We start from the raw sequence: 47298 nt of genomic DNA, 5'->3' as shown, positions 1-47298 counted from the left end.
AGGACCTCCCCTTGATCGCCGACCACACAGACCGCGTGGTCGTCCTTGGCCCAGTCCACCCCCGCCGTGACACGCATGGCAGTGGGGTTGGGGACGATACTCACAGTTGTCTCCTCGCTGTTGCATCAGTGGGAAGACACCCGGTAATCCCGGGACACCGCAGCCGGTCGCTCACTGATCGGCGCTCATCGGCGCATAGCCCTGTAGCCAGTCGGGGTGTCCTGGGCCGCCGGGCCTCACAGAACTCAAGCTGGACCTCGAAGGTCGAGCGGTGATGGCGATGGCCCGGCGGGGACCAGGGGTGCACCCGAACCCTCCCACTCAGCGATCAAACGGGCGACTCGGATACAGGGATGGTGCACCAGTGAGCAGTGAAGCTCCCAGGCCGGCGGTCGCCCTCGCCGCCGCAGTCTGCCTTCGTCGGGTTCCGGTTCCCGTCGGAGGTGATCGTGGTCGCCGTTCGGCTGTACCTTCGCTACAACCTGTCCTACCGCGACGTCGAAGAACTCCTGCTCGAACGAGGGGTTGAGGTCGACCACGTCACCATCTTCCGGTGGGTGCAACGGTTCACGCCGCTGCTGGCCGACGCCGCCCGGTTCTGCCGGCACGCGCCCGGCGACAGATGGTTCGTCGATGAAACATATGTGAAGGTCAACGGTGTGTGGCGGTACGTTGTACCGCGCCGTCGATCAGTACGGCCAGGTCATCGACGTGCTCGTCTCAGCCCGCCGCGATGCCGCCGCGGCCTGCCGGTTCTTCCGCCGAGCGTTGATCACGTTGAAGGTGACGCCGAGCGAGATCGTCACCGACGCCGCCGCTGTCTATCCAGCGGTGCTCGATGAGCTGGTCCCGTCGGCGTGGCATCACGTCGAGCGCTATGCCAACAACCAGATTGAGGCGGATCACAGCCAGCTCAAACACCGGCTCAGACCCATGCGTGGACTACGCACCGATCGAACAGCCACCGTGATCATCGCCGGACACGCCTTCATGCAGAACGTTCGCCGTGGACACTACGAACTCGGCGTCGACGCCGCACGCGGGCTTCGCATCGCGGCGGCGTTCACCGAACTCGCCGCCGCCATCTGAAGCCGGAGGCACCCGGCTGAACCGCGTCTCCCGATCGCCAAATGCAACAGCGCCCCCAAACCTCGCAACAACCCCAATCTTGAGCGACAACCATCGCCGAGCGTGCAGTCACACACACCCGTCGCCAACAAGCCACACCACGCGGCGACCCGGCGCGCGCGCGGCGCAAGGAATGAAAGCCGGACGCCAACGGCCAAGTGGTCCGGCCGCCCTCGACACGGGGTACACCCCGAGGAAGGCGGCCGGACCTACGGTCGTTCTCTAGTGGCATCTCCAGACGATCGCGCGGATGGTGTCGCTGGGATCGTCGGCCTGGCCGGCGATCGTGCGCCCGTCGTCGCTGATCGTCACGGCCAGGAGGCTGGTCGTGCTCGGCTTGTGCTGGAACGGATCCGGCAGCTGCATCCGCTTGTCGCCGGCCACCATCAGGCCGTGGCCCTGTGGGTCGGTGCCGACCATCCAGCCGGAGGCGTTGGCCGTGTCTGGGCGTGTGGCGAAGCCGGGCACCGTTTCGACCGTGCCGGTCGCCAGGTCCCAGCGTAGGCCGCTGACGGGGGCGCCGGCCGGCCGGTTGACGCCGATCACCCAGCCGTTGCGGATGGTGAACGCCCCATAGCCGGTGCCGCTGACGACGGCGGGCGCCGGCAGCCGTCGACCCGTGCCGTCGGGCGCCCAGGCGTAGGCCACGCCGGCCCGCACGCCGCGGGGGTCGGAGGACGTCGTCTGCACACCGCCCGGGATAGTCGTGTAGATCGACCCGATCACCGTGCCGTCCTCGTCGATCGCGCTCGCGATGCCGCCGGTCGCGTCGTCGGGCAGGGCCAGGGGCCGCGGCTCGGCAGTCGGGCTGGACCAGATCAGCGGCCGGCCGGTGCCGTTGTTGCCGACGATGACCTCGGCCGCGTTGATGCCGGCGACCGTGACTCCGTCGCCGCCCGGGAGCTTGGTGACCTTGCCGTCGCGGTAGAGCCAGGCGACCGGACCGCTGTCGACCCAGCTGTTGCCCACCCCGACGCCGGCCGCGTTGACCGCGCTGATCGCCTGGTCCGCGCCGGGGACGGCGACCTTGGTGGCCCGCCCGTCCTGCCACACCAGGACCTGCTGGTCGCCGCCCTTGGGGTACGAGCGACCAAAAATGATGCTTCCGGTCGGGTCGGCCGCGGTCACCAGCGCCATCGTGACGTTGTCCGGGATCGGCAGCTTCTCCGCCTTGCACGACGTCGGGACCGCGATGGCTCGCGCCGTCGCCCGGACGGTCGGCGGGGCCTTGGCGGTGGCGCTCGTACCCCCACTGCTGCCTGACGCGGCGGGGGCAAGCTCGGGTCGGCGGTCGGGGCTACGGGTCGCGGCCAGCGCCACCGGCACCGCCGCCACCGCGGCCAGGGTCAGCACCAGCACGCCGCCCGCGAGTGCCCGACGGCGCAGCCGGCGGCGGCGCCGGCCGTCGCGCATCGCCCGCGCGACATCGATCGACGGCGGCCGCGGTGGCTCGTCGGGCAGGGTCCGCAACAGGTCGCCAGCGTTGTATTCGTTGAGGTCCACGTGCTATCGCTCCTCGGTCAGGACCGCGACCGACCGCTCGCTGAGCAGCCGTCGCAGCGCGTTCAACCCGTGGGACGTCTGGCTTTTGACCGTGCCGACCGTAACGCCGAGCATGTCGGCGACCTCGGCGACGGGCAGGTCGTAGATGAAGCGCAGCACCAGCACCGCCTGTTGGCGGCGGGGCACCTGCGCCAGCGCGGCGCGCAGCACCGAGCGGTCCTCGACCTCGTTCTGCCCCGGCGCCGTGCGGTCCGGTATGTGCGGCGGCTCCGCAAAGAGCCGCACCTTCGACCAGGCGAGCCTGCGCTCGTCGATGAAGGCGTTCACGAGCATGCTGCGCACATACCGGTCCAGGTTTCCGGCCTGCCGGATCTTCGACCACCGCACGTAGAGCGTGGTGATGGTCTGCTGGACGAGGTCGTCAGCGCAGTGCGAGTCGCCGCTGAGCACATATGCGAGACGGCGCAGCGCCGGCTGCCGCGCCGTGACGTACTCCACGTACTCCTGGTCCGCCGAGCTGCCGCCCATCCGAGCCGCCCTCTCCCATCGGGGATTTCGTCCACCCTCAGACGGGATCGACGGACCATTCGGTTGTACGGCATCCGGCGGGGCTTCCGGCTGTGCTTCCGGCGGGGCGGTAGCTGCACAACGCACCGGTGCGCACCGACGCCCGTAGGTGCGCGCCGAGCTCGGGGTGGACCGCCTCGATCCGCCGCAGTACGTCGCGGATCCGCGTCGTGAACTCCGTGCGGGCCCGCTCCCCCGGGCTCCCCGCGCGGCGTGCGCGCCCATCGATGCCGTAGGCGGCGGCGAGCTGCGCGGTCAGCCCCTCCCGTTCCAGGGCGATGCGCCCTGGCTGCCGGGAATCCAGCGCAGCCCCATCAGTAGCGCGGCACAGCAGAGCGGAACGTTGACCAGGAAGATCCATCGCCAGTCGAGTGCCGCGGTCAGCAGGCCCCCGAGGAGCGGACCCAGCAGCGCGCCCGCCGACGCGACCGTGCCCCACAGGCCGAGCGCACGCCCGCGCTCGTCGGCGATGAACAGCCGGCGTATGAGTGTGAATGCCTGGGGGTGCCATCGCAGCCGCCGCCAGCCCTTGGACAACCCGGAACAGGACGAGCCAGCCAACCGACGGTGCCAGACCACACAGCGCCGACGCCACTGCGAAACTCCCGATCCCGGCCAGGAACACCAGTTTGGGGTCGTAGCGATCGCCGAGCCGCCCGGCGACGAGCAACGGAACCGAGAACGCCAACAAATACCCGTCGGTTTCAGCGACGGTTGCCCTGTACTGGTCGAATACCCTACACGGGGTTTGACCTGGGCTTTCACGACCTGGATGATCGGCGATCGTGCTCGTGTCGCTGCTGTACCGGATGCTGGTCACCGTGGTGTCCTGGCTGGCTCTGCTGGCCCGGTCCTCGGCATCAAAGGATGCGGAGATACTCGCGCTGCGTCACGAGAACGCAGTCCTACGTCGGACCAATCCGACACGACGCCTGACCTGGTCGGATCGGGCCGTGCTCGCAGCACTCGCCCGGATCCTGCCCATGGTCCTGCGGGCGCGCCGTATCGTCACGCCGGCCACCCTGCTGCGGTGGCACCGCCGGCTGGTCACAGCGAAGTGGCGCCAACCCAAACCTCCGGGGCGTCCGCCCATCCCGCCCGAGCTGCCGAAGCTGATCCTGCGCCTGGCCCGCGAGAACCGACGCTGGGGCGTGGTACGCATCCAGGGCGAGCTGCGCCGGCTCGGCCACCGCGTGGCCGCCTCCACGATCCGCCGACACCTGCGCGCCCACCGCATCCCGCCACCAGAAAACGGCCGTGACGACTCGTGGCGCACCTTCCTGCGCACCCACGCCAGCACGGCGTTGGCCACAGACTTCTTCCACGTCGACTGCGCCGTGATCCTCCGCCGGCTCTACGTCGCGTTCGTGATCGAACCCGGGTCACGCCGGGTGCACCTGCTCGGCGTCACTCAGCACCCCACCGCCGAGTGGCCATCCAGCTGGCCCGGGAACTGGTCGACGACCTCGAACAGACGGGGCGCCGGTTCACCCACCTGATCCGCGACCGCGACTCGAAGTTCACCGCCGCGTTCGACGCCGTGTTCACCTCGGCCGGGATCGCCACCCTCACATGCGCGCCACAGGCTTCGCGGATGAACGCCTACGCCGAACGGTTCATCCGCACCGTCCGGGCCGAGTGCACCGACCGGATGCTCATCCTCGGCGAAGCGCACCTGCGCCGCGTACTCCACCAGTACGTGGAGCACTACAACACCGGCCGCTCGCACCAAGGCCACGGCATGCGACTGCGCGCCCCCGACGACGAGCCGAACCTGCTGCCCTTCCCCACCCCGGCCGACCGCATCAGGCGCCGAACCGTGCTGGCAGGGCTGATCAACCAATACCAGCAGGCCGCATGAACCGCAGGTCGACCCGGTTGGCGGGATTCTCGACCACTACAGGCGCCACAACGGCGCCGTCCCGGCGCCGTTCAACCCATCCGCCAGCCACACCCGCCCACGCCGGACGACCCCGCTGGTCCCCCATCAACAATCCGCACGAGCCCGACCCGGGAGGTAGACGATCATGTGCTCGCAATTTGCTCCCAACGTAACGGGCACAAACCGAAAGGCTCGTTACCGGACTTCCGGTAACGAGCCTCTGACCTGCAGTTTTACTGGTGGGCGATACTGGGTTTGAACCAGTGACCTCTTCCGTGTCAAGGAAGCGCGCTCCCACTGCGCCAATCGCCCTTGCTAAGCCCCCACATTACGCGGATGGCTTTGAGGTGGGAACGGGATTTGAACCCGTGTACACGGCTTTGCAGGCCGTTGCCTCGCCTCTCGGCCACCCCACCGTGGTGACTACCCGAGCGGACGACGGGATTCGAACCCGCGACCCTCACCTTGGCAAGGTGATGCGCTACCAGCTGCGCTACGTCCGCACCGCCATCTCGTACCTGGCGACGGATGGAAACTTTAGCCGACCGCCATCCCCCATGCCAAACCGGTATCCCGATTCGGTGCGTCGAGGGGGTGCTAGCTGGGGTTTTGCGACGTGGCGGGCGACGGGGCCGGTGACAGGGCTGCGCATGATCGCAGCCCGCTGTACCGCTGGCTGAGCTTTGTGGCCTGTGAACCGGACAGCAGGACGGGCTGGCCGGTGTCGGAGACGACGGCGGGGAGGAACTCGGTCCGGGTCACGGTGCGGGCTCGGACGGTCAGGCGCAGGACGCCCGTCTCTGTGCTCTTCGACGTGCCGTACCACAGGAAGTTTCCCATCCCGTACGCCACGAACGCGCCGCCCAGCCAGCCGGAGCCCTGCAGGGTGTGTGCGTGCGCGCCGATGATGATGTCGGCGCCGGCCTTCGCGAGCTGGGCGGCGAAGGTCTTCTGCTCCGCCGTGGCGCAGCTGTTGGCCTCCTCGCCCCAGTGGTTGAAGACGATCACGAGGTCGGACTGGGCGCGGGCCGCGGTGACGGCCGCCGTGGCGCGCTTCGTGTCGAATGCCATGGCTATGCCGGGCTTGTCCGGGCCGGGCGCCCACGTGGAGGCGAGCTCGTGGACCTGGCTGAAGCCGAGCAGGGCGATTCGGACGCCTTTGATCGTGGTGTACCACGGCGCGTACGCGTCGTCGGCGTTGCGCCCGGCGCCGACGTAGGGGTAGGCGGCCGCGTGCAGGGCGTCGAGGGTGTCCAGCAGGCCCACGCGGCCGTAGTCGAGGGCGTGGTTGTTCGCGATCGTCACCGCGTCGATGCCGGCGGCCTTGAGGGCGTCGATCGCCTTCGGCTCGGTGCGGAAGTGGTACGTCTTCGGCTCGGGCGTGCCGCGCGACGTGATCGCGGTCTCGAGGTTGACGACGGTGAGGTCGGCGTCGGACAGCGTGGCGGCGATCGGGCCGAACGCCGTCGCCGGGTTCTTCAGCAGCGCCGCGGTGCGTTCCATGAAATGCACGTCGCCGGCGAAGACCAGCCGGAGGTCCACCGGGGCGGCGGGAGCCGGGGAAGGCGGTGAGGCCGACCCTGGGTCCGTCGCGGCCGGTGCCGGGGTGGCGGGCGTGGCGGGGGTGCCGCTGCACCCCGCGAGGAGCAGCGCGAGCGCGAGCACACGCACCTTCACCGGCGTCACGCTAACGGGTGAGGGCCCCCTCCCGACAGACCCACCGCTCAATGCGCTAGAGTGTTTTCTCAGTGCGGACGTAGCGCAGCTGGTAGCGCATCACCTTGCCAAGGTGAGGGTCGCGGGTTCGAATCCCGTCGTCCGCTCTTTTGATGGCCATTTTCGCAGTTGTACTGCGGGAATCGCTAAAGCTGCTCCACATGGATGTCGAGCTGCTCCGATCCGGTCTCCTCGACCCGATACCCCAGTGCACGCAAGGCTTCCGTGAGCTTTGCCGCATTGCGCGGACGGGCCCCCGACGCGAGCAGTGCGCGCACGATCCGCCCCTTGGTCGCCTTGTTGAAGTGGCTGACCACTTTCCCGCCGTGCAGCACCCGCACGGTCACGCCGTTGCGCGGGACCCACATCCCGGCGTAGGCCGACGAGCGCAGGTCGAGCACCAGCTCGTCCCCGGCGAGCTCGTCGAGCGCCCCGTCGAGCGCCTTGCGCCAGTGCCCCGCCAGAGGCCCGGTGGAAGGCAGGCGGACCCCGATCGAGCAGCGGTACGCCGGGATGCGGTCCCCGATGCCCACAACGCCCCAAAGCCCCGAGAAGATCAGCAGCTGCTTGCCGGCCCGCCGCTTGGCCGCGGCGTCGAGCGTGGCGAGGTCGAGGGCGTCGTAGAGCACGCCCGTGTAGAGCTTGCCCGCCGGTACCGCCGGCGCCGTCTCCAGCCGCGCGTTGCGGTCGATCTCCCCGGCCAGCCCGGGCGTGAGCCCCAGCGTGCTGAGCGCCGCCTCCGGATCGGCGCTGAGCTTCACCAGATCGTCGAGCACGGCGCGCCGGGCATCACGCAACTCGGGCAGCGTGAGCCGCTCGAGCTCGACGGCATTCCCACGCTTGGGCGCGTCGGCCTTACCTTCGGACGGCGGTAGCAGGATGAGCACCGCCAGACGCTACCGCGCCCGCAGGTCAGCCGACTGTGAAGGTCCCGATGGCGGTCTCACCAGCCAACTGATGTTTGACGGATCCGTCCCACCACACACTTGATCGCCTAGGTACACCTCGTAGAGTGCCGCCTCATGGGTTGGTACGGAACACTCCTGCTCGCCAGGCCCGGCAACGGAAATCTTCCGACGTACCCGGGGGTTCGACAGGCGTTCGGGTCACGGTTCTGTGTTCCGGACCCGATGTGGGGCAACTCGGTAGGGCTGTACGACCTGGGCGACGGCTGGCAACGGGTCGGTGTGCACCCGTTCAACAGAGAGCGGCTGCGGTTGGCGGCAGGCGTCCAGGAGTTGGCCGCCGCAACCGCGGCTCCGGTGCTGGCGGGATGGGTCTCCGAGAGCGCGTGTGCCCACCTGGAAGCCCGCACCCCCGCAGGTGTGGTCGTGTCCATGCACCTACCCAACACCGACGAACGCTGTGGATACGTCCACCTGGACGGCCAGCCGGGACGGGTGGAACCACGCCACGCCGTCGAAGCCTTCGAGGCATGGGCCCACGAGGCCGGGCGGACCCCTGCGACCGACACCATATCGGCCGTCGTCCACGGCGCCTGGAATGAGAGACCGTGCAGGGAGAACGCGGTGCTGGCACTGTTCGCGGCGCTCGGTTTCCCGCCCGGACAGGAGATCCTGCCCGTCATCGACCCACATGACCCAGCGTTCGGAGACTACGACCTCTGGACCAACTTCGCCGACAACAGAGCCGCCACCCTCATCCGCGCGCCGGAGAAAGGCTGGGTGCTGGGTCCCGAGTATGACCTGACCCCGATGGACCGGGACTATCTGCGCTTCGAAGACCTCGTGCGGGGCTCGGTCTACGGCGGCGGGCTCAGCCGCGACGAACTGATCGCCGAGTACGAACAACTGACGGGGCGATGGCCGGACCCGCAATCGAGCCTTCACCGGGGAAACTGACGCGGCCTGCAGAAGCCCAGCTTCACCCCACTGGCGCACCAGCTGCAGGACGCGCTGCACGGACTGTGGTCGGCCGACGGCAAACACCTCGGCTACGCACCGGCACATGCCAGATCGCTACCGCCGACGCCGACGGCGGCAACGCCCGCAATCCTGTTCCAACCCAACGGCGACGTCCTGGGACGCACCACGAACCAGCTGACCCTGCTCAACCTGTGGCAGAGCATGATCAGGTTTGCCACGTCCAGTTGAGGCCGAGCAGTCCGCGGATCCTGTCGCCCAGGTCGTTGACACCGTCGTTGGCGAGTTCCAGCGAGGTGCCGTCCGGCATTTCCAGTTGGTTGCTGCTGCAGCCGGAGAGCGTGAGTCGAAGTCGAGCGGTGACGATCCCGGTGGGTCCGGTGAAGATCACCTCCATCGTGCCGCCGAAGTCGGCCGGACAATTGATGACCCCCTCCCGAACCGCAGCAATCGGCACGCGGTTGACCAGCGCCACCACCTGGTCCACCCGGCTACGATCCGTGACCGTCGCCGGGCCGAAGGTACGGGCCGGTACGGCTTGGTCACCGAGACCTGGGCTCTTTGTGTGCAGGGTGACCGTGATTGTCGTGGTGGCGGTCGGGACCAGGGCCGTTGGCGGCCGGATCGGCAGCCAGGTCGCATAGGCATCCACGCGGACGAGGATTGGTTGCCGCGTCGTGTCGACCTGCACGATGAGCTGCCGTCCGACCAGGACCCCGGGCCGATCGAGCCAGCTGTACATGCGGTTGAACGATCCTGGCCCGGAGCCCCATCCGTCGGCGGTGGCCCCGGCCGGCAGGTAGGCGTCCAGACCCGCCTGCAGCGTCTCGGGGACCGTCTGCACGGTCCACCAGCGGGTTGCCACGCTCGTGTGCGGACGATCTCCCGCCGGGACCATACGACCTTTCATCTCCTGCGACCCGGGCGGCGGCGTGCTCAGACGCAGGGCCGGGCCTGGCACCACGAACGCGTCGGCTCGCTGGGCGGCGTCGGCGTCCGCGGCGGCCCGGTTCGCCGTCGTGCCAGACGTCTCGGTCACATTGGGTGCGACGGTGGCCGGCGTATCGCGTACCACAACGCCCATGCCACCGACGAGTACGAGCACAACCAACCCGCTCAGCACACTCACGCGGCGGGCGCGCCGCCGTGCGACATCGGCCCGGACGCGGTCGAACAGGCTCGGGCCGACGGGCGGCTCCGGCGCAAGAGCGTCCAATGCGGCGTGCAGGTTCGTGGTGACGTCAGCAGGATTCATCGCGGACCCCCGGAAATCGCAGCGGGCGCGAGCGCGACCCGCAGCTTGGCCAGCGCCTTGGCCGACTGGCTCTTGACCGTGCCGACCGAACAACCCATCGCGGCGGCGACCTGCACCTCGGACAGGTCGTTGAAGTACCGCAGTACGACAACCGCACGCTGGCGGCGACCGAGCGCCGACAACGCGCGGGCGACCGCATCACGCAAGTCCACCGACGCGAACTCATCCGCGCCACTGGGCGAGTCGGGCAACGTGCCAGTTGCGTACTCTCCGCGCCAACGCCGCCGACGCGCGCTCAAGTAGACGTTGACCAGCACGCGGCGCATGTACGCATCGGGATCACCAGCCTCGACGACCCGAGTCCACCGCGGCCACACACGCACCAGCGCGGCCTGCACCAGATCCTCGGCCGCGTGCCAGTCGCCGGTCATCAACCACGCCGCCCGCAGAAGGCCGCGCTGCCGTGCCGCGACATAGTCACGAAACCCGTCCGGCTCAGCCACAGCCCATCCCCCAACCTCGCGTCTGCCGAATACACCACTCGGCCAGCCGCGACGGTTGCCCGCCATGAACTCCGGCGTCGTGCGACGACGCTGGGGCGTCAACGGCCTTCGTCGTCCCTCAGCAGCCGGCGCTGCAGGTCGGTGAGCGGGGTGTCCCGGGCCACGGAGTGCGTTCCGTCGGACAGGAGCACCTGGTGCAGCCGGTCCAGGTCGGTGCGGACCGCCGCCCACGGCAGTTCCGCGTCGTACTCGGTGAGCCGGATCAGCAGCAGCGCGAGCCAACTGGTCAGGGGGAAGCCGCCGTCCCGGCCGGGCACGCCGGTCGACGGCCGCGAGCCGGCCACCAGATCGGCGAGGTCCCGGGCCGTCTCCTCGGCCGCCGCATAGCCCCTGGCGACGTCGGCGAGGTCGAGGCCCGGATCGGTGACGTGCAACAGGTGCTCCGTCATGCCGGCGGGCTCGTCGAACTTCACGACGAGCCGCCGCTCGCCCGCCTTCTGCTCCGGCAAGGTCCGCAACTCCAGCCGGTCCACGCCGAAGCGATCGTTCGCCCGGCGGGGCTCGTCGCCGAGGCCGGCGGCCACGCCCGGCGAGCCGGCACGGATGCGGGCGAGCCGGCCGAACTCCTCTTGCGCCACGAACGCCGCCGCCTGCACCCGATACGTCGATGGCCTGGTGCCGGCCGGCCACGTCCACAGCCGCAGCGGCACGCCGCAGTCGGTGACCGCCATCGCGAAGCGTTGCCCGGCCGCGCCGGGGGGTGGTGCCGGGTCGGCGATCGTCGACAGGCACACCATCGCTCGGATGAGGCCGCGCAGCGGCTCGAGCACGGCCGCCTCGATCGCGATGCGGAAATCCGGATCGGTCAGCAGCCGCCGCGCTTCGCCCAGCGACTCGCCGGAGAGCCGGGACACGCGAGGAATGGCTACGTCGCGGCTCGCCCACTCGGCGATCCCGGCCGCGGACCGCGGCCGCATCGCGCGGTGCGCGACGGTGGCGAAGACGGCCCGTTCGACATCCGCCGGCGCGTGGAACGGGGCGCCGCGCAGCAGCTGGTCGAGCTTGAGGAAACCCCACTGTACGTCGAGGATGCGTGCCGTTCCGGCCGACCGCGAGTCGACCACGGCGGACGGGCCACCGGCCGCCCGGGCCGATGTGCTACCGGCCGAGCCACCAGACGAGAAGCCCGACCACAAGGACTGCAAGGACGACAGCACCTGCTGCGGCCCCAGGCCGGCTGACGGCTGCTGTGCGGGCACTTTTCCGGCCCCGCGGGAACGTCACCTGCTCCTTCAGCTCGGAGCTGACCGCTCGCCAGGGGCGTAGCTGGGCAAGGTCGTCGACGCCGACCGTGTCGGTGTGCAGCGCGATCACGCGGTCGCGGGGAAACGCCGCCAGATCGCCGGGGCTCAGTGCCGCCAACGCCCCGGCGACCGCGGCCATTGCGCCCGCCGGGAGGCCGATGCTGGCGTCGACCGGCGCGCCGCTCAACGCGGGCAGGGATGCGGGCACCGGCCAGCGACCGGCGTCGAAGTCGATCGCCGGGGTGCCGTCGGTCCAGCGCACCGGCAGCGCGGCGCCCAACTCGCCGGCGAACGCGGCGACGGCGGCGCTCACGAGCGGGCCGTGGTCGGCACCCGGCGGCGCGACACCGAGCAGCGTCGCCCTGATCGGCCGGTTCTGGTAGTCGCCCTGATCGGGGGCTCCCGGCACCTCGAGCCGGCTCGCCACGAGGACGTACCCGCCGTCGGCGACGCGGGCGAGGACGATCGAGGGCATACGCGGCGACGTCAGCCGCAGCAGCTGCCCTCCGGCCAGTTCCATGTACATGACGGACACCGGCGCGGCCGGGTCACCGGCCGGATCGAGCGGGAACCAGGCATAGTCCTGGTTCGGGCGCACGCCCGCCGTCTGCAGGTACCAGGCCGGCTTCACGGCAGCTCCAGGTACGGGTGGCGGACCAGAACCTCGAATCCGTCGTGTTCCTTGCACTCGACGCCGAACTGGCGCAGGCCCTGGGTGAACGGCAGGTCGGCGTTGTTCCACCAGGTCACGAACCACTCCCCGAACGTCTTCGGGCGGTGGCTGTAGGCGTTGACCACGAACCGCAGCATCCAGCGCAGCGGCTGATCGGTGTCGCGGGGTGCGTAGCTCCCGCCGATCTGGGACAGCCGGAAGACCTCCCGCACGCCGTCGGCGCGCGTCTCGAAGCGGGAGAACCGCATCGAACCGATCGTCTGCACCGGGGTCAGCACCGAGCCGGCCTTCGCCCCGTCGAGTCCGGCGGGGAGGCTGGAGATGTAGGAGATCAGGCTGGCGTACCGCTTCTTCACCTGGTCGCCGAGCTCGCGCGCCCCGGCGGCCGTGGCCACGTACTTCTCGCACTTGAGCGGCACGAACACCACCAGCCGCCGGCCCTGCGCGGCGAGCGCGTCCCGGACGAACTCCATGACCAGCTCCGGCTGGTTGACCTCGTCGTTGTACCGGCCGTCCCGCTCCATCAGCGCCGGGCTGTCGATGGCGACGAAGAGCACGGCGCTGCGGCTCACGGCGGCGTCGAGCAGGTCGCGCATCGGGCCGGTCTCGGCGAGCAGGCTTCCAGGGCTGTCGGTGAACCGCAGCGTCAGCTGCGGCGGCCGCTTGCCGCGGCTGCCGAGACCGAAGAGGTACTCGCGCACGTCCGCGTTGCCTTCGATGCCCTTCTGCCGCTGCACGCCCTGGGCGAACTGGCGCAGCTCCTGCCGGTACCCCTGCAGGGTCGTCCGCGTCGCGTGGTCACTGGTGGACAGCTCCAGCGCGGTCGCGCCGACCACGTCCTGGAACTGGTCGTAGAGCGAGACCAGCAGCGAGGTCTTGCCCGCGCCCCGGGGGCCCAGCATGGTCACGTCCATGACCCGGCCCAGCTTCTCGTCCCTGGTGAACATGGCTCACACCGCCGTCTCGGCGACCGCGGCCACCGCGGCCACCGCCTGGTTCCAGTGGTTGAACAGCGCGGTGTTGGCGGCGAGCGCCTCGAACTCGTCGGCCCACACCTCCGAGCGCAGCGACTCGTAGAGGGCCCGCCACTCGTCCTGGGCGCCCTCCGAGCGCAGCACCCGGTCGCGGAACTCCTCCGCCACCGCGAACACCGCCTCGTACGGCTCGTGCGCCATCCGTTCCAGCTCGTACTCGATGTCGGACAGGGTCTCGGCGATGAGCTCCTCCAGGATGTACTGGATGTCCCCCGGCCCCGCGTCGGTCCTGAACTGGATGGTGTCCGGGGCGAAGTTGCGCAGCGAGCGGCGCACCCGGTGCTGGATGAAGCCCCGGTAGTTGAGGGTGAAGTCGGCGACGAAGCGCAGGCCGTAGGACAGCTCGCCGGAGGCCGCCGGCACCTGCTCGGCCAGCATCTCCAGGAACTCGCGGCCCTCCTGCGGGCCGAGGGTGCCGAGCCGGCCGGCGTCGCGCAGCACCTCGGCGACGGCCCGGTGCATCGCGTCGACCCTGGCCTTCAGGGCGACGTCGAGGGCGAGGAACTGCCGCGACACCCGCGCCCTCGTCTCGTCGACGAGCTCGGCGAGCGCGGCGCTGTAGGAGCCGGCCTCGTCGCGGCGGTCGTCGATCTCCCCGATCGTGGGCGCGACGATCTCCTCCCGGGCCACCTGGACCGCCTGCCGGATCTGCTCCATGAGCTCCTCGTCGGTCGCGGTCGCGTCCTCCTGGAACTCCCGCACGAGCCGCTCCAGCGACCGGGCCAGGGCGCGGTGCGCGACGTTGAACAGGTCGAGGAACCGGGGGAACCAGGCGCCCTGCGGCGCGGCCCGCGCGCTCAGCGCACGGGCATCGGTGACCAGCCGCTGCGCCTCAGCCAGCAGCACCTCCAGTTCCTGCCGGCGCCGCTGCAGCAGGCTGCCGTCGAGCTCGTCGACGACGGACACCGCGTGGTCCACGACCCGGTCGAACGCGGCGGCCACCTCGGTCGCATCGGTGCAGTTGGCCGCGATGATGTCCACGACGCGCATCGGCGAGCGGCGGACCATGCCGGGAAACTGCTCCACCATCGCGGCGTTGTCGCCGTCCTCGCTGCGCACCACGTTGAGCAGCAGGAACGACCAGCGGTCCAGCGCCAGCTCGGGCAGTGCGTTGCGGGCGATGTCGTAAAGGTCGATGTCGGTGTCGTGGACGTCGTCGCGGAACGGGTCGGGCCGCCGTACGAACAGGACGATGTCGACCTCGCCGTCGATCGCCTGGCGCAGCAGGTGCTCGTCGCGCAGGTTGGTGTCGCCCAGGCCCGGCAGGTCGACGACGGCCAGCTTGCCCAGGTCGTCCGCCCCGAACGGGGCGGTGATCCGGACCCGGCGCACCGCGCGGAAGTCGTGGATCGCGTGCCCCTGGCCGTCGTGCTGCGCGACGAAACGGATGATCTCCGCGGGCTTGATGGGCTGGACCCGGACGTGGCCGTCCAGGTGTCCCCGGTACGCGTGCAGGTGCTCACGGTAGTTGCGCAGGTGCTCGTGGGCGGAGACGGCCCGGGTGCCGCTGCCCTCCGGCAGCTCGGGGAACTCATCGTCCCGGAACGCGTTCAGCGAGGCCGGCGGCGATCCGAGCCCCAGAGCCGCGTAGTACGGCCGGACCAGGTCCTCCAGGAACGAGGCCTCGTCGTGGAACTCGACCTCCGCCGACGTCGACCCGGCGCCGTGCCGGATCAGGCTCGGTACGCCGGTCATGAACCCGCCCCGGGCGGCCGGGATCTCCTGGCTGGTGAGGCCGGTCAGCGTCTGCAGGAACCGGCTCTTGCCCTGCCCGCTGCGGCCGACCGCGCCGATGGTCAGGGTGGGCCGGCGGAAGCGGGCGTCGGTGCGGCCCACGTCCCGGCGCACCGCGGCCACGCCGCGGCGCAGGTCGGCGATGCCGGCGGCCACCAGGTCCAGCTCGGCGCGGGCGTCGTCGTCGACCTTCGCGGTCAGCGCGACCCGCGCCGTTTCGAGCCGGACGAGTGCCTGGTCCAGCCCAGCGGCGACGTGTTCGACGGCGGCAAGCTCCTGAGCCCGTTCCTCCCGCCGGCGCAGGATCCGCTCGATCCCCTCAGCACGACTCACCCCGTCGTCTCCCTTGACTCGCGTCGAGCAGTCCCGGCCGTGGAGCACCCGATGCTACCGAGGATCCGCAACGCGCTACGACGGCCGGTCGGATGATCCATTCCGCCAAGGGCTGGTGTCGGGGCCCAGTAGGCGGGTCTTCGCCGCGTCGTACTCGGACTGGGTGAGTGCGCCCGAGCGGTGCAGCTCGGCCAGCCTGGACAGCTGGTCGACCAGGTTGTCCTGCCTCGGCTCGGGCGCCAGCGCTTCGAGGACGGCCAGGCGGGTCGGGTCCGCCGGGTCGTACTCGACCGTGAACCGGTCGCCCGGGCGCGGCGGGGCCAGGCGCGACACGAGCTTCGTCGCCACCGCCTCGAACGCCGCCGAACCGTCGGCCGGCTCGACCCGCAGTCGCAGCCTCGCCAGCGGGTCGTCGTTCAGCGTGGCGCCGGTGTCGGAGACCGACAGCACGGTGCCCACCGCCGGTTGGCCGGGCCCCGCCAGGGTGTGCTGCGTTCCCGCGAAAACGGTGTGCATCAGCTTCGCGCCGACCTGCCGCGTCATGCGTTGGGTGTACGCGACCAGCGCGACGACGCCGAGCCCGACGACCAGGAAGATCGCCCCTAAAAGCCAGCCGAGTTCGTTGCCCGCCACGGCGGCCGCGACGGCGCCCGCGACGAGTGCGGTGACGAGCGCGCCCGCCACCCGCAGGCCGCCGCCGGCGGCGATGGCGATCGAGGCCACCATAAGGCCGCCGATGAAGGCGGCCATGACGACGCCGATCGAGGGTTGGCAGCTTCCGGCCGCCTCGCAAGCGCCGAGGTTGAGGATGCCGTCCATGCCGAATCCGACCGCGACCGAGGCGACGAAACCGATCGCGGTGGCGATAACCACACGGGCCTTCACGTGCCACAGGTTAGAGATCGGCCGGCGGCGCGAGCCGGGTGCGACGCAGTTCCGACAGAGGGTGGGTGCGCAGCGCCGACCGGGCGATTCGTAGTAGGGTGGCCACCCCTGGTGACGCCGATGTTGAGGGCCTTGTGGAGTTCGGGATTCTCGGACCGCTCGCGGTGTCGGACGGCGGTCGTGCGGTGGTGGTCAGCGGGCTGCGTGCGCAGCGGGCGCTGGCCGGGCTCATCGTGCATGCCGGGCAGGTTGTCAGCATTGAGACGCTTGTCGATTATGTCTGGGACGAGCCGCCGCCCACCGCGCGGCAGCAGATTCATACCGTGGTGTACCGGCTGCGGCGGCAGCTCGGCGAAGCGTTGTACACCGACGTCGCCGGGTACCGGCTCGACCTGAAGGCGGCCAGGCTCGACGCCGCCGAGTTCGCCGTGGCGGTACAGCGGGGGCGTGGGCTCATCGCCGCGGACGATCTCGCCGGAGGGGCGCGAGAGCTGCGGCGGGCGCTGGAGATGTGGCGCGGCAGGGCGTTCGAAGGGGTGCCCGGGGAGCGGATCGGGACGCACGCCACGCGGCTCGAGGAGGAGCGGCTCGCGGCGTTCGAGGAGTGCGCGGAGGCGGAGCTCGAGCTCAAGCAGCACCGCACGCTCATCCCCCAGCTGCAGGCGCTCGCGGCCGAGCAGCCGCTGCGGGAAGGGCTGGCCACGCTGCTGGTGACGGCGCTGGCCAGGGACGGGCGGCAGGCCGACGCGATCCGGCACTACCACGCGGTGGTCGGCACGCTGCGCGACGAGCTCGGCGTGGAGCCCGGGCACCGGCTCCAGGCGGCGTACCTGGCCACGCTGCGCGACACCGACCGGCCGGTGCGGACGCCGACGAGACAACTGCCGCGGGCGCCTCGGCGGCTGGTCGGGCGCGAGGACGAGCTGCGGCGCCTGGTCAACCTCGACAGCGACCGGCGCGTCGTGGTCGTGGACGGGATGGCGGGCGTCGGGAAGACGGCGCTCGTGCTGACCGCGGCGCACGCGCTGGCCGAGGACTTCGCGGACCTGCAGCTGCACATCGACCTGCAAGGGCACAGCGACAAGGCGCCCGTCGAGCCGCACGAGGCACTCGGGGTACTGCTGCGGCGTCTCGGACTGCGCCCGCCCGACGACCCGGACGAGCGGGGCGAGCTGTGGCGCGAGCATCTGCTCGGGCGCCGCGGCGTGATCGTGCTCGACAACGCCGGCGGTGCGGCGCAGGTCGAGCCGCTCCTGCCGCACGGCAGCCCGAGCGTGGTGCTCGTGACCAGTCGCACGCGGCTGGCACCGATCGACGGGGCCGTCGGGCTCTCGCTGGAGCCCCTCGCCGCGGCGGCGGGGGTGGCGCTGCTGCGGGAGACCACCGACGAGCGCGTCGACGCCGATCCGGCCGCGGCGTCGGCGGTCGTGGGGATGTGCGGCGGGCTGCCGCTGGCGATCCGGCTCGTCGGGCACCGGCTGCACCACCGGCCGCGCTGGACGGTGGGGATGCTCTCGCACGAGCTGGCCTCGGCCGAGCTCACGCCGATCGACGTCAGCGCCGAGAAGCTGAGCGTCGCGGCGGCGTTCGACGTGTCGTACCGGCAGCTCGACGAGCCGGACCGGCGGCTGTTCCGCCGGCTCGGGCTGCACCCGCCCGGTGCGTTCGCGGCGGAGCCGGCCGCGGCGCTGGCCGGGATGGGGGCCGGCGAGGCGCGGCGGCGGCTGGAGGACCTGGTCGAGGTGAACCTGGTCCAGGCCGACGCGCCGGGGCGCTACCGGCTGCACGACCTGCTGCGCGCGTACGCGGGCTCGCTGGTCGACGACGACGAGCGCGGGCCGGCGATCGAGCGGATGATCGAGTACTACCGGGCCGCGCTGGAGGCCGCCGGGCAGCACCTCGAGATCATGCGCGGCGCGAGCAAGGCGACGATGCGGGCGGCCGAGAGCGCGCTCTGGGTCGGCGAGCACTGGTCGGTCATCGTCGCGCTGACCGAGCTCGCCGCGCAGCTGGGCGCGCACCGGCAGGCACTGGCGCTCGCGCGGCTCGCCGGGCCGTCGGCGCGGGTCTTCGGCTTCAACTCCGACGCGCTGCGCCTCGTCGAGCTGGTGCGCCCGGCCGTCGTCGCGCTGGGCGACGACCCGCTGGCCGCGATGGCCAGCCGGCAGGCGGCCGGGAACTTCCTGCAAGCCGGGCGGTACGCGGACTGCCGGGCCGCGCTGGAGAGCGCCGAGGGCATCTACCGCCGGCTCGGCGACGAGCGGCGGGTCCGCGAGATGCAGGTGCACATGGTGACGCTGCTGTGGCACGAGGGCCGGCCCGCCGAGGCGCTCGAGCTTGGCCGGCGGGTCGCCGCCGCCGCGGAGGCCGCCGGGGAGGAGCGCTGCCGGCAGGGCGCGCTGTCCGAGGCGGCCGCGGCGGCGTACCAGCTCGGCCGGTACGAGCTGGCCCGTGACCTGCTCGAGCGCGTCGCGACCCGGATCGACTCGCGCGCCACGATCAGCATCACGCTCGCCCTCGGCTGGCTCGGCAAGGTCCGGCTCGCCCTCGGCGACCCGGGGCCGGCCGGGGCGCTGCTGATCTGGGCGATCCGGCTCAAGCTGCAGCACGGCAACCTCGGCGGCGCCGCCGAGGCCCTGGCCGACTACGGCCGGGCCGTGGCCGCGGGCGGCGACGCCGAGGCGGGGCTGCGGTACGTGCGGGCCGCGGCCGAGCAGGCCCACCGCCTCGGCGACGCGTACTTCGGCGCGATCATCGACAACGACCTGGGCGAGATGCTGACGTCGCTCGGCCGCGGCGCCGAGGCGGTCGAGCACCACGAGCGCGTGCTGCGCCGCGGCGAGGCCCGCCCTTACGAGCGGGCCCGGGCCCAGGCCGGGATCGAGGCCGCCACGAACGGCACTACTCAGGGCGCCGACGACGTCACTTTCGGATGACAGGCCGCAAGGCAGTGCAGCGCCAATCGACGACACCGCGTGTCGCATAACGCGCCGAAGCGTTCGAACACCGGTACAGTCGCGCCCGATGAATCTTGTGCCTCTCGCGCCCCGCCTGCGCCGCGCCGCCCACCGAGAGTTCGGCTGGGAAGAGCTCCGCCCCGGACAGTTGCCGCCGATGCGCGCCCTGCTCAAGAAGCGCGACGCCCTCGTGGTGTTACCCACCGGGGGCGGCAAGTCCGCCATCTACCAGGTCCCGGCCACGCTGCTGTCCGGGCCGACCATCGTCATCTCGCCGCTGCTGGCGCTCCAGCAGGACCAGATCGCCGGGCTCAACCGCCGCCGAGAGGGCCAGGCGGTGCGGATCAGCTCCGCGGAGACGCCCAACCAGCAGCGCAAGGCGCTCGAGGCGCTGACCGCCGGCACCGCCCGCTTCCTGTTCATCACGCCGGAGCAGCTGGGCAACCCGGAGCGCCTCGCCGAGGTGCGGGCGCTGCGCCCGGCGCTGGTGGCCGTCGACGAGGCGCACTGCGTCTCGGCCTGGGGGTACGACTTCCGCCCCGACTACCTGCAGCTCGGGCACCTCATCCGGGAGCTCGGCCGCCCGCCGGTCGTGGCGCTGACCGCCACCGCGTCGCCGCCGGTGCGCGCCGACATCACCGCCGCGCTCGGGCTGCGCGACCCGTTCACGCTCGTCGCCGGGCTGGACCGGGCCAACCTGGAGCTCGCCGCGGTGCACTGCACCAGCGACGACCAGCGCTTCTCGCGCCTGGTGAACCAGATCCAGAAAGAGCAGAAACCCGGCATCGTGTACGCCCCGACGCGCGCGATCGCCGAGCAGTACGCGGAGCGCCTCGCCGAGCGCGGCATCGAAGCCGTCGCCTTCCACGCCGGGCTGGCCACGGGCGAGCGCAACCGCCGCTACGAGGACTTCATGGCCGACAAGACGCCGGTCATGGTCGCCACGAGCGCGTTCGGCATGGGCGTGGACAAGCCCAACATCCGCTGGGTACACCACGTGGCCCTGCCCGACTCCCCGGACAGCTACCTGCAGGAGATCGGCCGCGCGGGCCGCGACGGCGCGCCGGCCCGCACGATCCTGTTCTTCCGCCCCGAGGACGTGGCCCTGCAGCGCTTCTTCGCCGCCGGCGCGCCCGACGGCAAGGAGCTGACCCAGCTGGCCGCGGCGCTGCGCGAGGGCCCGACGTCGCGCACCGGCCTCGCCACCCGCAGCGGCCTGCCGGCCCGGAAGATCACGTCGCTGCTGAGCCTGCTGGAGCAGGTCGGCGCGGTCGAGGTCGGCGCCGGCAACAAGCTCAGCGCCGGCCGCTACGCACCGGCGCCGGCCGAGGCCGCCCGGCTCGCGCTGGCGCAGTTCGAGCGGCACCAGACGCTGCGCCGGTCGCGGATCGACATGATGCGCCAGTACGCCGAGAGCGCCAACTGCCGCGGCAACGCGCTGCTGGCCTACTTCGGCGAGCAGGCCGAGCGCGCCTGCGGCCACTGCGACAACTGCGCCAACGGCACCGTCGTGGTGGACCCGGTGGTGCCGCGCCTGAAGTGGTACCAGCGGCTGTTCGGCTCCCGCAAGGCCCGGCCGAGCGACGCGGCGGCGGTCCCGGCGACGCGGATCAAGGCCGATCCGGAGCGCCCCTTCCCGGTCTCCAGCGAGGTGCGGCACAACGCCTGGGGCACCGGCACCGTCATGGCCTACGAGCAGGACCGCGTCGTGATCCTCTTCGAGGAGGTCGGCTACAAGACGCTGTCGGTGCCGATCGTGCAGAAGTCGAAGCTGCTGGAGCCGGTGTAGCCCATGCCGACGGTGCTCGACCGCCGCTCGCTCAACCGGGCGACGCTCGCGCGGCAGCTGCTGCTGCGGCGGGCGGACCTGGGCGTGCCCGAGGCGGTCGAGCACCTCGCCGGCCTGCAGGCGCAGACGCCGCACAGTTGGTATACCGGCCTGTGGACCCGCCTTTCCGGCTTCCGCCCCGAGCACGCCAGCGACCTGCTCGCCGACGGCCGGCTCGTGCGGGCCGCGACGATGCGCTCGACGATCCACCTCATGACGGCCCGCGACGCGGTGGCGGTCCGGCCCCTCGTCGGCATCGTCGGCGAGCGGATGTGGGCCACGAACTTCGGCCGGCGCCTCGGGCTGTCCCTCGACGGCGTCGCCGAACTCGTCGCCGAGGGCCGGCGCATCCTGGAGGCCGAGCCGCTCACCTTCGCCGAGCTCGGCAAGCGGCTCGGCGAGCGCTGGCCCGGCCGGGACCAGGCGGCCATGGCGCAGGCGGTGCGCGTCTTCGAGACGCTGATCCAGGTGCCGCCGCGCGGGCTGTGGGGCCGCAGCGGACGGGCGCTGCACACCACGGCCGCGGCGTGGCTGCCGGGCGTGACGGGCACCGTTGAGCCGATGCCGGTGGCGACGCTCGTCCGGCGGTACCTCGCCGCGTTCGGCCCGGCGACCGTGCGCGACGTGCAGACATGGTCGGGGCTGACCCGGCTGGCCGAGGTGCTCGACGAGCTGCGACCCGAGCTGGCGGTGTTCGCCGACGAGCAGGGCCGGGAGCTCTTCGACCTGCCGGACGCGCCGCGACCCGGCCCGGACGTGACCGCTCCACCGCGGCTGCTCTACGACTTCGACAACCTGCTGCTGAGCCACGCCGACCGGTCGCGGGTCATCACGCCGGAGTACCTCGCGCAGCCCTTCGACCCCAACGGCCCCATGCCCTCGGTGATCCTCGCCGACGGGTTCACGGCCGGCTTCTGGCGCGCAACGGTCACCAAGCGCCGGGCCACGCTGTGGGTCGCTCACCTGGGCCGCCCGGTCGACGTGCAGGACGAGGCGGCCGCGCTGCTGGCGTTCCTCGCGCCCGGCGCCGAGCACGAGATCCGCGACGCGGGCGCCGGTTGGCAGGCGCTGCTCGATGCCTCGGCATAGAGTCGGCTCATGACGCAGGTGCCTGCCGACCTCAAGGAAGCCAACCGCAAGCTCATCGCCGAGTTCCGCGACGCGGGCCGGCGGCTTTCGGGCCGCCCGCTGCTGCTGCTCACCACGAAGGGACGGCGCAGCGGCGAGCCCTACACGACGCCGATGATGTACGTCCGGCTCGACGACCGGCTGCTCGTCATCGCCTCCGCGGCGGGCGCGCCGAAGCACCCGGACTGGTATCGCAACCTGGAGGCCGAGCCGGCGGTCACCGTGGAGGTCGACGGCGAGGAGTACGCGGCCGCCGCCAGCCCCACGACCGGCGCCGACCGCGACGCGCTCTTCGGCCGGATCGTGGAGCAGTACGCGTTCTTCGCCGAGCACCAGGCCGGCATCGAGCGCACCATCCCCGTCGTGGAGCTGCTCAGGCGGGGCTGATCACGCGCTCCGGCTCCACGAAGTCCCGCTGCGAGCCCTCCTGCGGGCCCCACCAGGCGTCGGAGTGGTACTGCTCGGGCAGCTCGTCCGACCACGGGTCCAGCCCGAGGCGGTCCATCTCGTCGAACCAGGCGTCCCGGCGCGACTGCGGCAGCCGGGTGCCGCACCACGGGCAGTGGCCGATGACGACCATCGAGGACCCGCCGTCGCGCACCGGCAGCCCGTACTCGTCGAACTTCGCGGTGTAGACGACCACCACGTCCGGGTCGTCCCAGGGGTCCTCGTAGGCGACGCCGGACAGGTCCAGTTGCGCGCGCATGCCGTCGCAGCAGTGTCGTTGCACCGCAGGAGTATGCACCGCCACCGTCCGGCGACGAAAAATGGCTGATCAGCTGTCGTCTCGGGGATAGTTCGCGCGAGTGCGACCCGGCTACGCTCCCCGCCATCAGCTCGAAACAACGCGTCGACAGGCCGGTGGCACGTTTCCGGGATTTCCCGCCAGGGACCCCCGCATACGGTGATCAGCGTCAGGCCGGGCACCACATAGACCCATCACCGTAACGCCACCGAGAGGACCCTCATGAGCGAGTACGAGACCGGCGACGCCGGCGACAGCGGCGTGGACTACGGCCACTACGAGGCCGGCCAGGAGAGCGGCGAGCTCGACCAGCTCCACCAGGCCCACGGCTCCGAGGCCGACGCCCAGTCGCAGTTCGGCGTGTACGAGCAGGACCACCACGCGGCGGAGTCGACGGACTTCTCGCAGGGCCACCACGTCGAGTTCGACCAGGCCCCGGCCGTGCACTACGAGTCGGACGACTACACCAACTACAGCCACGACGCGACCGAGGACGACCACGTCTTCGCCGCCGAGGGCTCCGAGAGCTCGCACCAGGCCGAGTTCGGTGAGCTCGACGCGCTCGAGCAGCGGTTCGACGCCGCGTTCGCGCAGGGCACCGAGCTGCACACCGACGGCGGCGCGGCCGAGCTCGGCCCGGCCACCAACTAGTTCCAGCGCACGGCAAAGTCCCGGTCGGCACCGCCGGCCGGGACTTTCCATGTCCTCAGGACATGAAGTACTCAGGACATGAGGGTGTTGAGCTCGCCGAAGTCGTAGGCGTCGGCCAGGGTCGTGTAGGTGCCGGCCGTGTACGCCTCGCGGGCGGCGCGGCGGGCCAGGGCGTAGGCGGCCTCGGCGACCCACGAGCCGAGGCTCACCCTGGCCACGCCCAGCGCCGCGAGCTCGGCCACCGGCGGCGTGCCGTCCTGCGCCAGCACGTTCAGCGGGGCCCGGATCGCCTTGGCCAGGGCCGCGATCGTGTCGGCGTCGGCGACGCCGGGCACGAAGATGCCGGTCGCGCCGGCCGCGAGGTACGCCTCCGCGCGCGCCACCGTCTCCGCGGGCGCGCCGCGGAAGTACGTGTCGACGCGCGCGTTGATGTAGAGCTCCACGCCGGCGTCGTCGGCCGCGCCGCGCGCCGCCGCGATGCGCTCCTGCTGCGCGGCGACGGCCCGCAGGCCCGCCGTGGCGCCCCGCTCGGTGTCCTCGAGGTTGATGCCGACCGCGCCGGCCTCCAGCACGCCGCGGATCGTCGTGGCGACCTCGGCCGGCGTCTCGCCGAAGCCGGACTCGATGTCGGCGGTGACCGGCAGCTCGGCCGGCACGGCGCGCACGATGCGCGCGAGGTGCTCCAGCGCCGCGTCGCGGGTCAGCGCGTCGCCGTCCGGGGCGCCGAGCGTCCACGCGACCCCGGCCGAGGTCGTCGCGATCGCCGGCGCGCCCGCCGCGGCGACGACGCGCGCCGAGGCGGCGTCCCATGCGTTGACGAGGACGAGGGGTGCGGATGCGGAGTGCAGGGCCCGGAATCGGGCGGCGCGGGTCGTCATGCAACCCATTCTTTCGGGCCCGAAGCCCCGCTCCCCAGGGTTTTACCCAGGACTAAATTATACCGGTGGTATCGATTGGCCTGTCCGCGAACGCGGTCGCCCGGATCCGCTTCGCGATCTCACCCCTGTGGGAGACGGTCGCCAGCCTGCGGGTGCTGCGCGACCCCGGCGCGCACGCGATCCACCTGCCGTGGGCGGCCCGGGTGCGCTCCAGCGGGTTCGCCGACCTGCTGGCGCTGGTGCCGCCGTGGCCCGGATACATCCCCGACTTCCTCACCCCGCTGCCGCCCGGCCCGTTCGCGGACCTCGACGACGAGCTCGCGCTGCTGGCCGCCACGCCGCCGCGGCTGGCGGCCGGCGCCGACCCCGAACGGATCGCCGACCGGCTGCGGGAGTACTTCGCGGCGGTGATCGAGCCGGACTGGCCGCGCATCCGGGCGCTGCTGGAGGCCGAGGTCTTCGCGCGGGCCCGCCGGCTGGCCGCGGACGGCGTCGGCGGGCTGCTCAACGACCTGCACGCCCAGGTCACCTTCGCCGACGGCACCCTGTCGGTGCTGCAGCGCTGGTGCACCTCCCCCGACGTGCCCGACGGCGGCGACCTGGTGCTCATTCCCTCGGTGTTCGTGTGGCCGTCGGTGCTGACGGTGTTCGGGCCGGCGGCGCAGCTGGCGTACCCGCCCCGCGGCGTCGGCGCCCTGTGGGAGTCACCGCCGGCCGCGCCGGAGGCCCTCGGCGCGCTCGTCGGGCGGGCCCGGGCCCGGCTGCTCAACGAGCTCGCCGCCCCGGCCTCGACGACGACCCTCGCGGAGCGGACCGGGCTCACCGCCGGCGGCGTGTCGCAGCACCTCGCCGTCCTGCGCGCCGCCGGCCTGGTCCGCACCCACCGCGCCGGGCGCTCGGTGCTCAACGTGCGCACCGAGACGGCCGAGGCCCTGCTGAGCGCCGGCGTTTACGGCGGCGGCTGAGGGGTAGCCGCCGGTGTCATGGCCAACGGCAACCTCATCCTCGTCGCCACCGCAGGCGACGTCGGCGGCACCGTCCTGGAGATGCTGCGCGCCCGGAACATTCGCGCGCGGGGGCTGGTACACCGCGAAGGCCCGCACGCCGACGCGCTGCGCCGGCTCGGCGTCGAGGTGGTCGTCGGCGACCTGACCCGGCCGGAGAGCGTCGACGCCGCGCTCGAGGGCGTCGACCGGATGCTCTTCGCGATGCCGGTCTCCCCCGACCACCTGCTGGCGGCCACCGTGGTCGCGACGGTGGCGAAGGCGCGGGGCGGGCTCGGCGCGCTGGTCGGGCTGTCGCAGATGACCGTGTCGCAGATGACCGCGACCAGCACCACGGAGTCGGACCAGCAGCGGCTGCACTGGCTCGCCGAGCAGGTCTTCAACTGGTCGGGGCTGCCCGTGGTACACCTACGCCCGACCGCTTTCCTCGACAATCCGCTGTTCACGTCGATCGCGGCCCGCTCGATCCGCCGCGACGGCACGATCGAGCTGCCGTTCGGCGCGGGGCGCACCTCGCCGATCGCCGTGGTCGACGTCGCCCGGGTGGCCGCGGCGGTGCTGCGCGAGCCGGCGCCGCACATCGGGCACGTCTACGAGCTGACCGGCCCGCGCACGGTCGACATGCCCGAGCTCGCCGGCGAGTACTCCCGCGCGCTGGACCGGCCGATCACCTACGTGGACGTGCCGCTGGAGCAGTGGCGCGCCGGGGCGCTCGCCGCCGCGGGGCTCCCGCCGCACACGGAGCAGCACGTGTACACCATGGCGCGCCTGCATCGCGAGAACCGCTACGACCGAGCCTCCGACGACGTGAAGCGCGTGACCGGCGAGCCCGCCGAGACGATCGAGGCGTTCGTGCGGGCCCGCCGGGATCTCTACCTAGGCTGAGACCTCTTCGTTCGCAAGGTCGGTCGAGCGGCTCAACGGCTCCCAGCCGTCCAGCTCGGCTCGGATCCAGGCCTGGTGCGCCCGGATCGCGTCGACGGCGTCGGAGCCCAGGGCCAGGCGCAGCGGCGCGTCGGGCGTGTCCAGCAGCGTCAGGATCGCCCGCGCCGCCTTCGCCGGGTCGCCGGGCTGTGTGCCGTCCATGTCCTCGACGGCGGCGCGGGTCGCGGCGGTCGTCTCCGCGTACGCCGGCAGCGCCGGCGAGCGGTGCAGCCGCGCGCCGCCGAAGGCCGTGCGGAACGCGCCCGGCTCGACGATGTGCACCCGGATGCCCAGCGGCCCCACCTCCGCGTGCAGCGCCTCGGAGAGGCCCTCGAGGGCGAACTTCGCCGCGCAGTACGCCCCGAAGCCCGGCATGCTCAGCTGCCCGCCCATCGACGAGATCTGCACGATCGCGCCGCCGCCCTGCTCGCGCATGTGCGGCAGCACCGCCTGGGTCAGCGAGACGGCGCCGAAGAACATCACGTCCATGAGCGAGCGCAGGTGGGCCGGCTCGATCTCCTCGACGGCGCCGACCGAGCCGTGCCCGGCGTTGTTGACGAGCACGTCGATGCGCCCGAAGCGCTCCACCGTCGCCGCGACCGCGGCCGCGATCGAGGCCTCGTCGGTGACGTCCAGGCGGGTGCGGTCCGGAAACTCCGCGAGCGCCGCCGGGTCCCGGGCGGTGGTCATGACGCGGTCGCCGGCGGCGAGCGCGGCGCGGGCGAGCTCCGCCCCGAATCCGGAGGAGCACCCCGTGATCAGCCAGTTCCTCATGGCTCAAGCCTCGGGCGCGGACCCGCTCCGCCGCCAACACCGGCGGGTGGGAGCCGTTACAGTCGGAGCCTGTGAGCCTCCCCGAGCTTCGGCAGCTGCGGTACTTCGTGGCCGTCGCCGAGCACCTGAGCTTCACGACCGCGGCCCGGGAGCTGCACCTCGCCCAGCAGTCGCTGTCGCAGCAGATCGCCCGGCTGGAGCGCACGGTCGGCGCGCGGCTGCTCGACCGCGACACGCGCGGGACCCGGCTCACCGAGCCCGGCCGGCTCTTCCTGGCCGAGGCCCGCGACGTGCTGGCCCGGGCCGAGCGCGCGGTGACGACGGCCCGCCGCGCCGAGGCCGGCGAGGTGGGCCGGCTGCGCCTGGCGTTCCTGTCCTCGACCGCCAACTACATGCTGCCGCTGGTGGTGCGCGCCTGCCGCGCCGAGCTGCCGGACGTGACGGTCACGACCGCCGACCTGGCGATCGAGCCGCTGGTGACCGGGCTGCGCGACGGTGCGTACGACCTCGCGTTCACCCGTCCCCCGCTGGTCGACGACCTCACCACCCGCACCCTGGCGCGCGAGCCGGTCTGCGCGGTCCTGCCGGCCGGGCACCGGCTCGCCGGGCGATCCGAGGTGGCGCTGTCGGACCTCGCCGCAGAGCCGTGGGTGCTGACTCCGCGCGCGTCGTGGCCGCCCTGGCACGACAAGTACGACCGCGACTTCGCCGCGGCGGGCTTCGCGCCGGACGTGGTCGAGCGGGCTGCCACGGTACCGAACCTGCTCGGTCTCGTGGCGGCGGGCGTCGGCGTGACCCGGCTGGCCGCGTCGGCGCGGACGCTGCGCGACACCGGCGTGGTGTTCGTGCCGATCGCCGGTGACACGGCCGCGACGGTGGCGGCGTGGCGCAACCCGCACCCGGCGGCCGAGCGGCTCGTGGCGATCCTGGCCCGGCGGGCCGCCGAGGAGGACCTCACCGCCGCGGGCTGACCTCACTGCGGGCGCGCCGGGCCGAACGCATTCGGGCCTTCCGGACGGTGTCCTTCCGCCCTCGCGCAAGCCACAATGCACTGCGTGACCTTGCCTGTCCCCTACAGCGGCGCCCCGGCGTACAACGGACCCGACGTGCAGATCGGGGACGTCCGCGTGGACGGCGTGGCGATCTACACGCCCGTCGGCGTGTGGCCGATCCAGGGCAGCCGGTGGCTGGTGATCTCCCAGCCGATCCCGATCACGACCACCGCCGGCTGGGGTATCGCCATGGCCGTCATCAGCGCCATCTTCGCTGTCGTGCTGGCCCCGTTCACTTGCGGCCTGAGCCTGTTCCTACTGTTCGGCCTGCTGTTCCTGACCGCGAAGTCGCACTCGATGTCGGGCCCGCTGATCGTGTCGATCCAGTCGGGGCCGTACCACTACATGGCGCAGGAGATCGTGCACTCCCCGCTGCATGCGGCCGAGGCGTTGCAGCGGGTGAACTTCGCGCAGGCCCTCGCGACGCGCTGAGACGCTCAGCCCTCGCCGTAGGAGTCGTAGCCGGCCAGCAGGTGCGCCCGAGTGCCGCTCAGGTGCGGCTCGATGTCGCCGACGCGGGCCAGGGCCAGATTGGCCGGCTCGATCCCGGACGCGCGCAGCAGCAGCCCCGGGACCTCGTCGAGGATCGCCAGCCAGCCCCGCCCGAGGGAATCGCCCAGCGGCTCGTCCGGCCAACGGGAGAACTGCCGCGGCACTCCGTCCACGGCGATGCCGACCCGCTCCGGCGCCGGGCTCGACGCGGTCCGCAGCGCCCGCTCGGCGACCCGGTGGTCGGTGAAGTCGTCGCGGGCCGCGGCGACCGCCACCCGCAGGTCGATGACCAGCGGCATCGGCGGCCCGGCGGTGGTGATCACCTCGACCCAGGCCCGGTCGCCCTCGGCGGCCGCCTCGGGCGCGCCGAACAGCAGCCCGGCGTGCATGAGCCGCTCGTCCTCCCAGCCCCACGCGCCGACGCGGCAGGCTCCGCCCCAGCCGGTCGGGCCGTAGAGCGGTAGAGCGTTGGCGCTCGCGCGGATGCGGTTCGCCTGCTGGTCGATCAGCGCGGTGAACTCGATCCGGTTGAGTCGACCCCCGTATCGCATGCGTCCGATCGTGCCGTATCGACGGCCCCCGCAGGATGCCCCGCATCCCTTACCGCAACCCCCTTCATTTGCAAGTTGCGGTAAGGGGCCATCGCGGCTCGGGGTCTTCACCACGCACCGCACAAATGCGGTCTACGGGCAGTATCAGATCAGACGACTTCCTCGATCTTCGCGGTCGCCACGTCGAAGATGAAGCCGCGGACGTCCGTGCGGTGCGGCAGCCAGGCGCACTCGCGAACGACGCGGATCGAGTTGCGCATGGTGTCGTGCAGATCGGTGAAGCCCGGCACGTCCCACGTCGGCGCGATGCCGGTCTCGGCCGTCAGCGTGGCGCGGAACTCCGTGTCGTCGAGGCCCTCCATGCCGCACTCGGTGTGGTGGATGAGCACGATCTCGCGGGTGCCGAGCTTGTGCTGGCTGAGCGCGAGCGAGCGCAGCACCTCCTCGGTCGGCAGGCCGCCCGCGTTGCGGATCAGGTGCGCGTCGCCGATCTCCAGGCCCAGTGCGCCGAACAGGTCCAGCCGGGAGTCCATGCAGGCGACCACGGCGAGGCGCAGTTTCGGGCGCAGCGGCCGGGGGCCGGGGAAGGTCTCGGCGTAGCGCTCGTTGGCGTGGATGAGATGGTCGATGGCGGACATAAGCGAAGTGAATCAGATCCTTCACCCGAACGGCTGATGTGTTGGTCACACGAGTGCAATCTCACCTGCCCACTAAGGTCTACCGGGTGACTGAGTGGGACGTGGCGATCATCGGCGGCGGGCCGGCCGGGCTTTCGGCGGCCTACTCCTCGGCGCGCCGGGGCGCGAGGACGCTGGTCCTGGAGAAGGCCGTGCACCCGCGGTACAAGACATGCGGTGGCGGTTTGATCGGCTTCACGCTGAGCGCGGTGGCGGACCGGATCACCGTCCCGGCCGACGACCACGTCACCCGCGCCGAGTTCACCAACGACGGCCGCTCGCCCTTCGCCCGCACCGCGCGCCGCTCCCCGCTGCTGGCCATGGTCCGCCGCCCCGCCTTCGACGACGCCCTGCGCCTGGCGGCCGAGAAGGCCGGTGCCACGGTCCGCCAGTCCACCGCCGTCCGCTCGCTGGAGCAGACCGCTGCCGGTGTCAGCATCCGCCTGGGTGACGGCGGGGTCGTGTCGGCCCGCTCGGTGATCGGCGCCGACGGCTCGTCCGGGATCACGGCCCGCCACGTCGGCGTCGAGTACGGCCAGGTCGACCTCGGCCTGGAGGTGGAGCTGCCGGTCGACGCCGCGCTCGCCGCCCGGTGGCGCGGCCGGCTGCTCATCGACTGGGGACCGCTGCCCGGCTCGTACGCGTGGGTGTTCCCGAAGGGCGACCTGCTCACCGTCGGCGTCATCGCGGCGCGGGGCGACGGCGAGCGCACGAAGGCGTACCTGCGCGCGTTCGTGGACCGGCTGGGCCTCTCGGGGATCGAGCCGGTGCACGACTCGGGGCATCTGACGCGGTGCCGTACCGACACGTCGCCGTTGCGAAAGGAGAACGTCATCGTCGCCGGGGACGCCGCCGGCCTGCTCGAGCCGTGGACCCGCGAGGGCATCAGCTTCGCGGTCCGCTCCGGCGCCCTGGCCGGCGCCGCGGCCGCGGACGGCGACCTTGCCCGCTACGAGCGCGAGGTCGAGGCCGCCCTCGCCCCGTCCATGCGCGCCGGCCGCCGCCTGCTCGCGACGTTCAGCCGCCGCCCGGCCCTGTTCCACAACATGCTGCGCACCCCCGTGGGCTGGCGCATGTTCGAGCGCTTCTGCCGCGGCGAGACGTCGTTCGAGACCTCGGTCGAGCGGTTCCCGGTACGGGCGGCGCTGCGCCTGCTCGGCTGATCACTTCACGATGATCCCGAGGGCCGCGGCCAGCGCCGGCCCGAGCTCCATGAGCTGCCGCTCGTCGACGATGGCGCCCTTGAGCGAGTCGGCCCCGTCGGCGACGTCCAGCTCGCGGGCACCCCGGAAGTCCACCTTCTTGCATTTCACCTGCGACATCCGGGCGTTGCGGATCGTCGTGCCCTCGAACGTGACGTTGGCCAGGTTGGCACCCGCACAGTCGAGCTCGTTGAGCTCGCAGTCCTCGAAGCTCACGTCGACGAGCGTGGCACCGCGCAGGTTGAGCGTGTCGATCTTGCACCGCTGAAACGTGACCCGCCGCATCCGCGACCCGTAGGCCTGCACGCCGGCCAGCGAACTGTCCAACATGGACACATCGAGCAGCTCGGCCTCGACCAGCCGGACGCCGACCCACCGGTTGCGGCTGAGCCAGACGTCGCTGAAGCGCGCCTTCTCCAGCCCGACCTCGCCGAGCGTCACCCCGGTGAGTGCCGACTCGATGAACTTGGCGCTGGTCGCCTCGCCCTTCTCGAGCTCCAGCTGGTCGACGTGGACCTCGGTGTAGTTGCCGTCGTGCTCGAACGCGTCGTCCTCGAACCCCTGCAGGTACTCGGCGTACGGAAGCTCACCCAACGACTGCGCCACACCCATGCCGGCCATCCTACGATCGCGCGGCTCAGCGGCCGAAGTCGTGGATCTGGGTGGTGTGCGTCTCGCGGACGGTGCGCAGGTCCCGGGTGATCGCGGCGGCCATCATGATGATCAGGACGGCGGTGAGCTGGGCGACGGCGCGCCAGTGGCCGAGCGGGATCACGGCCAGCACGCCGACGGCGCCGGCGACCCGGTACCAGGCGCCGGGGACGCCCATGAGCCACAGGAACCAGGCGTGGCCGAGCAGGAACGCCGCCACCCCGGCGCTCAGCACGATCGCGCTGGGCCAGTGCAGCGCCTCCGTGGCGTGGCCGACCGAGAGCTTCACGCCGACGGCGGTGAAGACGATGCCGGCGAGCAGGGCGACGTGGGCGTACCCGTAGGCGAAGACGGCCTTGCGGGCCTTCAACGCGGGTTCGGTGATCGCGTGCAGGGCGTGCTCGGCGCGTGCCTCGTCGCCGGAGAAATAGGTCCAGTACAGGTAGTAGGCGATCGCCAGGCCCAGCACCGCCACGGCAATGGTGCCGGCCTCGAGCTTGACGCCCTCGAAGGCGATGCCGATCGCGACCACCGACTCGCCGATCGCGACGATGACGACCAGCCCGTGCCGCTCCGCGAAGTGGCCGGCGTTGATGGTCCAGGAGCCCATCCGCTGCAGGTACGGCGCGGCGATGATGACCGCGAGCGCCGCCGTCCACAGCCCGGCCCGCCAGCCGTGGTGCAGGAACCCGCCCGTGAGCACCAGCGCGGCGGCGAGCCCGTTGATCGGCGCGAGGTTGGCGATCGCGCGGCCGATCGAGATGTTGTCGTCGGCGTGCAGGAAGAGCGTGCTGTGCACGACGGTGACGATGACGTACCCGACGCCGAACGCCCACCCGTCCCCGCCGAACGCACCGGGGATCGCCAGCGCGATGACCAGGAAGCCGATCATGCCGGTCAGCAGCAGCGTGCGGCGCAGGGTGCTGCTCGGCGCGACGGCGTTGGTGAGCCAGTTGTAGCCGGCGTACATCCACCAGATCAGCCCGAGCATGAGCACGACCTCGCCGGTGTGCAGCCAGTCGACGTGGTGGACGAGCACGGAGGCGAGCTGCGTGACCGTGAAGACGAAGACGAGGTCGAAGAACAGCTCGATGGTGGACACGCGCGGCCCGCGCACCTGCGAAGTCACGCGATCACCTTAGAGGACGGTTTCTCGCCCTTGGCTCACCGACAACTTTTTTTGTCTTGACAGTTTGAGTTGTCGGTCCATAAGCTTTGGGCATGTTCGAAGTGGGAGTCATCGAGGAGCCGGGTGCGGCCGAGGTCGCACTCGATCCGATCCGGGCGCGGCTGCTGGCGCTGCTGGCGGAGCCGCACTCGGCCACCAGCCTCGCGGCGATCGTGGGGTTGCCGCGACAGAAGGTGAACTACCACCTCAAGACGCTCGAAGCGCACGGGCTCGTGGAGCTGGTCGAGGAGCGCCGCAAGGGCAACGTGACCGAGCGGGTGCTGCGGGCGACCGCCGCCTCGTTCGTAATCTCGCCCGCCGCGCTGGCCGCCGTGCAGCCCGACCCGGCGCGCTCGCCCGACCGGCTCTCCGCGCGCTGGCTGCTCGCCCTCGCGGCGCGGCTGGTGAAGGAGACCGGGCAGCTGATCACCGGCGCGGCCAAGGCCGGCAAGCCGGTCGCGACGTTCGCGCTCGACGGCACGGTGCGGTTCGCCTCGGCGGCCGACCGCGCCGCGTTCGCCCAGGAACTGACCGCGGCGGTCACCGAGCTGGTGAGCCGCTACCACGACGAGAACGCGCCCGGCGGACGCGACCACCGGGTCATCGTCGCCATCCATCCGAGCATCAGGAACGCCGAATCCGGCGGTACCGAATCGAAGGGATCCTGAAATGTCCGACACGCACGAGTTCGAGCTGGTCCACGACATCGACCTCGCCGCGACGCCCGAGCAGGTCTGGGCCGCCATCGCCACCGGGCCGGGCATCGACTCCTGGTTCATGGGGCGCAACGAGATCGAGCCGCGGGTCGGCGGGACGACCAGCATGGAGATGCCAGGGTTCACCGCCGAGGGCTCGATCACCGCGTACGAGCCGAACCGGCACTTCGCCCACCGCAGCCCCACCGCCGAGGACGGCTCGTTCATGGCGTTCGAGTACCTGATCGAGGGGCGCGACGGCGGCTCGACCGCGCTGCGGCTGGTGCACAGCGGCATCCTGGCCGGCGACTGGGAGGCGGAGTACGACGCGCTGAAGAAGGGCAACCCGCTCTACCTGCGCTCGCTGGCGCAGTACCTGGAGCACTTCGCCGGCCGCACCGCCGTGCCGGTGACCGCGTTCGGGCCGCAGCAGAGCGACCAGGGCGTGGTGTGGACGGCGATCACCGGCGCGCTCGGCCTGTCCAAGGACGTGGTCGAGGGCGACGCGGCGCGCCTGACGATCGGCGGCAAGGAGGTCACCGGCGTCGTGGACACCGCGCTGGAGCCGAGCTTCCTGGGCGTGCGCACCGACGACGCGCTGCTGCGCTTCGTGGGCCGGGGCGGGTTCATCCTGACCGGCCACCACATCTTCGCCGACGTCGACAAGGCCGCGGAGGAGCAGGCGTGGAGCGCCTGGCTCACCGAGGTCTTCGCCTGAGAGGAACCCTCGCGATGCGCCGCAACCCGTGGGTCGGCCTGGCCGTGCTCGCCCTGCCGACCCTGCTGCTCTCGCTCGACGTGAGCGTGCTCTACCTGGCCCTGCCGAAGCTCAGCGCCGACCTGCACGCGGACGGCACCGAGCAGCTGTGGATCCTCGACATCTACTCGTTCATGCTCGCCGGGTTCCTCGTCACGATGGGCGCGCTCGGCGACCGGATCGGCCGGCGGCGGCTGCTGCTGGTCGGGGCCGCGGCCTTCGGCGTCGCGTCGGTCGCCGCGGCGTACGCCTCCACCCCGGAGATGCTCATCGCGGCCCGCGCCGCACTGGGCATCGCCGGCGCGACCCTCATGCCGTCGACCATGGCGCTGATCCGCAACATGTTCCCCGACCCGAAGCAGATGGGCATGGCGATCGGCGCGTGGTTCAGCTGCTTCATGGGCGGCATGACGCTCGGCCCGCTCGTCGGGGGCCTGCTGCTCGAGCACTTCTGGTGGGGCTCGGCGTTCCTGCTCGGCGTGCCGTTCATGCTGCTGTTGCTGGTCGCCGGCCCGAGGCTGCTGCCGGAGTACAAGCCGGAGCGCCCCGAGCACCGCATCGACCTGCCGAGCGTCGCGCTCTCGCTGGCCGCGATCCTGCCGGTCATCTACGGCCTGAAGGCCCTCGCCCGCGACGGGGCTCATGCCCTGCCGCTGGTCGCCATCGCCGCCGGCTTCGCGTTCGGCATCGTCTTCGTGCGCCGCCAGCGCACCCTGCCCGACCCGCTGCTGGACCTGCGCCTGTTCGCCAGCCGCGTCTTCAGCACGGCCCTGGGCATCATGCTCCTCGGCGGCGTCGTGATGGCCGGCCTGTCCCTGCTCGCGAGCCTCTACCTGCAGAACGTCGCCGGCCTCGCGCCGCTGGCAACCGGCGTGCTGCTCATCCCGCAGAACATCGCGATGATCGCCGGCTCGATGGTGGCGCCGGCCTTGGCCCGCCGCCTCCCGGCCAGCGTCGTCACCGCGCTCGGCCTCGCCGTCTCCGGCGCCGGCCTGACCGTGGTCACGCAGGTCGACCCGCACGGCACCGCACTGCTGGTCGTGGGCCTGGTGCTCGCCTCGGTCGGCATCTCGTTCCCGATGGCCCTCACGATGAACCTCATGATGGCCGCGGCCCCGCCGGAGAAGGCCGGCTCGGCCGCCTCGATCTCGGAGACGAGCGGCGAGTTCGGGATCGCGGTCGGCATCGCGACCCTCGGCAGCCTCGGCACGCTGGTGTACCGCACGGTGCTCGACCTCCCGCCCGGCGCGCCGGCCGCGGCGCGGAACAGCCTGACGGCGGCCATGCAGTACGCCGCGGACGTCCCCGGCCTCCTCGACGCGGCCCGGTCCGCGTTCACGACCGGCCTGAACGCGGTCGGCGTGGTCGGCGCGCTGATCTTCTTCGGCCTGGCGGCGACGGCGGCCCTGACCCTGCGTCAGCGCCCCGAACCGGCCGCCGCCGAGCCGGAAGTTGCGGCGGAAGTCCCCGCCCAGATCGGCTGAGTTCCCCCGCTCCATCTCCCTGAAATCGGATAAGTCCGGCGTCGACGCGCCGGACTTATCCGATATTTCGGGTTTGTGGGCCGGGAAAACCGAGACGGCAGGCTTTGCTCCTCGTTGTATCGTGCGCGCTGTGATCGATGCCGCGCAGCAGAGGGCCGTGGTACGGCGCAGCGGGATGCGTGACGTCGCGCGGGCGGCCGGGGTCTCGATCAGCACCGTCGCCAACGTGCTCAACAACCCGGCCGTGGTCGCCGACGCGACCCGGACCAGGGTCGAGGAGGCGATGGCCGCCGTCGGGTTCGTGCGCAGCGGACCGGCCCGGCAGCTGCGCGGGCTGCCCAGCCGGCTGGTCGGCTCGGTCACGCTCGACCAGGCCAACCCGTTCTACGCCGAGCTCAACCGCGGCATCGAGGACCGCCTCGACGAGGCCGGCTGCCTGGTGCTGGCGTGCTCCACCGACATACAGCCGGACAAGGAGCTGCGCATCCTGCGCCTGCTGGAGGAGCAGTCGCCGCGCGGCATCATCGTGACGCCGACCGGGGAAAACCTCGAACAGTTCGAGGCCATCGCCCGCAGGGGCACTCCGGTGGTACTCCTCGACGCACCGCGCGGCGCCCTCGACCTCTGCGCCGTCGCGGTGGACCACGTCGCCGGCGGGCGGCTCGCGGGCGAGCACCTGCTCGGGCTGGGGCACCGCCACATCGCGTTCGTGTCCGCGACCTGGGACGTCCCGCCGGTGCGCGACCGCCTGGAGGGCCTGCGCCGGGCGCTGGGCGAGGCCGGCGCGCAGATGCCGGTCGAGGTGCGGATGGACCAAGGGGACCTGTATCGCGGTACCGAAGAGGCGGTTCTCGCTCTTCTCGCGCTCGACCCTTCGCCGAGCGCCGTGGTCTGCCTCAACGACGTCGCCGCCCTGGCCCTGGTCCGCGCGCTGGAGCGCCGCGGCCTGCGCGTGCCCGCGGACGTGTCGGTGGTGGGCTACGACGACGTGCCGTTCGCCGCGCACGTGCAGCCGGCGCTGACCACCGTGCGCCGGCCGATCCGCAACCTGGGCCGCATCGCCGCCGAGCTGCTGCTGGCCGAGTCCACGCCGACGCATCACCACGAGGAGCAGGTCTTCCGTCCCAAGCTCGTGTCCCGCGCCACGACGGCCCCGCCGTCGTCCCTCCACTCGGCAGCTAGCGGACGCCGCCCTCGGTGAGCAGGCGCGCGATGGGGAGCGTGGCCGCGCCCAGGGCGACGGCGTCGACGCCCAGGCGGCCGAGCTCGATGCGGGCCTGGCCGAAAGGCTGGCGCAGCGCGTGCCGGCTCGCGGACTCGCGGACCCGGGGCAGCAGGCCGCCGAGGGCCCCGGCGGTCCAGCCGCCGAGCACCACCAGCTCCGGGTTGAACAGGTTGACGAGGTTGGCCACGCCGGCGCCGAGGTAGTCGGCGGTCTCGTCGAGGATCGCCCGCGCCGCCGGCTCGTGAGCGGCCGCGTCCAGCAGCGCGGCGATCTGCGACTCCTCGTCGTTGCCGGGGGCCGGGCGGCCGCACGCCTCGCGATAGCGGGCCAGCACGGCCTCGGCGCCGACGTAGGCCTCCAGGCAGCCGCGCGAGCCGCAGCGGCAGGCCCTCCCGCCGTACACGAGCGTGGTGTGTCCCCACTCCCCCGCGCTGCTGGAAACGCCGCGGTAGGTGGAGCCGTCGGTCACCACGGCGGCGCCGACGCCGGAGCCGACGAGCGCGAACACGGCGTGCCGGCTGCCCCGACCGGCGCCGAACCACATCTCGGCCTGGCCGAGGGTCTTCGCGCCGTTGTCGATGTGCAGCGGCAGGCCGGTGCCCCGTTGCAGGAGCGTCTCCAGTGGTACCGCATCCCAGCCCAGCGTCTGCGCGTGCACGACGGCGCCGTCGGCGCCCTGCTGGACGATCCCGGAGACGCCGACGCCCACGCCGAGCACGGCGGCGGGGTCGAGCCCAGCCGTCACCGCGCGCAGGCCGGCGTGGATGTGCCGCACGACCGTCTCCGGCTCGGAGCCGGACGGGTCGATCGGCTGGTCGACGCTGGCGAGCTGGGTCAGGCCGAGGTCGAACAGCTCGACCCGGACCCGGGTCTCCCCGACGTCGACGCCGGCGACCGCGCCGTAGCCCGGCGCGACCCGCAGCAGGATGCTCGGCCGGCCGCCGTCGGACTCCATGGCGCCCGCCTCGGCGACGAGACCGTCGTCGATGAGGTCGCTCACGACGTTGCTGACCGCGGGCTGGCTCAGGCCGGTGCTGCGCGAGAGGTCCTGGCGGGTGAGCGGGCCGTCCAGGAACAGGCGGGTGAGCAGGGCGGACCGGTTGCGCAGCCGGATACTCCGGTTGGTCGCCCGCTCCACCCGCATCGCGTCACTGTAGTGGCCCGACCCTTGACGCATCAGGGGCGCGGCACTTTAATGACGACATTAATTAAGTCTCGTTAGAATTCCGAGTCTCGTTCGAATCCCGGCCTCGATGGAAAAGGGATGACCGCCAACCCCCTCCTGTCGAGCGCGCGGAGCACGCCGATCGACACCCCACCAGAAGGGCAGGACCGGTGTCGATCCGCCGCGCCATCGCATCTCTCGCCGCCGGGATCCTGCTGACGGGGTCGCTCGTGGCGTGCGGCGACTCGGCGGCGGACGCCAAGACCCTGACGTACTGGGCGAGCAACCAGGGCGAGAGCCTCGAGTTCGACCAGAAGACGCTGCAGCCCGAACTCGACAAGTTCGAGCAGGAGACCGGCATCCACGTCAAGCTCGAGGTGGTGCCCTGGTCGGACCTGCTGGACCGGCTCATGGCCGCGGCCAAGGACAACAACGGCCCGGACGTGGTCAACATCGGCAACACCTGGTCGGCCTCGCTGCAGGCCACCGGCGCGTTCGTCGCCCTCGACGGGCACATGCTCGACAAGGTCGGCGGCCGCGACCGGTTCGTCACCTCGGCCCTCGACGCCGCCGGGGCGCCGGGCACGCCGCGCTCCGCGGTGCCGCTGTACTCGCTGTCCTACGCGCTGTACTACAACAAGCGCATGTTCGCCGAGGCGGGCATCGCGAGCCCGCCGACGACGTGGGACGAACTGGTGGCGGATGCTAAGAAGCTCACCCGGCCGGCCAAGGGCCAGTGGGGGCTCGCGGTCGAGGGCGCCAACCCGGCCGAGAACGCGCACCACGCCTTCACGTTCAGCCAGCAGTACCGCGGCCAATGGTTCGACGCCAACGGCGACCCGACCTTCGACACCGCCGCCAACGTGGCCGCGATCAAGCGCTACATCGGCCTGATGTCCGACGACCACGTCGTCAACCCGGCCGACGCCGGCTACGCCAAGAACGAGTCGCGGGCCGACTTCGCGGGGCGCAAGGCGGCGATGCTGCTGTGGCAGGCGGCCGGCACGTCGCTGCAGCAGTTGGGCATGAAGCCCGACGAGTACGGCGTAGCGCCCGTGCCGTTCCTCGCCGACCCGATCACCGGGGGCGGCGTCCGGGTCAACAGCATGGTCGCCGGCATCAACATGGCCGTCTACAAGCACACCCGCAACCTTGACGGCGCGCTGGAGTTCGTGGGGTTCATGACCGGCGACAAGGAGCAGATCATCCTGAACAAGGTGTACGGCTCGCTGCCGTCGGTGCGCTCCGCGTACAGCGACGCCGCGTTCCGCACGCCCGAGCAGGACGTGCTGTTCCACGTGCTCAACTCCACGGCGGCGCCGCTGCCGCAGGTGCCGGCCGAAAGCCGGTTCGAGACGCTCGTCGGCGCGGCGATGGCGGAGCTGTTCGCCGACGCAGCCGCCGGCCGGGCGGTCACGGCGGAAAGCATCAAGGCCAAGCTCAGCTCGGCGGAGGGGAAGATGTGACCGCCCCTCGACCCACCAGCTTGCACCACCAACACCCCCAAGAGGAGATCCTTCCCGTGCTGGATCTGTCCGCACTCCCCCCGGGCTTCATCTGGGGCGCCGCCACCGCGGCCTACCAGATCGAGGGCGCCGCCGCCGAAGACGGCCGGAAACCGTCCATCTGGGACACGTTCTCGCACACGCCGGGCGCCGTGGACAACGGCGACACCGGCGATGTGGCCTGCGACCACTACCACCGCTGGCCGGAGGACGTGGCGCTGATGCGCAGGCTCAACCTCGACGCGTACCGCTTCTCGATCGCCTGGCCGCGGGTGATTCCCGACGGCGTGGGCGCGGTGAACAAGGCCGGCCTCGACTTCTACGACCGGCTCGTCGACGCGCTGCTGGCCGAGGGGATCCGCCCGTTCGCCACGCTGTACCACTGGGACCTGCCACAGGCCCTGCAGGACGCCGGCGGCTGGCCCAACCGGGCCACGGCCGAGGCGTTCGCCGACTACGCGACCGTGGTCGCCGCCCGCCTCGGCGACCGCGTCGCGGACTGGAACACCGTCAACGAGCCACTGTGCGTGTCCTGGATCGGCCACCTGGACGGGCGCATGGCGCCGGGTGAGCGGGACCTGACCCGCGCGGTGCACACCTCGCACCACGTGCTGCTCGGGCACGGCCTGGTCAACCAGGCGATCCGGGCCTCGGCGCGGCTGTCGCCCAACGTCGGCATCGTGTTCAACCTCAGCCCGATCGAGCCCGGCTCGTCGCGGCCCGAGGACATGGCCGCCGCGGTGCGCGCCGACGGGCACACCAACCGGTGGTGGCTCGACCCGGTCTTCGGCCGCGGCTACCCGGCCGACATGATCGAGTGCTACGGCGTGGAGCCGCCGGTGCGCGAGGGCGACCTGGAGCTCATCGCCGCCCCAACCGAGTTCCTCGGCATCAACTACTACTTCCGGCAGATCGTCGTGGACGACCCGGAGGGCAAGGCGCCGTTCGCCCGGCAGATCCCGGTGCCCGGTTCGGTCGAGACGGCGATGCCGTGGGAGGTGTACGCCCGCGGCCTGGAGGACGTCCTGGTCTCCGTCGCCGAGACCTACCGCCCGCGCAGCATCCTGGTCACGGAGAACGGCTCGGCGTGGTATGACACCGTCGAGCCCAGCGGCGAGATCCAGGACAAGGAGCGCACCGACTACCTCGAGCAGCACCTGGAGGCGGTACGCAACGCGATCCTGCGTGGGGCGCCCGTCGACGGGTACTTCGCCTGGTCGCTGCTCGACAACTTCGAGTGGGCCTACGGCTACGACAAGCGCTTCGGGCTCATCCGGGTGGACTACGACACGCAACAGCGCACGATCAAGGCCTCCGGGCACCGCTACGCCGACCTCATCACCGCGCACCGGCGCTCCCGCGAATCGGTGATCTAAGGTCATTCGTGGCGCTGCCGGGGTATAGAGGACGGCAGCGCCACGAATCGCGAGCCACTGAGGGGAAAGCCGACATGACGCAGCAGACCGACAGCTGGGACCCGGATCCGAGCGACGAGGGCCAGCTGTCCGCGGAGGACACCCTGTCCGACCGCGGGCTCGACGACTCCCTCGACGAGGGGTACTCGCCGCCGGAGAAGCCGCGTGGCCTCAACGCCTTCGGCGTCACCCAGGCGGAGGCCGAGCGGGGTGAGTCGCTGGACGACCGCCTGAGGCAGGAGGAGCCGGACCCGTCGGCCCGGCCCGACCTCGACGAGTTCGGCTCCACGACGGAGTCCGGCGAGTTCTACGACTCCGACGAGGTCGGCGACCGGCGTGCCGGGCGGCTCGTCGCGCCCGACGAGGGCTACGGCGAGGACGACGAGAAGGACGAGATCGGCTCCGACGTCGGCATCGACGGCGGCGCCGCGTCGGCCGAGGAGGCCGCCATGCACATCGTGGACGACCGCAACCTGTAGCGGCGCTCGACCAGCAGCGCGACGACCGCGACCACGGCGCTCCACAGCACGTACCAGCCGGTCAGCGCGAGCAGTCCGAGCACGCTGACCAGGGCGAAGGCGGCGGTACGGCGGGCCCGTGAGCGGGCCGGCAGGAGCCTGACCGCCGCCGCGGTGCCCAGCACGTACACCACGACGAACGAGCCGGACGTGGCGAGCATGAGCGGCCGGGCGCCCAGCCCGGTCGCCGCCGCCACGGCGAGCGTCACGGCGGCGAGCCCGGCGACGACGACGAGGCTGCGCCGCGGCACCTGGCCGGCCTCGGCGCCCCGGGCGAACCACGGGGGCAGGGAGCCGTCGCGGCCGAGCGCGGCGCCCAGGCGGGCTGCGCCGGCGAAGTACGCGTTCATCGCCCCGGCGGTCAGCAACACCGCGACGACCGCGGTGAGCGCACGCGCGCCCGGGCCGAAGCCGATCGCGAGCAGGTCGGCCAGTGGCGCCTCCGACGGCGTCGGGAGCACGAGCTGGCTGGTGGCGGCGACGGCGAGATACAGCAGCCCGACCACGCCGACCGCGATCCAGGTGGCGCGGGGCACGTCGCGTCGCGGGTTGCGGTAGTCCGCGGCCAGCGAGGTGAGCGCCTCCCAGCCGGCGAACCCCCAGACGAGCACCGCCATGGCCGGCCCGATCGCGAGCCAGCCGTGCGGCGCGAACGGGCGCAGGTTCGCGAGGTCGGCGTGCGGCAGCGCGGTCACGATCGCCGCGAGCAGCAGCGCCACCAGCGCGGCGGCGAGGCCGAGCTGGACCTTGCCGCTCGTCCGCACGCCCCCGAGGTTGGCCGCCGTCACGAGCGCCACCAGCGCGGCGGCGGTCAGCAGCGTCGTGCGGTGCCCGCCGCCGACCGCGGCCGCGACGTACGCGCCGCCGAAGGTGGCCGCCGGCAGCGCGCCGACCGGGACGGCGAGGTAGAAGGTCCAGCCGACGACGGCCGCGGCGCGCGGGCCGAACGCCCGCCCGACGTAGCTGGCCACGCCGCCGGCGTCCGGGTAGCGGGCGCCGAGCGCGGCGAAGGTGAGCGCGAGCGGCGCGGACAGCGCGATGAGCGCGACCCAGGCGATCAGCGCGGCCGGGCCGGCGACCTGCGCGGCGAGCCCCGGCAGCGCGATGACGCCGGTGCCGAGCACGGCGCCGACCGAAAGCGCGGCGCCCTGCTTGACGGTGAGCATGGACGCTACGCTAAAGCCGGACTTGGCCTGCCAGAAGAGCCAATTCATGCGGTACTGTACTGGGCCAAGATGGACCTGCACATCAGTCTCGAGGGCCGGGGCGACCGCACCGACCGGATCTACCGCCAGCTGCGCGACGCGATCCTCGACGGCCGGCTGCGCCCCGGCGAGCGCGTGCCGCCCAGCCGCGAGCTCGCCCGCAGCCTCTCCGTCGCCCGCAACACGGTCGCCGCCGCCTACGACCGGCTCGTCGGCGACGGGTTCCTGCGCGGCCGGGCCGGGGCGGGCACGTTCGTGGCCTACTCGGGCGAGCCGCAGGCCCCGTCGCGGCGGGCGCCGGCCGGCCCGCTGCGCCCGGCGCCGCGCTGGGCCGCGCTGGAGGAGGATCCGCCGCCGACCCCGCCGGCCCGTTACGACCTGCGGATCGGGCACCCCGACGCGTCGCTGTTCCCGATGGCGACCTGGCGGCGGCTCGTCGCGCGCTCGCTGCGGGCCTCGGCCGAGTACCGCGACCCGGCCGGGTACGCGCCGCTGCGGGCCGCCATCGCCCGGCACGCCGGCCTGTCGCGCTCGGTGCGCGCCGCGGCCGACGACGTGGTCGTCACCTCCGGCGCGCAGCAGGCGATCGACCTGGTCGGGCGGGTGCTCGTCGAGCCCGGCGCGCTCGTCGCCGTCGAGGAGCCCGGGTACCGCCCGGTCCGGCGCCTGTTCGCCAGCCACGGCGCGCGGGTGGCCGGGGTGCCGGTCGACGCCGACGGCATCGTCGTCGAGGCGATCCCGGCGGCGGCGCGGCTGGTGTACGTGACGCCGTCGCACCAGCACCCGCTCGGCACCGCGATGTCGCTGGACCGGCGCGCGGCGCTGCTGGCCTGGGCGCAGCGGCACGGCGCGGCGATCGTCGAGGACGACTACGACAGCGAGTTCCGCTTCTCCGACCGGCCGCTGGAGCCGCTGCAGAGCCTCGACCGGGCCGGGCGGGTCATCTACGTCGGCTCCTTCTCGAAGACCCTGCTGCCGTCGCTGCGCCTCGGGTTCCTGGTCGCGCCCGAGGCGCTGCGCCCGGCCCTGCGCGCGGCCCGCCGCATCGCCGACTGGCACGGCGAGCCGTCCGCGCAGGTCGCCCTGGCCGCGTTCATCGACGAGGGGCTGCTGCAGCGGCACCTGCGCACGCTGACGCGGGTCTACGGCGGCCGCCACGAGCTCGTGGTCCGGGCCGTGCGTGGCCCGCTCGCGCCGTGGTTGACGCTCGTGCCCTCCAGCGCCGGACTGCACGTGGCCGCGCGTGCGGCCGTGCCGCTGGACATGGCCGGCCTGGTGCGCCGGGCGCGGGCCGCCGAGCTCGCGCTGGACCCGCTCGACGGCTTCTACGCCGAGCCGCGGCCGGAGCCGGACCCCGGGCTCGCCATCGGCTACGGCGCCGTCGCCTCCGCCGACCTGCCCGAGGCGCTGGACCGTCTGGCCGAGGCGGTCCGCCGGTCCTGTTGACAGCGGCGGCGGCCGCGACCCGCTAGCGTGTGCCTCATGCAGCCGCGCCGGGCCGTCGCCCTTCTCGCGCTCGCGGGGGCCCTGGTCGCGCCCCTGGCCGCCTGCGGGTCGAAGCACCCGAAGGCGGCGTCGAGCACCGCGACCGCGCCGGCTTCCGGCGCACCCGACGCCTCGGCGGTCCCGTCGGCGCCGGCCACGACGCCGCCCGCGGCGCCACCGCCGGCCGGCATCCCCACGATCACCTACACGCAGGCCGCGACCGGGTTCCCCGCCGACCCCGACCAGTCCTCGACGACGCCGCTCGGTGAGGGGCTGCAGGTCGACTCGAAGCTGCCCGTGTACGACGCGCCGGGCGGGCAGGCGCGGGCGTACCTCACCCGCCAGATCAGCGGCGTGGACCTCGTCATGCCGGTGGTCGCGCGCCGCGACGGCTGGGTCGCGGTGCTGCTGCCGTCGATGAACCGCAGCGTCGGCTGGCTGGCGCCGGGCGGCTGGCAGACCCGGCCGCTGCACGACCAGATCGTCGTGCACCGCGGCGCGTTCACGCTCACCTGGCTGCGCGACGGCGTGGCGCAGCAGAAGTGGACCGTGACCGTGGGCGCGCCGACCACCCAGACGCCGCTGGGCCGCACGTTCGTGCTGGGGCGCTCGTCGCTGCCGAGCAAGGTGTACGCCGGGCTGGACGTCATCGCCCTCGGCGCCGTGCCCGACGACAAGGCCGCCGTCGCCGACGGCCTTGCCGACGCGCACACGGGCATCCACGCCTGGTACCGCAACGAGTTCGGCTACCGCAAGTCCAACGGCTGCGTGCGCATGCCCCCGGCGGCCCAGAAGGTGCTACTGGACAACATCCCCTCCGGCACCAGCGTGGTCGTCCTGCCCTGAGTCAGCCGGCGGCGGTCAGCGGCGCACCGGTCTCCAGCAGCGTCTTGAGCCCCGCGATCACCTGCGGCCACCCCTCGCCCAGGCTCGGCAGCACCTCGCTGGTCTCCTCGAACCCGTCGTGGACGACGGTCAGCTTGACGTGATCGCCCTTGGGCTCGATCTCGAAGGTCACCTTCGAGCGCGGCTCCTTGGCCACCCGGGCGCGGTAGTCCTCGTCGATGTCGAAGGCCTTCGACCACGACTCGGTGAACGAGTGCCACGCGTACGACAGGCGCGTGTAGGGATCCGCCTCCAGCACGACCTGCCCCGGGTCGGCGATGTCGGTGCCGTCCTTGACGATGTGCCAGGTCATGACGGCGCCCGGCTGCCATTCGTTGTCCCAGGTGATCCCCCAGTACTGCCGGGTGAACGCCGGGTCGGTCAGCCCGCGCCAGAGCTGCTCGGGCGTGGTGCGGATGAAGGTGGTGTACACGAACTCGGGCCTGCTCATGAGTGACGCCTCCAGTGCCTTCTTGAGGTCGGCGAGCGCGTCGACGCGCCGCCGGTCGTAGCGGCTGATCCACCGCTCGGCGATGTCGCTGATCGGGGCGGCGTTGAGGTAGTGCAGCTTCTCCCGGCCCCGCCACAGCGTGGTCACGAGCCCGGCCTCTTCGAGGATCGCCAGGTGCTTGCTCACGGACTGCCGGGTCATGTCGAGCCCGGCGCACAGCTCGCGCAGGGTCTGCCCGTTGTCCCGGTTGAGGCTGTCCAGCAGCGCGCGCCTGCTGGCGTCGGCCAGCGCCCGGAAGACGTCGTCCATCCCAGCCCCCAACACCAATATGCAGCCTTTCGGTTGCCAATATTAGGCAGCCATTCGGCTGCATGTCAACGCGATCGAGTGCCAGCACGCACCTTCGGCGGCTTTTGCCGGATGTGACGGCTTCAACTCGCTACCCGTCGCTGACCCCCGGATATGTCCGCCACTCCGTGACGGACATATCCGACATATACGATATTTCAGGGCAACTAACGCGGCGGTCAGCGGCTGTGTGAGCGGAAGGCGACCGGGTCGAAGCGGCCGTACAAGCGCGGGTCGAGCCAGTGCGGTGCCTCGCGGCGGAACAGCGGGCCGGCCATCGCGCCCGCGCCGTCCGGGATCGCGCCGGCCAGGTCGCCGTCGAGGTCGTGCAGGTTGGTGCGGTGGACCAGCTCCGGGTCTGCCGGCCAGGCGCCGAAGACGACCAGCGCCGGCACCTCGCGGCGAGCCAACGACTCCAGCGTCAGCGCGGTGTGGTTGAGGGTGCCGAGGCCCGCGCGGGCCACCACGACCGCCGTGGCGTCCAGGGCCTTCGCCAGGTCCAGGACGGTCCAGCCGCCCTCGCCCAGCGGGACCAGCAGGCCGCCAGCGCCCTCGATCAGGGTGACGTCGTGCTCCTCGGCGATCGAACGCGCGGCCAGCTGGGCCATCACGGCCGTCAGGGCGTCCTCGCCGGCGACCCGGGCGGCGGCCAGCGGGGCCAGCGGGTCGGGGAAGCTCGCCAGGGTGCGGGTCATCGCCGGCTCGGCGAGCCGGGCGACCGTGACCGCGTCGGGCTCGTCGCCGTCCGCGGTGCCGGTCTGGGCCGGCTTGAGGACCGCCACCCGCTGGCCGGCGGCCGTCGCCGCGGCGGCAATGGCCGCGGTGACGATGGTCTTGCCGACCCCCGTGTCGGTGCCGGTGACCACGATCGGGCCGGTGATCGGGCCGGGAAGCTCCTCGGAATCGAGGCCGGGCAAGAACGTCACGGGCGTTCCTTCGCAATGATGTCGACGGCCTGGTGGAAGCCGCCGGGCAGGAAGGTCACGGGCGTTCCTTCGCGATGATGTCGACGGCCTGGTCGAAGTCGGCGGCGGGGACGCCCACGCCGATCGTCAGGCGCAGGCGGGAGCGACCGTCC

The 47298-nt window shown here is 72.3% G+C and carries 46 protein-coding genes, 4 tRNA genes and 2 pseudogenes (1 of these 52 running past the window's edge); 24 read left to right on the top strand and 28 right to left on the bottom strand.

The window, feature by feature from the left end:
* Window positions 1-371: 371 nt before the first annotated feature.
* A pseudogene (locus ABD901_RS29180) lies at window positions 372-1089 on the top strand (IS6 family transposase).
* 261 nt (window positions 1090-1350) lie between these two features.
* On the opposite strand, the gene ABD901_RS29175 reads toward ABD901_RS29180, so the two are convergent.
* From ABD901_RS29175 to ABD901_RS59155, 4 genes and pseudogenes are all read right to left on the bottom strand, one after another.
* Window positions 1351-2631 (bottom strand): hypothetical protein, encoded by a 1281-nt coding sequence (locus ABD901_RS29175; protein ID WP_345131300.1) that lies wholly within the window; start codon window positions 2629-2631, stop codon window positions 1351-1353.
* 3 nt (window positions 2632-2634) lie between these two features.
* Window positions 2635-3159, bottom strand: coding sequence for a SigE family RNA polymerase sigma factor (locus ABD901_RS29170; RefSeq protein ID WP_345131298.1), 525 nt, complete (start codon window positions 3157-3159; stop codon window positions 2635-2637).
* Window positions 3160-3453: 294 nt separating this feature from the next.
* Window positions 3454-3735, bottom strand: a complete 282-nt coding sequence (locus tag ABD901_RS29165; protein ID WP_345131297.1) for an MFS transporter — start codon at window positions 3733-3735, stop codon at window positions 3454-3456.
* 25 nt (window positions 3736-3760) lie between these two features.
* Window positions 3761-4018: pseudogene (locus tag ABD901_RS59155) on the bottom strand (hypothetical protein); the annotation flags it as partial.
* Between ABD901_RS59155 and ABD901_RS29160 the strand changes: the two are divergent.
* Both ABD901_RS29160 and ABD901_RS29155 read left to right on the top strand, forming a co-directional pair.
* Complete coding sequence (locus ABD901_RS29160) at window positions 3984-4697, top strand: integrase catalytic region (protein WP_345131295.1); 714 nt, start codon at window positions 3984-3986, stop codon at window positions 4695-4697. The pseudogene ABD901_RS59155 and the gene ABD901_RS29160 overlap by 35 nt on opposite strands.
* Window positions 4628-5059, top strand: coding sequence for an integrase core domain-containing protein (locus tag ABD901_RS29155; protein WP_345131293.1), 432 nt, complete (start codon window positions 4628-4630; stop codon window positions 5057-5059). The genes ABD901_RS29160 and ABD901_RS29155 overlap by 70 nt, the downstream gene beginning before the upstream one ends.
* Before the next feature lie 258 nt (window positions 5060-5317).
* Here the strand turns inward: ABD901_RS29155 and ABD901_RS29150 are convergent.
* The 4 genes from ABD901_RS29150 to ABD901_RS29135 form a co-directional block, all read right to left on the bottom strand.
* Window positions 5318-5392 (bottom strand) — tRNA-Val (locus ABD901_RS29150).
* 33 nt (window positions 5393-5425) lie between these two features.
* A tRNA-Cys gene (locus ABD901_RS29145) sits at window positions 5426-5496 on the bottom strand.
* Between the two features lie 14 nt (window positions 5497-5510).
* Window positions 5511-5583, bottom strand: a tRNA-Gly gene (locus ABD901_RS29140).
* A gap of 94 nt (window positions 5584-5677) precedes the next feature.
* Window positions 5678-6757 (bottom strand): CapA family protein, encoded by a 1080-nt coding sequence (locus tag ABD901_RS29135; protein WP_345131291.1) that lies wholly within the window; start codon window positions 6755-6757, stop codon window positions 5678-5680.
* Window positions 6758-6830: 73 nt separating this feature from the next.
* Between ABD901_RS29135 and ABD901_RS29130 the strand changes: the two genes are divergently transcribed.
* A tRNA-Gly gene (locus ABD901_RS29130) sits at window positions 6831-6903 on the top strand.
* 39 nt (window positions 6904-6942) lie between these two features.
* Here ABD901_RS29130 and ABD901_RS29125 read toward each other — a convergent pair.
* Window positions 6943-7683, bottom strand: coding sequence for a YaaA family protein (locus tag ABD901_RS29125; RefSeq protein WP_345131290.1), 741 nt, complete (start codon window positions 7681-7683; stop codon window positions 6943-6945).
* A 243-nt stretch (window positions 7684-7926) separates the two neighbouring features.
* Here ABD901_RS29125 and ABD901_RS29120 point away from each other — a divergent pair, with 243 nt between their 5' ends.
* Window positions 7927-8658, top strand: coding sequence for a hypothetical protein (locus ABD901_RS29120; RefSeq protein WP_345131288.1), 732 nt, complete (start codon window positions 7927-7929; stop codon window positions 8656-8658).
* A 229-nt stretch (window positions 8659-8887) separates the two neighbouring features.
* On the opposite strand, the gene ABD901_RS29115 is transcribed toward ABD901_RS29120, so the two are convergent.
* The 7 genes from ABD901_RS29115 to ABD901_RS29085 all read right to left on the bottom strand — a co-directional run bounded on the left by ABD901_RS29115 (window position 8888) and on the right by ABD901_RS29085 (window position 16400).
* Complete coding sequence (locus tag ABD901_RS29115; protein WP_345131285.1) at window positions 8888-9523, bottom strand: hypothetical protein; 636 nt, start codon at window positions 9521-9523, stop codon at window positions 8888-8890.
* Between the two features lie 407 nt (window positions 9524-9930).
* Window positions 9931-10437: a SigE family RNA polymerase sigma factor gene (locus ABD901_RS29110; RefSeq protein ID WP_345131284.1), complete on the bottom strand. Its 507-nt coding sequence runs from the start codon at window positions 10435-10437 to the stop codon at window positions 9931-9933.
* Between the two features lie 98 nt (window positions 10438-10535).
* Complete coding sequence (locus ABD901_RS29105; RefSeq protein WP_345131282.1) at window positions 10536-11561, bottom strand: hypothetical protein; 1026 nt, start codon at window positions 11559-11561, stop codon at window positions 10536-10538.
* 34 nt (window positions 11562-11595) lie between these two features.
* Complete coding sequence (locus tag ABD901_RS29100; protein ID WP_345131279.1) at window positions 11596-12372, bottom strand: hypothetical protein; 777 nt, start codon at window positions 12370-12372, stop codon at window positions 11596-11598.
* Window positions 12369-13361, bottom strand: a complete 993-nt coding sequence (locus tag ABD901_RS29095; RefSeq protein ID WP_345131278.1) for a TRAFAC clade GTPase domain-containing protein — start codon at window positions 13359-13361, stop codon at window positions 12369-12371. The genes ABD901_RS29100 and ABD901_RS29095 overlap by 4 nt, the downstream gene beginning before the upstream one ends.
* A gap of 3 nt (window positions 13362-13364) precedes the next feature.
* Window positions 13365-15515 (bottom strand): hypothetical protein, encoded by a 2151-nt coding sequence (locus ABD901_RS29090; RefSeq protein ID WP_345131277.1) that lies wholly within the window; start codon window positions 15513-15515, stop codon window positions 13365-13367.
* Between the two features lie 75 nt (window positions 15516-15590).
* Entirely contained in the window at window positions 15591-16400 is an 810-nt protein-coding gene (locus tag ABD901_RS29085) for an SHOCT domain-containing protein (protein ID WP_345131275.1), read from the bottom strand.
* A gap of 134 nt (window positions 16401-16534) precedes the next feature.
* Here ABD901_RS29085 and ABD901_RS29080 point away from each other — a divergent pair, with 134 nt between their 5' ends.
* From ABD901_RS29080 to ABD901_RS29065, 4 genes are all read left to right on the top strand, one after another.
* Complete coding sequence (locus ABD901_RS29080) at window positions 16535-19336, top strand: AfsR/SARP family transcriptional regulator (RefSeq protein WP_345131274.1); 2802 nt, start codon at window positions 16535-16537, stop codon at window positions 19334-19336.
* Window positions 19337-19424: 88 nt separating this feature from the next.
* Window positions 19425-21146 (top strand): RecQ family ATP-dependent DNA helicase, encoded by a 1722-nt coding sequence (locus tag ABD901_RS29075; RefSeq protein ID WP_345131272.1) that lies wholly within the window; start codon window positions 19425-19427, stop codon window positions 21144-21146.
* Between the two features lie 3 nt (window positions 21147-21149).
* Entirely contained in the window at window positions 21150-22274 is a 1125-nt protein-coding gene (locus ABD901_RS29070) for a winged helix DNA-binding domain-containing protein (protein WP_345131270.1), read from the top strand.
* Between the two features lie 9 nt (window positions 22275-22283).
* A complete protein-coding gene (locus ABD901_RS29065; RefSeq protein WP_345131269.1) occupies window positions 22284-22700 on the top strand; it encodes a nitroreductase family deazaflavin-dependent oxidoreductase in 417 nt (138 codons plus the stop codon).
* Here the strand turns inward: ABD901_RS29065 and ABD901_RS29060 are convergent.
* Window positions 22687-23043: a DUF6980 family protein gene (locus ABD901_RS29060; RefSeq protein WP_345131267.1), complete on the bottom strand. Its 357-nt coding sequence runs from the start codon at window positions 23041-23043 to the stop codon at window positions 22687-22689. The genes ABD901_RS29065 and ABD901_RS29060 overlap by 14 nt on opposite strands.
* Before the next feature lie 237 nt (window positions 23044-23280).
* Here ABD901_RS29060 and ABD901_RS29055 point away from each other — a divergent pair, with 237 nt between their 5' ends.
* The gene (locus ABD901_RS29055) at window positions 23281-23709 is read left to right on the top strand and encodes a hypothetical protein (RefSeq protein ID WP_345131266.1); all 429 of its coding nucleotides are present in this window, start codon (window positions 23281-23283) and stop codon (window positions 23707-23709) included.
* Between the two features lie 71 nt (window positions 23710-23780).
* On the opposite strand, the gene ABD901_RS29050 is transcribed toward ABD901_RS29055, so the two are convergent.
* A complete protein-coding gene (locus ABD901_RS29050; protein ID WP_345131264.1) occupies window positions 23781-24587 on the bottom strand; it encodes an isocitrate lyase/PEP mutase family protein in 807 nt (268 codons plus the stop codon).
* A gap of 65 nt (window positions 24588-24652) precedes the next feature.
* Between ABD901_RS29050 and ABD901_RS29045 the strand changes: the two genes are divergently transcribed.
* Together ABD901_RS29045 and ABD901_RS29040 are read left to right on the top strand one after the other, a co-directional pair.
* Window positions 24653-25552, top strand: a complete 900-nt coding sequence (locus tag ABD901_RS29045) for an ArsR/SmtB family transcription factor (protein ID WP_345131262.1) — start codon at window positions 24653-24655, stop codon at window positions 25550-25552.
* A gap of 18 nt (window positions 25553-25570) precedes the next feature.
* Window positions 25571-26476, top strand: a complete 906-nt coding sequence (locus tag ABD901_RS29040; protein WP_345131261.1) for an NmrA family NAD(P)-binding protein — start codon at window positions 25571-25573, stop codon at window positions 26474-26476.
* Here the strand turns inward: ABD901_RS29040 and ABD901_RS29035 are convergent.
* On the bottom strand, window positions 26468-27289 hold the full coding sequence (locus ABD901_RS29035; RefSeq protein WP_345131258.1) for an oxidoreductase: 822 nt from the start codon (window positions 27287-27289) through the stop codon (window positions 26468-26470). The two genes, ABD901_RS29040 and ABD901_RS29035, sit on opposite strands and share 9 nt — an antisense overlap.
* A 71-nt stretch (window positions 27290-27360) precedes the next feature.
* Between ABD901_RS29035 and ABD901_RS29030 the strand changes: the two genes are divergently transcribed.
* Window positions 27361-28260 (top strand): LysR substrate-binding domain-containing protein, encoded by a 900-nt coding sequence (locus ABD901_RS29030; RefSeq protein ID WP_345131256.1) that lies wholly within the window; start codon window positions 27361-27363, stop codon window positions 28258-28260.
* 84 nt (window positions 28261-28344) lie between these two features.
* On the top strand, window positions 28345-28773 hold the full coding sequence (locus tag ABD901_RS29025; RefSeq protein WP_345131254.1) for a hypothetical protein: 429 nt from the start codon (window positions 28345-28347) through the stop codon (window positions 28771-28773).
* Between the two features lie 5 nt (window positions 28774-28778).
* On the opposite strand, the gene ABD901_RS29020 is transcribed toward ABD901_RS29025, so the two are convergent.
* Window positions 28779-29384 carry a hypothetical protein gene (locus tag ABD901_RS29020; RefSeq protein ID WP_345131253.1) on the bottom strand — a complete coding sequence of 202 codons (606 nt, stop codon included), beginning with the start codon at window positions 29382-29384 and terminating at the stop codon, window positions 28779-28781.
* A gap of 149 nt (window positions 29385-29533) precedes the next feature.
* Window positions 29534-30022, bottom strand: coding sequence for a beta-class carbonic anhydrase (locus tag ABD901_RS29015; RefSeq protein ID WP_345131251.1), 489 nt, complete (start codon window positions 30020-30022; stop codon window positions 29534-29536).
* Between the two features lie 86 nt (window positions 30023-30108).
* On the opposite strand from ABD901_RS29015, the gene ABD901_RS29010 reads away from it, so the two are divergent.
* Window positions 30109-31224, top strand: coding sequence for a geranylgeranyl reductase family protein (locus ABD901_RS29010; protein WP_345131250.1), 1116 nt, complete (start codon window positions 30109-30111; stop codon window positions 31222-31224).
* Here ABD901_RS29010 and ABD901_RS29005 read toward each other — a convergent pair whose 3' ends face one another.
* Both ABD901_RS29005 and ABD901_RS29000 read right to left on the bottom strand, forming a co-directional pair.
* On the bottom strand, window positions 31225-31875 hold the full coding sequence (locus ABD901_RS29005; RefSeq protein ID WP_345131248.1) for a pentapeptide repeat-containing protein: 651 nt from the start codon (window positions 31873-31875) through the stop codon (window positions 31225-31227). It lies immediately after the preceding gene.
* Between the two features lie 25 nt (window positions 31876-31900).
* Window positions 31901-33043 (bottom strand): low temperature requirement protein A, encoded by a 1143-nt coding sequence (locus ABD901_RS29000; RefSeq protein ID WP_345131246.1) that lies wholly within the window; start codon window positions 33041-33043, stop codon window positions 31901-31903.
* 92 nt (window positions 33044-33135) lie between these two features.
* Between ABD901_RS29000 and ABD901_RS28995 the strand changes: the two genes are divergently transcribed.
* The 4 genes from ABD901_RS28995 (at window position 33136) to ABD901_RS28980 (ending at window position 37219) form a co-directional block, all read left to right on the top strand.
* Window positions 33136-33750 (top strand): ArsR/SmtB family transcription factor, encoded by a 615-nt coding sequence (locus ABD901_RS28995; RefSeq protein WP_345131244.1) that lies wholly within the window; start codon window positions 33136-33138, stop codon window positions 33748-33750.
* Between the two features lies 1 nt (window position 33751).
* Window positions 33752-34495 carry an SRPBCC family protein gene (locus ABD901_RS28990; RefSeq protein WP_345131242.1) on the top strand — a complete coding sequence of 248 codons (744 nt, stop codon included), beginning with the start codon at window positions 33752-33754 and terminating at the stop codon, window positions 34493-34495.
* Window positions 34496-34509: 14 nt separating this feature from the next.
* Entirely contained in the window at window positions 34510-36018 is a 1509-nt protein-coding gene (locus ABD901_RS28985) for an MFS transporter (protein ID WP_345131240.1), read from the top strand.
* 130 nt (window positions 36019-36148) lie between these two features.
* Window positions 36149-37219 carry a LacI family DNA-binding transcriptional regulator gene (locus ABD901_RS28980; RefSeq protein ID WP_345131237.1) on the top strand — a complete coding sequence of 357 codons (1071 nt, stop codon included), beginning with the start codon at window positions 36149-36151 and terminating at the stop codon, window positions 37217-37219.
* Here the strand turns inward: ABD901_RS28980 and ABD901_RS28975 are convergent.
* Entirely contained in the window at window positions 37197-38387 is a 1191-nt protein-coding gene (locus ABD901_RS28975; RefSeq protein WP_345131235.1) for an ROK family transcriptional regulator, read from the bottom strand. The two genes, ABD901_RS28980 and ABD901_RS28975, sit on opposite strands and share 23 nt — an antisense overlap.
* Window positions 38388-38578: 191 nt before the next feature.
* Here ABD901_RS28975 and ABD901_RS28970 point away from each other — a divergent pair, with 191 nt between their 5' ends.
* From ABD901_RS28970 to ABD901_RS28960, 3 genes are all read left to right on the top strand, one after another.
* On the top strand, window positions 38579-39874 hold the full coding sequence (locus ABD901_RS28970) for an ABC transporter substrate-binding protein (protein WP_345131233.1): 1296 nt from the start codon (window positions 38579-38581) through the stop codon (window positions 39872-39874).
* A gap of 56 nt (window positions 39875-39930) precedes the next feature.
* A complete protein-coding gene (locus ABD901_RS28965) occupies window positions 39931-41289 on the top strand; it encodes a GH1 family beta-glucosidase (RefSeq protein WP_345131230.1) in 1359 nt (452 codons plus the stop codon).
* Between the two features lie 74 nt (window positions 41290-41363).
* On the top strand, window positions 41364-41807 hold the full coding sequence (locus ABD901_RS28960) for a DUF5709 domain-containing protein (protein ID WP_345131228.1): 444 nt from the start codon (window positions 41364-41366) through the stop codon (window positions 41805-41807).
* Here ABD901_RS28960 and ABD901_RS28955 read toward each other — a convergent pair.
* A complete protein-coding gene (locus ABD901_RS28955; protein WP_345131226.1) occupies window positions 41696-43012 on the bottom strand; it encodes an APC family permease in 1317 nt (438 codons plus the stop codon). The two genes, ABD901_RS28960 and ABD901_RS28955, sit on opposite strands and share 112 nt — an antisense overlap.
* 69 nt (window positions 43013-43081) lie before the next feature.
* On the opposite strand from ABD901_RS28955, the gene pdxR reads away from it, so the two are divergent.
* Both pdxR and ABD901_RS28945 read left to right on the top strand, forming a co-directional pair.
* Window positions 43082-44497 carry a MocR-like pyridoxine biosynthesis transcription factor PdxR gene (pdxR, locus tag ABD901_RS28950; protein ID WP_345131224.1) on the top strand — a complete coding sequence of 472 codons (1416 nt, stop codon included), beginning with the start codon at window positions 43082-43084 and terminating at the stop codon, window positions 44495-44497.
* A gap of 36 nt (window positions 44498-44533) precedes the next feature.
* Entirely contained in the window at window positions 44534-45382 is an 849-nt protein-coding gene (locus ABD901_RS28945; RefSeq protein WP_345131222.1) for a L,D-transpeptidase, read from the top strand.
* Between the two features lies 1 nt (window position 45383).
* On the opposite strand, the gene ABD901_RS28940 is transcribed toward ABD901_RS28945, so the two are convergent.
* The 3 genes from ABD901_RS28940 to ABD901_RS28930 all read right to left on the bottom strand — a co-directional run.
* The gene (locus tag ABD901_RS28940) at window positions 45384-46181 is read right to left on the bottom strand and encodes an ArsR/SmtB family transcription factor (RefSeq protein WP_345131220.1); all 798 of its coding nucleotides are present in this window, start codon (window positions 46179-46181) and stop codon (window positions 45384-45386) included.
* A gap of 218 nt (window positions 46182-46399) precedes the next feature.
* Entirely contained in the window at window positions 46400-47089 is a 690-nt protein-coding gene (bioD, locus tag ABD901_RS28935; protein ID WP_345131312.1) for a dethiobiotin synthase, read from the bottom strand.
* A gap of 112 nt (window positions 47090-47201) precedes the next feature.
* Window positions 47202-47298, bottom strand: the end of a protein-coding gene (locus tag ABD901_RS28930) for an 8-amino-7-oxononanoate synthase (RefSeq protein ID WP_345131218.1). 1067 nt of this gene lie beyond the right edge of the window; 97 of the gene's 1164 nt are visible here — the last part of the coding sequence; its start codon lies beyond the right edge, outside the window; it ends in the stop codon at window positions 47202-47204.

Origin of the sequence: Dactylosporangium darangshiense (assembly GCF_039537565.1) — a bacterium.
Classification (GTDB): Bacteria; Actinomycetota; Actinomycetes; order Mycobacteriales; family Micromonosporaceae; genus Dactylosporangium; species Dactylosporangium darangshiense.
This window is presented reverse-complemented; position numbering and strand designations above follow the sequence as displayed.

Coding starts and splice junctions, on each gene's coding strand:
- ABD901_RS28955 (WP_345131226.1), bottom strand. CDS start 43,012: ATGCTCACCGTCAAGCAGGGCGCCGCGCTTTCGGTCGGCGCCGTGCTC.
- ABD901_RS28995 (WP_345131244.1), top strand. CDS start 33,136: ATGTTCGAAGTGGGAGTCATCGAGGAGCCGGGTGCGGCCGAGGTCGCA.
- ABD901_RS29065 (WP_345131269.1), top strand. CDS start 22,284: ATGACGCAGGTGCCTGCCGACCTCAAGGAAGCCAACCGCAAGCTCATC.
- ABD901_RS29035 (WP_345131258.1), bottom strand. CDS start 27,289: ATGAGGAACTGGCTGATCACGGGGTGCTCCTCCGGATTCGGGGCGGAG.
- pdxR (WP_345131224.1), top strand. CDS start 43,082: ATGGACCTGCACATCAGTCTCGAGGGCCGGGGCGACCGCACCGACCGG.
- ABD901_RS29120 (WP_345131288.1), top strand. CDS start 7,927: ATGTGGGGCAACTCGGTAGGGCTGTACGACCTGGGCGACGGCTGGCAA.
- ABD901_RS28940 (WP_345131220.1), bottom strand. CDS start 46,181: ATGGACGACGTCTTCCGGGCGCTGGCCGACGCCAGCAGGCGCGCGCTG.
- ABD901_RS28960 (WP_345131228.1), top strand. CDS start 41,364: ATGACGCAGCAGACCGACAGCTGGGACCCGGATCCGAGCGACGAGGGC.
- ABD901_RS29075 (WP_345131272.1), top strand. CDS start 19,425: ATGAATCTTGTGCCTCTCGCGCCCCGCCTGCGCCGCGCCGCCCACCGA.
- ABD901_RS28985 (WP_345131240.1), top strand. CDS start 34,510: ATGCGCCGCAACCCGTGGGTCGGCCTGGCCGTGCTCGCCCTGCCGACC.
- ABD901_RS28990 (WP_345131242.1), top strand. CDS start 33,752: ATGTCCGACACGCACGAGTTCGAGCTGGTCCACGACATCGACCTCGCC.
- ABD901_RS29040 (WP_345131261.1), top strand. CDS start 25,571: ATGGCCAACGGCAACCTCATCCTCGTCGCCACCGCAGGCGACGTCGGC.
- ABD901_RS29005 (WP_345131248.1), bottom strand. CDS start 31,875: ATGGGTGTGGCGCAGTCGTTGGGTGAGCTTCCGTACGCCGAGTACCTG.
- ABD901_RS29170 (WP_345131298.1), bottom strand. CDS start 3,159: ATGGGCGGCAGCTCGGCGGACCAGGAGTACGTGGAGTACGTCACGGCG.
- ABD901_RS28975 (WP_345131235.1), bottom strand. CDS start 38,387: ATGCGGGTGGAGCGGGCGACCAACCGGAGTATCCGGCTGCGCAACCGG.
- ABD901_RS29015 (WP_345131251.1), bottom strand. CDS start 30,022: ATGTCCGCCATCGACCATCTCATCCACGCCAACGAGCGCTACGCCGAG.
- ABD901_RS29070 (WP_345131270.1), top strand. CDS start 21,150: ATGCCGACGGTGCTCGACCGCCGCTCGCTCAACCGGGCGACGCTCGCG.
- ABD901_RS29050 (WP_345131264.1), bottom strand. CDS start 24,587: ATGACGACCCGCGCCGCCCGATTCCGGGCCCTGCACTCCGCATCCGCA.
- ABD901_RS28945 (WP_345131222.1), top strand. CDS start 44,534: ATGCAGCCGCGCCGGGCCGTCGCCCTTCTCGCGCTCGCGGGGGCCCTG.
- ABD901_RS29020 (WP_345131253.1), bottom strand. CDS start 29,384: ATGCGATACGGGGGTCGACTCAACCGGATCGAGTTCACCGCGCTGATC.
- ABD901_RS29055 (WP_345131266.1), top strand. CDS start 23,281: ATGAGCGAGTACGAGACCGGCGACGCCGGCGACAGCGGCGTGGACTAC.
- ABD901_RS29095 (WP_345131278.1), bottom strand. CDS start 13,361: ATGTTCACCAGGGACGAGAAGCTGGGCCGGGTCATGGACGTGACCATG.